General features: G+C 66.1%; 46 protein-coding genes and 1 tRNA gene. 29 read left to right on the plus strand and 18 right to left on the minus strand.

Annotated elements, in window-relative coordinates; translation table 11 throughout:
• Positions 1–47: 47 nt before the first annotated feature.
• Positions 48–1,547, plus strand: a complete 1,500-nt coding sequence (locus JWM94_RS13685) for a CoA-acylating methylmalonate-semialdehyde dehydrogenase (RefSeq protein WP_299428063.1) — start codon at positions 48–50, stop codon at positions 1,545–1,547.
• Between the two features lie 28 nt (positions 1,548–1,575).
• Here JWM94_RS13685 and JWM94_RS13690 read toward each other — a convergent pair whose 3' ends face one another.
• On the minus strand, positions 1,576–2,388 hold the full coding sequence (locus JWM94_RS13690) for a sterol desaturase family protein (RefSeq protein ID WP_299428066.1): 813 nt from the start codon (positions 2,386–2,388) through the stop codon (positions 1,576–1,578).
• 101 nt (positions 2,389–2,489) lie between these two features.
• A complete protein-coding gene (locus JWM94_RS13695; RefSeq protein WP_299428069.1) occupies positions 2,490–3,524 on the minus strand; it encodes a helix-turn-helix domain-containing protein in 1,035 nt (344 codons plus the stop codon).
• Positions 3,525–3,597: 73 nt separating this feature from the next.
• Between JWM94_RS13695 and JWM94_RS13700 the strand changes: the two genes are divergently transcribed.
• The 8 genes from JWM94_RS13700 (at position 3,598) to JWM94_RS13735 (ending at position 10,958) form a co-directional block, all read left to right on the plus strand.
• A complete protein-coding gene (locus tag JWM94_RS13700; protein WP_299428072.1) occupies positions 3,598–3,795 on the plus strand; it encodes a hypothetical protein in 198 nt (65 codons plus the stop codon).
• Positions 3,792–4,934: an acyl-CoA dehydrogenase family protein gene (locus JWM94_RS13705; protein ID WP_299428075.1), complete on the plus strand. Its 1,143-nt coding sequence runs from the start codon at positions 3,792–3,794 to the stop codon at positions 4,932–4,934. Before JWM94_RS13700 ends, JWM94_RS13705 begins: the two co-directional genes overlap by 4 nt.
• Positions 4,931–6,655: an alpha/beta fold hydrolase gene (locus tag JWM94_RS13710; RefSeq protein ID WP_299428078.1), complete on the plus strand. Its 1,725-nt coding sequence runs from the start codon at positions 4,931–4,933 to the stop codon at positions 6,653–6,655. The genes JWM94_RS13705 and JWM94_RS13710 overlap by 4 nt, the downstream gene beginning before the upstream one ends.
• Positions 6,656–6,675: 20 nt before the next feature.
• Positions 6,676–7,737, plus strand: a complete 1,062-nt coding sequence (locus tag JWM94_RS13715) for an enoyl-CoA hydratase/isomerase family protein (RefSeq protein ID WP_299428197.1) — start codon at positions 6,676–6,678, stop codon at positions 7,735–7,737.
• Positions 7,738–7,741: 4 nt separating this feature from the next.
• Positions 7,742–8,518: an enoyl-CoA hydratase gene (locus JWM94_RS13720; protein ID WP_299428081.1), complete on the plus strand. Its 777-nt coding sequence runs from the start codon at positions 7,742–7,744 to the stop codon at positions 8,516–8,518.
• Between the two features lies 1 nt (position 8,519).
• Positions 8,520–9,398 carry a 3-hydroxyisobutyrate dehydrogenase gene (mmsB, locus tag JWM94_RS13725; protein ID WP_299428084.1) on the plus strand — a complete coding sequence of 293 codons (879 nt, stop codon included), beginning with the start codon at positions 8,520–8,522 and terminating at the stop codon, positions 9,396–9,398.
• Positions 9,395–9,850, plus strand: coding sequence for a GreA/GreB family elongation factor (locus tag JWM94_RS13730; protein ID WP_299428087.1), 456 nt, complete (start codon positions 9,395–9,397; stop codon positions 9,848–9,850). The genes mmsB and JWM94_RS13730 overlap by 4 nt, the downstream gene beginning before the upstream one ends.
• Positions 9,851–10,037: 187 nt before the next feature.
• A complete protein-coding gene (locus JWM94_RS13735; protein ID WP_299428090.1) occupies positions 10,038–10,958 on the plus strand; it encodes a hypothetical protein in 921 nt (306 codons plus the stop codon).
• 75 nt (positions 10,959–11,033) lie between these two features.
• Here JWM94_RS13735 and JWM94_RS13740 read toward each other — a convergent pair whose 3' ends face one another.
• The gene (locus JWM94_RS13740; protein WP_299428093.1) at positions 11,034–12,170 is read right to left on the minus strand and encodes an acyltransferase; all 1,137 of its coding nucleotides are present in this window, start codon (positions 12,168–12,170) and stop codon (positions 11,034–11,036) included.
• Between the two features lie 185 nt (positions 12,171–12,355).
• Here JWM94_RS13740 and JWM94_RS13745 point away from each other — a divergent pair, with 185 nt between their 5' ends.
• The 5 genes from JWM94_RS13745 to JWM94_RS13765 all read left to right on the plus strand — a co-directional run bounded on the left by JWM94_RS13745 (position 12,356) and on the right by JWM94_RS13765 (position 18,567).
• Positions 12,356–13,378 (plus strand): aldo/keto reductase family protein, encoded by a 1,023-nt coding sequence (locus JWM94_RS13745; protein WP_299428096.1) that lies wholly within the window; start codon positions 12,356–12,358, stop codon positions 13,376–13,378.
• A 69-nt stretch (positions 13,379–13,447) separates the two neighbouring features.
• Positions 13,448–15,040 (plus strand): MFS transporter, encoded by a 1,593-nt coding sequence (locus JWM94_RS13750; RefSeq protein ID WP_299428099.1) that lies wholly within the window; start codon positions 13,448–13,450, stop codon positions 15,038–15,040.
• Positions 15,037–16,263: a hypothetical protein gene (locus JWM94_RS13755; protein WP_299428102.1), complete on the plus strand. Its 1,227-nt coding sequence runs from the start codon at positions 15,037–15,039 to the stop codon at positions 16,261–16,263. Before JWM94_RS13750 ends, JWM94_RS13755 begins: the two co-directional genes overlap by 4 nt.
• A 43-nt stretch (positions 16,264–16,306) precedes the next feature.
• Positions 16,307–17,335, plus strand: coding sequence for an alanine racemase (locus JWM94_RS13760; protein WP_299428105.1), 1,029 nt, complete (start codon positions 16,307–16,309; stop codon positions 17,333–17,335).
• 86 nt (positions 17,336–17,421) lie between these two features.
• On the plus strand, positions 17,422–18,567 hold the full coding sequence (locus tag JWM94_RS13765) for an aspartyl/asparaginyl beta-hydroxylase domain-containing protein (protein WP_299428108.1): 1,146 nt from the start codon (positions 17,422–17,424) through the stop codon (positions 18,565–18,567).
• A 111-nt stretch (positions 18,568–18,678) separates the two neighbouring features.
• Here JWM94_RS13765 and JWM94_RS13770 read toward each other — a convergent pair whose 3' ends face one another.
• Entirely contained in the window at positions 18,679–21,843 is a 3,165-nt protein-coding gene (locus JWM94_RS13770) for a TonB-dependent receptor (RefSeq protein ID WP_299428111.1), read from the minus strand.
• Between the two features lie 208 nt (positions 21,844–22,051).
• Positions 22,052–23,224, minus strand: coding sequence for an acetyl-CoA C-acetyltransferase (locus JWM94_RS13775; RefSeq protein WP_299428114.1), 1,173 nt, complete (start codon positions 23,222–23,224; stop codon positions 22,052–22,054).
• 210 nt (positions 23,225–23,434) lie between these two features.
• Here JWM94_RS13775 and phaR point away from each other — a divergent pair, with 210 nt between their 5' ends.
• Positions 23,435–23,986, plus strand: coding sequence for a polyhydroxyalkanoate synthesis repressor PhaR (gene phaR, locus JWM94_RS13780; RefSeq protein WP_299428118.1), 552 nt, complete (start codon positions 23,435–23,437; stop codon positions 23,984–23,986).
• Between the two features lie 4 nt (positions 23,987–23,990).
• Positions 23,991–24,188: a hypothetical protein gene (locus tag JWM94_RS13785; protein ID WP_299428121.1), complete on the plus strand. Its 198-nt coding sequence runs from the start codon at positions 23,991–23,993 to the stop codon at positions 24,186–24,188.
• Positions 24,189–24,297: 109 nt separating this feature from the next.
• Here the strand turns inward: JWM94_RS13785 and JWM94_RS13790 are convergent, their stop codons facing one another.
• Both JWM94_RS13790 and JWM94_RS13795 read right to left on the minus strand, forming a co-directional pair.
• Complete coding sequence (locus JWM94_RS13790; protein ID WP_299428123.1) at positions 24,298–25,494, minus strand: aspartyl protease family protein; 1,197 nt, start codon at positions 25,492–25,494, stop codon at positions 24,298–24,300.
• Positions 25,495–25,568: 74 nt separating this feature from the next.
• A complete protein-coding gene (locus JWM94_RS13795) occupies positions 25,569–26,504 on the minus strand; it encodes an outer membrane beta-barrel protein (protein WP_299428126.1) in 936 nt (311 codons plus the stop codon).
• Positions 26,505–26,681: 177 nt separating this feature from the next.
• Between JWM94_RS13795 and JWM94_RS13800 the strand changes: the two genes are divergently transcribed.
• Complete coding sequence (locus JWM94_RS13800; RefSeq protein WP_299428129.1) at positions 26,682–27,413, plus strand: helix-turn-helix transcriptional regulator; 732 nt, start codon at positions 26,682–26,684, stop codon at positions 27,411–27,413.
• Positions 27,414–27,417: 4 nt separating this feature from the next.
• On the opposite strand, the gene JWM94_RS13805 is transcribed toward JWM94_RS13800, so the two are convergent.
• Both JWM94_RS13805 and JWM94_RS13810 read right to left on the minus strand, forming a co-directional pair.
• The gene (locus JWM94_RS13805) at positions 27,418–28,959 is read right to left on the minus strand and encodes an ATPase, T2SS/T4P/T4SS family (RefSeq protein WP_299428132.1); all 1,542 of its coding nucleotides are present in this window, start codon (positions 28,957–28,959) and stop codon (positions 27,418–27,420) included.
• 196 nt (positions 28,960–29,155) lie between these two features.
• Positions 29,156–31,027: an ABC-F family ATP-binding cassette domain-containing protein gene (locus JWM94_RS13810; RefSeq protein WP_299428135.1), complete on the minus strand. Its 1,872-nt coding sequence runs from the start codon at positions 31,025–31,027 to the stop codon at positions 29,156–29,158.
• 160 nt (positions 31,028–31,187) lie between these two features.
• Here JWM94_RS13810 and JWM94_RS13815 point away from each other — a divergent pair, with 160 nt between their 5' ends.
• Together JWM94_RS13815 and JWM94_RS13820 are read left to right on the plus strand one after the other, a co-directional pair.
• On the plus strand, positions 31,188–32,093 hold the full coding sequence (locus JWM94_RS13815; RefSeq protein WP_299428138.1) for an alpha-L-glutamate ligase: 906 nt from the start codon (positions 31,188–31,190) through the stop codon (positions 32,091–32,093).
• Positions 32,093–33,103, plus strand: coding sequence for an LLM class flavin-dependent oxidoreductase (locus tag JWM94_RS13820; protein WP_299428141.1), 1,011 nt, complete (start codon positions 32,093–32,095; stop codon positions 33,101–33,103). The genes JWM94_RS13815 and JWM94_RS13820 overlap by 1 nt, the downstream gene beginning before the upstream one ends.
• Before the next feature lie 42 nt (positions 33,104–33,145).
• Here JWM94_RS13820 and JWM94_RS13825 read toward each other — a convergent pair whose 3' ends face one another.
• From JWM94_RS13825 to JWM94_RS13850, 6 genes are all read right to left on the minus strand, one after another.
• Entirely contained in the window at positions 33,146–33,556 is a 411-nt protein-coding gene (locus JWM94_RS13825) for a response regulator (RefSeq protein WP_299428144.1), read from the minus strand.
• A complete protein-coding gene (locus JWM94_RS13830; RefSeq protein WP_299428147.1) occupies positions 33,553–34,086 on the minus strand; it encodes a RadC family protein in 534 nt (177 codons plus the stop codon). The genes JWM94_RS13825 and JWM94_RS13830 overlap by 4 nt, the downstream gene beginning before the upstream one ends.
• 26 nt (positions 34,087–34,112) lie before the next feature.
• On the minus strand, positions 34,113–34,562 hold the full coding sequence (locus JWM94_RS13835; RefSeq protein WP_299428150.1) for a hypothetical protein: 450 nt from the start codon (positions 34,560–34,562) through the stop codon (positions 34,113–34,115).
• Between the two features lie 40 nt (positions 34,563–34,602).
• Positions 34,603–34,971 carry a hypothetical protein gene (locus JWM94_RS13840; RefSeq protein WP_299428153.1) on the minus strand — a complete coding sequence of 123 codons (369 nt, stop codon included), beginning with the start codon at positions 34,969–34,971 and terminating at the stop codon, positions 34,603–34,605.
• A 67-nt stretch (positions 34,972–35,038) separates the two neighbouring features.
• Positions 35,039–35,686, minus strand: a complete 648-nt coding sequence (locus JWM94_RS13845) for a response regulator transcription factor (RefSeq protein ID WP_299428156.1) — start codon at positions 35,684–35,686, stop codon at positions 35,039–35,041.
• Positions 35,687–35,746: 60 nt separating this feature from the next.
• A tRNA-Pro gene (locus JWM94_RS13850) sits at positions 35,747–35,823 on the minus strand.
• A 198-nt stretch (positions 35,824–36,021) separates the two neighbouring features.
• On the opposite strand from JWM94_RS13850, the gene yajC reads away from it, so the two are divergent.
• The 5 genes from yajC to JWM94_RS13875 are packed head-to-tail and all read left to right on the plus strand — an operon-like array spanning position 36,022 to position 40,680.
• On the plus strand, positions 36,022–36,369 hold the full coding sequence (gene yajC, locus JWM94_RS13855) for a preprotein translocase subunit YajC (RefSeq protein WP_299428159.1): 348 nt from the start codon (positions 36,022–36,024) through the stop codon (positions 36,367–36,369).
• Complete coding sequence (secD, locus tag JWM94_RS13860; RefSeq protein WP_299428162.1) at positions 36,369–38,036, plus strand: protein translocase subunit SecD; 1,668 nt, start codon at positions 36,369–36,371, stop codon at positions 38,034–38,036. Before yajC ends, secD begins: the two co-directional genes overlap by 1 nt.
• A gap of 15 nt (positions 38,037–38,051) precedes the next feature.
• Positions 38,052–39,029 carry a protein translocase subunit SecF gene (gene secF, locus JWM94_RS13865; protein ID WP_299428165.1) on the plus strand — a complete coding sequence of 326 codons (978 nt, stop codon included), beginning with the start codon at positions 38,052–38,054 and terminating at the stop codon, positions 39,027–39,029.
• Positions 39,029–39,403 carry an Mth938-like domain-containing protein gene (locus tag JWM94_RS13870; protein WP_299428168.1) on the plus strand — a complete coding sequence of 125 codons (375 nt, stop codon included), beginning with the start codon at positions 39,029–39,031 and terminating at the stop codon, positions 39,401–39,403. The genes secF and JWM94_RS13870 overlap by 1 nt, the downstream gene beginning before the upstream one ends.
• Before the next feature lie 56 nt (positions 39,404–39,459).
• Positions 39,460–40,680, plus strand: a complete 1,221-nt coding sequence (locus JWM94_RS13875) for a DUF3089 domain-containing protein (protein ID WP_299428171.1) — start codon at positions 39,460–39,462, stop codon at positions 40,678–40,680.
• Between the two features lie 122 nt (positions 40,681–40,802).
• Here JWM94_RS13875 and JWM94_RS13880 read toward each other — a convergent pair whose 3' ends face one another.
• Both JWM94_RS13880 and JWM94_RS13885 read right to left on the minus strand, forming a co-directional pair.
• Positions 40,803–41,981, minus strand: a complete 1,179-nt coding sequence (locus JWM94_RS13880) for a glycosyltransferase (RefSeq protein ID WP_299428174.1) — start codon at positions 41,979–41,981, stop codon at positions 40,803–40,805.
• Between the two features lie 198 nt (positions 41,982–42,179).
• Positions 42,180–43,004: a class I mannose-6-phosphate isomerase gene (locus JWM94_RS13885; protein WP_299428177.1), complete on the minus strand. Its 825-nt coding sequence runs from the start codon at positions 43,002–43,004 to the stop codon at positions 42,180–42,182.
• A 138-nt stretch (positions 43,005–43,142) separates the two neighbouring features.
• Between JWM94_RS13885 and JWM94_RS13890 the strand changes: the two genes are divergently transcribed.
• From JWM94_RS13890 to JWM94_RS13900, 3 genes are all read left to right on the plus strand, one after another.
• The gene (locus tag JWM94_RS13890) at positions 43,143–44,087 is read left to right on the plus strand and encodes an outer membrane protein assembly factor BamD (protein WP_299428180.1); all 945 of its coding nucleotides are present in this window, start codon (positions 43,143–43,145) and stop codon (positions 44,085–44,087) included.
• A gap of 200 nt (positions 44,088–44,287) precedes the next feature.
• Positions 44,288–45,952: a DNA repair protein RecN gene (gene recN, locus JWM94_RS13895; RefSeq protein ID WP_299428183.1), complete on the plus strand. Its 1,665-nt coding sequence runs from the start codon at positions 44,288–44,290 to the stop codon at positions 45,950–45,952.
• Entirely contained in the window at positions 45,949–46,506 is a 558-nt protein-coding gene (locus JWM94_RS13900; RefSeq protein WP_299428186.1) for a hypothetical protein, read from the plus strand. Before recN ends, JWM94_RS13900 begins: the two co-directional genes overlap by 4 nt.
• On the opposite strand, the gene JWM94_RS13905 is transcribed toward JWM94_RS13900, so the two are convergent.
• Complete coding sequence (locus JWM94_RS13905; RefSeq protein ID WP_299428189.1) at positions 46,503–46,820, minus strand: hypothetical protein; 318 nt, start codon at positions 46,818–46,820, stop codon at positions 46,503–46,505. The genes JWM94_RS13900 and JWM94_RS13905 overlap by 4 nt on opposite strands.
• Positions 46,821–46,918: 98 nt before the next feature.
• On the opposite strand from JWM94_RS13905, the gene ligA reads away from it, so the two are divergent.
• Both ligA and JWM94_RS13915 read left to right on the plus strand, forming a co-directional pair.
• Positions 46,919–48,997, plus strand: a complete 2,079-nt coding sequence (gene ligA, locus JWM94_RS13910) for an NAD-dependent DNA ligase LigA (protein ID WP_299428192.1) — start codon at positions 46,919–46,921, stop codon at positions 48,995–48,997.
• A 157-nt stretch (positions 48,998–49,154) separates the two neighbouring features.
• The coding region (locus JWM94_RS13915) for a hypothetical protein (RefSeq protein WP_299428195.1) at positions 49,155–49,339 on the plus strand (185 nt) is incomplete at its 3' end.

Consider the following 49,339-nt stretch of genomic DNA (forward strand, 5'->3'; position numbering starts at 1 on the left):
ATTACAGGGAAACCCACCGGGCCGCCGCTGCCCGCGAGGAGATCATCATGCGTATCATCGATCATAACATCGTCGGCCATTCGGGCGGAGCGGGCGGGCGCTCGGGTGACGTGTTCGACCCCAATACCGGCCGAGTGCAGGCATCGGTGACGCTCGGCACGCAGGCCGATCTCGACCGCGCGGTCGCCGCCGCACAGGCCGCGCAGCCGGCCTGGGCCGCGACCAACCCGCAACGCCGCGCGCGTGTGATGTTCAACTTCAAGGCGCTGGTCGAAGCCAATATGGACGAGCTGGCGCACACGCTCTCGTCGGAACACGGCAAGGTCATCGCGGATAGCAAGGGCGACATCCAGCGCGGGCTCGAGGTGATCGAATTCTGCTGCGGCATTCCGCACGTGCTCAAGGGCGAATATACCCAGGGCGCCGGCCCCGGCATCGACGTCTATTCGATCCGTCAGCCGCTCGGAATCGGTGCCGGGATCACCCCGTTCAACTTCCCGGCGATGATCCCGCTGTGGATGTCGGGCGTCGCGATCGCCACCGGCAACGCGTTCATCCTCAAGCCCAGCGAGCGCGACCCGTCGGTGCCGGTGCGGCTCGCCGAACTGTTCGCCGAGGCCGGGCTGCCCGAGGGCATCCTGCAAGTCGTGCACGGCGACAAGGAAATGGTCGACGCGATCCTCGATCATCCGGCGATTGCCGCAGTCAGCTTCGTCGGATCGAGCGACATCGCGCATTACGTTTATCGGCGCGGGGTCGAGGCCGGGAAGCGGGTTCAAGCGATGGGCGGGGCGAAGAACCACGGCATCGTCATGCCCGACGCCGATCTCGACCAGGTCGTGGCGGACCTATCGGGCGCGGCATTCGGCTCGGCGGGCGAGCGCTGCATGGCGCTCCCCGTGGTGGTGCCGGTCGGCGACAAGACCGCCGACGCGTTGCGCGAGAAGTTGATCCCGGCGATCGACGCTTTGCGGGTCGGGGTGAGCACCGACGCCGACGCGCATTACGGCCCGGTCGTGAACGCCGCGCATAAGCAGCGCGTCGAGAACTGGATCCAGACCGGGGTCGACGAAGGCGCCGAACTCGTCGTCGATGGGCGCGGGTTCGAGCTCCAGGGTCACGAGGAAGGCTTCTTCATCGGCCCGTCGCTGTTCGACCGCGTCACTACGTCGATGCAGTCGTACAAGGAGGAAATCTTCGGTCCCGTCCTCCAGATCGTCCGCGCCAAGGATTTCGAGGAGGCGGTCCGCCTTCCATCGGAGCATCAATACGGCAACGGCGTCGCGATCTTCACGCGCAACGGCCACGCCGCGCGCGAATTCGCGGCGCGGGTCAATGTCGGGATGGTCGGGATCAACGTGCCGATCCCTGTGCCGGTGGCGTACCACACCTTTGGCGGCTGGAAGCGCAGCGCGTTCGGCGACACCAATCAGCACGGCATGGAGGGCGTCAAATTCTGGACCAAGGTCAAGACCGTGACACAGCGCTGGCCCGACGGTGGCGTCGGCGACGGGGCCAACGCGTTCGTCATCCCGACAATGGGGTGACTAGGCGGCGGCAGCAGTAGTGACTAGGTCAGCCCGCCACGGCTGCCGACTTCAACGCCGCTGCCGCCCGCCCGCGCCCCGCGACGCCTTCGAACTTCGCATGATAGTGCGGATGCTCGGTTCCCATCATCCGGTCCCACCAAGTGAAGTAGAGTCCGAAATTATAGCGGCCCTCGCTATGGTGCAGATCGTGGTGCGTCGTCGTGGTCAGCCACCCCGTCCAGCGGCTGCGAGTGAAGCCGCTCCATGCCAGTTCGTGCCCCGAATGGCCGATCGCGTTGCGAGCGATCTGGTGACCAAGGAACAGGAAGATCGCCAGTGGATAGACCGGTGCGACCAGCGAGATGCCGAACAGCAAGACCGGAACGTAGAGCGATTCGAACGCCGATTCGATCGGCGCGAAGGCGTAGGATGCCCAGCTGGTCGGCGTGCGCGACAGATGATGCTTCGCATGCGCGCGACGGAACAGCGCGCGCAAATGCAATGCGCGGTGCATCCAGTAGAACCAGGTATCGTGCGCGATCACCATCACCAGCAATTGGCCAGCGAAAATCGCGAGATTGGGGGCAGCTGTGTCGATGTGGATCACGCCGGCGTTGATGCCGACCACCGTTATCAGGTTTACCAGCCCGAACACCGCTACGGTCTGCACCGACAACAGGAATTCGCGGCGCCGGTCGGCCATTGTCGCAGCCCGCGCCTGAATGCGCCGCGACGCGGTCCAGTGGCGGAATACCCAATAGAGGATCGCCACCCCGGCCGCGCCGAACAGGTACCGGGTCATCTCGCTCCGGAAACTGTGCAGCCAGTGCCAGCCGAAATTCTGCAGCGTGTCGATCATCGTGCGGCTCCCGTTGCGCCGCCTCTCCCTAGCTCGCCAGGTTCATGCTGGCTGCGCGGTACCGAAAATCATCGATCGATTCCGGAATCGATCGGCATTTTTCAGGACGGGAGGATCGCCGCACGGCGGAATTCGCTCGGTGCTTGTCCCGTCTCTTCGCGAAACGCGCGGTTGAACGGCGCGAGCGACCCGTATCCAAGGTCCATCGCGATAGTCAGGATCGGCAGGTCGACATGGCGCGGATCGGCGAGCAACGCCTTGGCCTCGGCGACGCGGTAATGGTTGAGGAATGCCGAAAAATTACGGTAGCCGAGCCGCTGGTTGATCAGGCTGCGCAACCGATGCTCGGGTGTTCCCAGCTGCCCGGCGAGAACGCCGATCGTCAGTCCGGGCTCGCGATAGACCGCATCGGCAAGCGCGGCGTCGAGTTTTCCGTTCAACACGTGCTCCGATGCGCTGAAGCTCGTCGGCGGCGCGGTTTGCGCGGGATCGAACAGCAATTCAGGATCGCTCTGCAGCAGGGCAGCACCCATCGCGGTAGTCGCGACCAAGATCGCGAAGGCCTGGCCCAGCGCGATCTCGGAGCCGCGGTGAAAGCCGAGAATCAGTTCGAGCACGATCACCACGAACGCCAGCCCGCCGACCACTACGACAAACCCGACGCGCAACCGGCGGCGCTTTTCGATCAAATCGTCGCCGCGCTCGCGCAGCGCGATGAGGATGGCGTGGCCAATCAACAGCAGCGACGTGAGGCGTTGCACCAGCGCGTTCCAGATGAGTGCCCCGGGCCCCCACAACGCGAGGAGGTAAAAGCAACTCCAGCACGCGAGCAGCACGAGGATAGCGGCGACGGCGATGCGCCGATCAACCGGTCGCTCGAACAGCAAATGCGCAAACACCCACAGCAGCAGCGGCACCGCCTGAGCGGCGAGTTGGATCACCGCCCAAAACGGCCCGCGGATCGGCCTGAACACCGGCGTCGCGAGCATCAGGTAGGCCGATACGCCAAGCAGCAACGCCGCCGTCGTCCACCGGATCGCGCGCGGTGCACGGCCACGACCGATCACCAGCACGATCAACAGCAACTGGCCGATCGCCAGCATTCGCATCACGGTGTCGAGGAGGGGCATCTGCATCATTGCTCGTGCGTTATGGCCTTGACCCCGGCACGCGTCTATTGCCGTGCCAAATGATCGGGAGCCGTCCAAAATGAAGCATCGCCTCTTCTTCGTTTCCGCAGCCGTCCTGGCACTCGCGGGGTGCGACAAAGCCGCCCAGCCCGCGAACGACACCGTGGCGAACATCACGACGCTCGACGCCAACAGCCTGCCACCCGATGCCAATATCACCGACGTGCCCGCCGACGACGGCGATGCGCCCACCGAAGCCGAGACCAACGCCAAATGAGCCAGTTCGACCTGACCGACGACCAGCGCGAGATCCAGGATCTTGCACGCAAGTTCACCGCGGACCGAATCACGCCGTTCGCGGCGAAGTGGGACGAGGAGCATCATTACCCGGTCGATGTGTGGAAGGCGGCGGGCGAGCTCGGGTTCGGCGCGATCTATGTCGCCGAGCAATCGGGCGGGATCGGGCTCGGGCGATTGGAAGCCGCGCTGATCATGGAGGCAATGGCGTACGGCTGTCCCGCGACATCGGCGTATATCTCGATCCACAACATGGCGACGTGGATGATCGACCGCTTCGGCGGGCAAGCAATCAAGGACCGTTTCCTTCCCGATCTGGTCGGCATGGAGAAGATCGCGAGTTATTGCCTGACCGAGCCGGGGTCGGGGTCGGACGCCGCCGCGCTCAAGACCAGCGCGAAGCTCGACGGCGATCATTATGTGTTGAACGGCACCAAGCAGTTCATCTCGGGCGCCGGCTATAACGACATCTACGTCTGCATGGTCCGCACGTCGGAGGAGAAGTCGAAGGGCATTTCGTGCCTGGTGATCGAAAAGGGCACGCCCGGCCTGTCGTTCGGCGCGCCCGAGCGCAAGCTTGGCTGGAACGCCAGCCCGACCGCGCAAGTGATCTTCCAGGATTGCCGCGTGCCGGTGGAGAACCGCGTCGGCGCGGAGGGCGACGGGTTCCGCTTCGCGATGGCGGGACTGGATGGCGGGCGGCTCAATATCGGCGCGTGCTCGCTCGGCGGGGCGCAGCGGTGCCTCGACGAATCGGTGAAGTACACCAAGGAGCGCCAGCAATTCGGCACCGCGGTCGCCGATTTCCAGAACACGCAGTTCATGCTCGCCGACATGGCGACCGATCTCGAGGCGGCGCGCGCGTTGCTCTATCTCGCCGCGGCCAAGGTCACCGCGAACGCGCCCGACAAGTCGCGCTTCTCGGCGATGGCGAAGCGGCTGGCGACCGATAACGGGTCGAGCATCGTCGACCGCGCGCTGCAACTTCATGGCGGCTACGGCTATCTGATGGACTATCCGATCGAGCGCTTCTGGCGCGACTTGCGCGTGCATTCGATCCTCGAGGGCACCAACCAGGTGATGCGGATGATCATCGGCCGGGATTTGACGCGCCAGTGACCGATCTATCCCCCGCAGCGCTGTGGCAGGACGCGCTGGCCAACATTACCAGCGCGATGACGTCCGCCGCGCGCGCGCCGATCAAGAGCGAGGCGACGCGGCCGTACGATCCGCTCGCGCTGATGCGGACGATGACCGAGTTCGCCGTCGGATTGGGCCAGCACCCGCAGCAATTGCTCGAAGTGCAGTTGCAGGCCGCGCGCGAATGGGGCGATTTCTGGTCGTCGGCCTTCCTGCCGAAGGCCGAGGCGGAGAAGCCGCGCGACCGCCGCTTCGCGTCGCCCGAATGGGAGGCGAACCCCTATTACCGCACGCTGCGCGATGCTTACTTGCTCGCCTCGAAGCAAATCCGCTCGGTCGCCGCCGTAGCGGATAAAGGCGGCCCCAACGCCGCAATGATCGATTTCCTGACCGACCAGTATCTCAACGCGATCGCACCGACCAACTTCGCGATGACCAACCCCGACGTGGTCAAGCGCACCGTCGAGACCGGCGGCGCCAACCTTGCGCAGGGCTTCGCGCATCTGATCGAGGATGTCGCGGAAGGCAAAGGTATCGTCCGCCGCCGTACCGCCGACGCGTTCGAAAAAGGCAAGACGATCGCCGCGACGCCGGGCAGCGTGGTGTTCCAGAATCACTTGTTCCAGCTGATTCAGTACGACCCCGCGACCAAGGACGTCGCCGCCGAGCCGCTGCTCTACGTCCCGCCGCTGGTGAACAAATTTTACATGATCGACCTTCAGCCCAAGTCGAGTCTCGTCAAATGGCTAGTCGATCAGGGCCGGACGGTGTTCGTCATTTCGTGGATCAACCCCGACCAAAGTCATCGCGACTGCGGGGTGGAACAATATGTGCTCGACGGCATCGTCGAGGCGATCGGGCAGGCGCGCGCCAAATCGGGCGCGGACAAGGTCGATCTGTTCAGTTTCTGCCTCGGCGGCACGCTCGTGTCGGTCGCGCTCGCCTGGCTGCAGGCCAAGGGCCGCGCCGTCGAGGTCAACACCGCCACCTTGATCGGCAGCATGGTCGATTTCGCCGATATGCGCGATTGGGCGGCGTTCGTCCATGAAGCGCATCTAGAGGCGCTCGAAGGACATCTCGAGCGGCAGGGGTTCATCGATTCGACCGAGTTGCAGCAATTGTTTGCCGCGGTGCGATCGAACGATCTGATCTGGTCGTCGGTAATCAACCACTATCTGCTCGACAAGGCCGCGCCGCCGAGCGACCTGCTCTATTGGTTCGAGGATGGCGCGCGCATTCCGCATGCGTTTCTCAAGAGCTATAATCGCGGCCTGCTCGCATCCAACGCGCTTAAGGAAAAGACCGGGTTCGCGGTCGGCGGGGTCGAGATCGACTTGGCCGACGTCGAAACCCCAATCTTCCTGATCGCGCTCAAGGACGATCACGTTTCGGCGTGGAGTGCGGTGTACGACGGCGGCAAATTGTTCGGCGGGCCGGTGACGTTCGTGCTCGGCGGGTCGGGGCACAATGCCGGGGTGATCAACCCGCCCGCCGCCAACAAGCACGGTTTCTGGACTGGCAATTCGCGGCCGGCGTCCGCCGAGGACTGGCTGTCGTGCGCGATCAAACATGAAGGCTCGTGGTGGCCGACCTGGGACCAGTGGCTGGCCGATCACGGATCCGGCGACCGCGTCCCCGCCCGCCAGCCCGCCGACGCGATCGAGCCCGCGCCGGGCAGCTACGTTTCCATCACGCACTAAAGGGGCTTTGCGTGAACCTGATGACGACCGATGACGTCCGTACCTATATCGACAAATGCGCCGGGCGGCTGAGCCTGAACCGGCCCAAGGCGCTGCATTCGCTGAACCTCGACATGGTGCAGGCGATGACGCGCGCACTGCTCGACTGGCGGAGCAATCCCGACGTGCGGATCGTGCTGATCGACCATGCCGAGGGGCGGGGGTTCTGCGCGGGCGGGGACGTGGTGGCGATCGCCAACGATGTGCCTACAGGCGCGACCGTCGGGCGCGAATTCTTCTTTCACGAATATCGTTTGAACCATCTCATGTACACGTACCCCAAGCCGGGCGTGGCGTTCATGGATGGGGTGACGATGGGCGGCGGAGTCGGGATTTCCTGCCCGTGCCGCTATCGCGTGGCGACCGAGCGGACCTTGTTCGCGATGCCCGAGACGACGATCGGGCTGTTCCCCGATGTCGGCGGCGGGCGCTATCTGTCGCGGTTGCGCGGGCGGAGCGCGCAGTATCTGGCGCTGACCGGGGCGCGGCTCGACGGCGCGGATTGCGTCGCGTTGGGGTTGGCCAATTTCTATCTGCCGTCGGAAGCGCTGGATGAAGTGAAGGCGCAGATTTGTGCGACGCCGGAAAAGACCGAATCCATTTTGGCGGGTGCCACTGTGACCCCGCCGCCCGCGAAGATCGTCGCACAGCTTCCGGATATCGACCGGCTGTTCGCCTCGGACGATTTCGATACGATCCTCGCCGCGCTCGAGGCCGATGGCGCCGAATGGGCGACCAAGCAACTCACCACGCTCGCTGGGCGCTCGCCGACCTCGTGCAAAGTCTCGCTCAAGATGCTGGTCGAAAGCCCGCGTCACATGCATTTCGTCGATGAGATGCGGATGGAATATGCGATCATGATCCGCATGTACCAGGCGCCCGATTTCGCCGAGGGCGTCCGCGCGCTGTTGATCGACAAGACCGGCGACCCGCAATGGACCCCGGCAACCGCGGCCGGCGTTACCGACGCGATGGTCGACGCCTATTTTCAGCCGCTTCCCGCCGACCAGGCGTGGAGCCCGCTGCCGCCGAACAAGGAGTGACGTGATGGCGACCTATGAAACCCTGCTGGTCGAGCAGCGCGGCGGCGTGACGCTGGTCACGCTCAACCGCCCGCAGGCGCTCAATGCGCTCAACAATCAGGTGCTCGGCGAGCTGGTCGCGGCGACGCAGGCGTTCGACGCCGACGCTAGCCAGGGCTGCGCGGTACTGACCGGGAGCGAAAAGGCGTTCGCGGCGGGGGCCGATATCAAGGAGATGCAGCCGCAATCGTTCGGGCAGATGTACGGCGACAATTACTTTGCCGGATGGGAGATGTTCACGCGCACGCGCAAACCCGTGATCGCGGCGGTCGCGGGGTTCGCGCTGGGCGGCGGGTGCGAGCTGGCGATGATGTGCGACTTCATTCTCGCCGCCGACACCGCGAAATTCGGCCAGCCCGAGATCAAGCTCGGCGTCGCGCCCGGCATGGGCGGTAGCCAGCGCCTCACGCGGGCCGTGGGCAAGGCCAAAGCGATGGAGATGTGCCTGACCGGGCGCTTCATGGACGCCGAGGAAGCCGAGCGCGCGGGCCTCGTGTCGCGGATCGTCCCGGCGGCCGATCTGGTCGACGAAGCGGTCAAGGTCGCCACCGCGATCGCCGGGATGGCGCCGCTCGCGGTCAAGGCGAACAAGGAAATGGTCAACGCCGCGTTCGAGACGATGCTGGGGCAGGGGATACAGTTCGAACGGCGGTTGTTCCACGGGCTGTTCGGCAGCGAGGACCAGAAGGAAGGCATGACCGCGTTCGTCGAGAAGCGGCCGGGCAAGTGGGTAGGAAAATAACATGGCACGCGTCGCATTTATCGGGCTGGGCAATATGGGCGGCGGGATGGCCGCGAACCTGGCGCAGAAGGGCCATGACGTCCGCGCGTTCGATCTGTCGGCGGACGCGCTCGACAAAGCGAAGGCCGCCGGGTGCCTTCCCGTCGCGAGCGCGGTCGAGGCGTGCGACGGGGCCGAGGCCGTGGTGACGATGCTGCCCGCGGGCAAGCATGTCGAGGCGGTCTACACCGACAGCGTGTTCGCCGCCGCGCCGCCGTCCGCGATCCTGATGGACTGCTCGACGATCGACGTCGCCACCGCCAAGCGCGTCGGCGAAGCCGCGCTGGCCAAAGGCCTGACGATGGTCGATGCCCCCGTGTCGGGCGGGATCGCCGCGGCCAATGCGGGGACGCTGACCTTCATGGTCGGCGGCTCGGCGGACGGGTTCGACCGCGCGCAGCCGTTCCTCGCCGACATGGGCAAGGCGGTGATTCACGCCGGCGGATCGGGCGCGGGGCAGGCGGCCAAGATCTGCAACAACATGGTGCTCGGCGCGGAGATGATCGCGACGTGCGAGGCATTCCTGCTCGCCGACAAACTGGGCCTCGACCCGCAGAAATTCTTCGAGATCGCCAGCGTCTCGTCGGGGCAGTCTTGGTCGCTGACCAGCTATGCGCCGTGGCCCGGCGTCGGGCCGGAGACGCCCGCCGACCGCGATTATCAGGGCGGCTTCGCGACCGCGCTGATGCTCAAGGACTTGCGGCTGGCGATGGAGGCCGCGGCGTCGGTCAATGCCGACACGCCGATGGGGGCGAAGGCGGCGGAATTGTACCAGGCGTTCGCCGATGCGGGGAACGGCGGGCTCGATTTCTCGGCGATCATCCGCGCGCTCGGTAAATGAGCGTCGCTTTCCGCCGCGAGAGCGACGAGGAGCATAAGGAGCCGCGCTTCGAATTGCCGATCCCGGCGGGGCCGAATCTCGTCACCGAAAACGGCGTCGCGCTGATCGACGCGCGCATCGCCGAACTCGAAGCCGAACAGCCGACCGCCGACGAGGCCCGCCGCGCCGAAATCGCCCGGAGCCTGCGCTACTGGCACACCCGCCGAGTCACCGCGATCGCCGCGCCCGCGCCGCCCGCCGACGAAATCGCGTTCGGATCGCGCATGCGGGTCCGCATGGACGGCGTGGAGCGCGACATCCGCATCGTCGGCGACGACGAGGCCGATCCGGCGGCGGGGCTGATCGCCTTCTCCGCCCCGCTCGCCCGCGCGCTGATCGGCGCGGGGGAGGGGGAGACGGTCGAGATGCCCGGGCGCGAGGGGGCGATCTTGGTGGTGGCGATCCTCCCTTAACCGTCACCCCGGCCTCGTGCCGGGGTCCACCGCGCCGCGACCTAGTCGAGCGAGCATCTTGTCACGGAACAAGCCGCTTGGTGGACCCCGGCACAAGGCCGGGGTGACGAAGTAGGAAAGGTCGTCAAGGAAGCGGTTTCCAAACGCCTGCTTGAAATGTTGGAAATTCAGGCAGAATTGGTCGGCTGTGCCTCAGCCCCTCACCCGCGCCCAGCAACTCGAAAACGCCGCGTTCCTCAAAAACCTGCGGCGCACCGGCAACGTGACCACGGCGGCTCGCTTGCTGGGCGTCGCACCTTGCACGTTCAATCGGCGGCGTGCGCGTTTCCCGGGCTTCGCGCTGAGATGGGACGCGGCGCTGGCGCTGGCGCATGCCACGCTGGCGGCCAAGCCGGCCGGCTCGGCGGCGCCCTCGTCCGGCGAACCGCGTATCTGGCGGACCGGCGGCGGCCGGCGGCAGCTTCGCCGGGCCAAGGCTGGGCTGATCGAGCATGCCGGGCGGCAGCGCTTCCTCGCGGCGCTCAGCGCGACGGCGAACGTTGCGCAGTCCGCCGCCGCGGTCGGCCACGCGGCATCCTCCTTCTATCGCATGCGGGATCGCGACCCCGCGTTCGCCCGCGAATGGCAACTCGCGCTGGAGATGGGGTACGAACGGCTCAAGATGGCGTTGCACGAAAGCGCGCAGGTCGAATCGTTCGCCGACGACGATTGGCGCCGCAACGATCCGCCCGCCATGCCGCCGATGACCGTCAATCAGGCGCTGCAGCTGATGTACCTGCATCAAAAGGAAGCACGATTGGGGCGCACTCCCGACCCGATGCGGCAACGGCCGGGTGAAACGCCGGACGTGGTGTCGAAACGGCTCGCCTTGCTCTACGAGGCAGGGCAGGAGCGCCGGCGGATGCAATTCCGCATCGCGGAGGCCGAACGGCTGGCGCGCGGCCAGCCGACGCACTTCGACTGGGCGCCGGGCGAGTTGCCCGACCTGAGCCAAGTGACGGGATGGTCGAGGGCGGGCGGCAAGCCGGCGACCGACCCGAGCCGCGCGCTGTTCGGCGGGTGGCGGCTGGGGGATATTCCCAAGGGGAAGCGAAGGGGGGGAGGGTGAGGCGGTGAGCGAGCCTTCAGGCTCGCGCCGAGCGTCGCAGTCGTGCGGTCACCGCTCGCTGATCGTTTCCCTGCCTTACCAACCCCTGGCCGCGTCGACGACCTTGGCATCGCCAGGACCGGGTTTATCGCTCTGACCGTCGCGCCCGGCGCGCACCCGCCACGTGCGCGGCAACCACCCGATCGCCCCGGCAACGATCGGTTCGATCAACGCCGCCAGCGATTTCTGCCACCGTAGCTCGATCGTGTAGAACATCGCTATCGCTAGTGCGACCGTCATCGCCGTGGCGATCAGGATGCGGGGGAATAACGCCGGGAAAACAGGCGCCAGTTCGCGTATGATTACCAGCCCGACATACTGGTGCACCAGATAGAGCGAGTAACTGGTCAGCCCGATGAGCGTGACGGCGCGCGGCAGCCGAAGCCACGTCAGGCGAAAGACAATCGCCGCAAACACCGCGATCAGTGGGCCGAGCCAGATCACGCCGGCGTAGCGCGGGCTGGTCGGCAGCAAGGCGAGCGCCACGACCGCAGGCAGGATCGCGCTCCGCGCCGGCTTGTCGCGGAATTCGTAGCAAACCGACCCGACGAGAAACATCGGGGCAAATGGACCGATCAGGACGCTCTGGGCGACCACGGTCAGAACATGCCCGGCCGGCCAGCCCCATCCTTCGGCGTGCGTCAGCACGCTTCCCATCGCCGCAAACGCCGCCCAGGCAAGCGACACGTTACGGCCGCGCATGAGAAAATAGATAAGCCCGAACCAGAAGTAGAATTTCGCTTCTACGATCAGCGACCAGTACGCGTCATCGACGAAACCCCACGACGGCACGACGTCGAACCAGACCAGATTGCCGGCCGCGACCGTCGGCGTGACTTCGTAACCCGGTAGTCCGAACCAGCTGACCAGTGCGAAGGTCAGCACGACCCCGGCCATATAAGCTGGCTGCAGTCGCGCGAAGCGCCGTGCCCAGAACGCGGCGAGCGTCCTCGACCGTTCCAGCGTCATGAAGATGCAGAAGCCGCTGACCATGAAGAAAAGGTCGACGCCGGCCCAGCCCAGGTCGAAGCGGAACGGCACGCTTTGGGCATGCCAGCGCGACGTGAAGTGGTACAACAGCACGCTGACGATCGCGACCGCCCGCAACAGGTCGATGTTATCCAGCCGTACAGGGGCGACCTTTTCCGCTGCCGTCACACCCTGTCCCCGCATCGCCAACCACCGCGGGTAGCAAATCGACTGGCATCGTCAAAGGCGCGCCCGGTATTTGCGGCGAGGCTCGGATCGATTGCTTGCGGCGTGTTGCCAATCGACCGTCACATGTCGCACGGACCGCCACGCTTGCATGTCGCGCCGCGCCGTGGAGAGTCTTCGGTCCGGCCTGAAAAGTGGATGCCATGAAATATCGCAAGCTCGGCAACAGCGACCTCGACGTGTCGGAAATCTCGCTGGGGTCGTGGCTGACCTATGGCGTGCGGATCGAGGCGGATCGGACGCGCGCGTGCCTCGACCGGGCGTTCGACCTGGGGATCAACTTCATCAACACCGCCAATAAATATGGTCGGGGAAGCGCGGAAACCGTGCTCGGTGAGGCGCTCGCCGGCCGGCCGCGCGATGCCTATGTGCTTGCGACGACGGTCTATTTTCCGATGAGCGAGACGGACAAGGGCTTGTCGCGCCGCCAGATCCTGAAGCAGATCGATGGATCGTTGCAGCGGCTGCGGACCGATTATGTCGATCTCTATCAATGCCATCGCTACGATCCGGACACGCCGCTCGAGGAAACGATGGAGGCGCTCACCGACATCGTCCGGCAGGGCAAGGTTCGCCACATCGGGTTCAGCAACTGGTCGCCGAAGCAGATCGAAGACGCGCTTGCGCTTCCCGGCGTCGAGCGGTTCGTGTCGAGCCAGCCGCAATATTCGCTGCTGCAGCGGCGCGCGGAGGCCAAGGTCATGCCGCTGTGCGCGGCCAATGGCATTTCGCAGATCGTCTATTCGCCGCTCGCGCAAGGGGTGCTGTCCGGCAAATATGCGCCCGGTATGCCGTTGCCCGAGGGAACCCGCGCCGCCAGGGACACGATCGGCGGCGGAATCCACAACTGGTTGCGCCCGGAGGTTCTCCAGGCCGTGCAGCTCCTCAAGCCGATTGCGCAGGAGGCGGGCTGCACGATGGCGCAATTCGCGCTGGCGTGGATATTGCGCGAGCCGAACGTGGCGTCCGCGATCGTCGGTGCCAGCTGCCCCGACCAGCTCGACGAAACCGCCTCCTCCTCGGGCCTGCATGTCGATCCGGCGCTGTTCGTGCGCGCAGAGGCTATCGTCGCGCGCATCGGGTGGCGGCAGGAACATCGATTGGCCGCTATTCCGCTCCACCTCGCGCGGCGCATCCTGACGGCTACCGGCATTAAACGGCCGTAGCGCCGCATATTCCCCTCTCCCGCGACACACGGTAGGACCGCCCCAAGAGCAAGACCGGGGGAGAATGGAATGGCGACGCTGGCACCGGAGGAATTGCGGCCCGATCCCAGCCCGTCGGACATCCGGCTGGTCATCACCGCGTCGTCGCTCGGCACGTTGTTCGAGTGGTACGACTTCTTCATCTACGGCACGCTCGCCGCGGTCATCGGCAAGACCTTCGTGCCGTCGGACAACGAGCTGGTGCGCAACCTGCTCGTCTGGGCGGGGTTCGCGGTGGGGTTCGGGTTCCGGCCGCTGGGCGCGGTGCTGTTCGGGTTTCTCGGCGACCGGCTCGGGCGCAAATACACCTTTCTCGTGACGATCACGCTGATGGGCATCGCGACCGCGGGGATCGGGTTCATCCCGCCCGCGTCGCAGATCGGGCTGTGGGCGCCGGCCATCGTCGTCTTGTTGCGCGTGATGCAGGGGCTGGCGCTGGGCGGCGAATATGGCGGGGCGGCGATCTACGTCGCCGAGCATTCGCCGCCGGGCAAAAGCGGGTTTTACACCAGCTTCATCCAGGCGAGCGTCGCGGGCGGGTTCATCCTCAGCCTCGCGGTCGTGCTGCTGACCAAGTTCACGGTGGGCGGCGACGCCTGGGCGGTATGGGCGTGGCGCTTCCCGTTCATCTTCTCGCTCGGGCTGCTCGCGGTGTCGCTGTGGATGCGGTTGAAGCTCAGCGAAAGCCCGGTGTTCAAGGCGATGAAGGATGCCGGCGAGACGGTGAAGAACCCGTTCAAGGAGAGCCTGACCTATCCCGGCAACCCCAAACGGCTGTTCGTCGCGCTGTTCGGGATCGCGGCGGGACTGACGGTGATCTGGTACACCGCGCTGTTTTCGACGCTGACCTTCCTGACCAATACGATGCGGGTCGAGGAGACCGCCGCGCAATTGATCGTCGGGTTCGGCGGGCTGTGCGGGCTGTTCTGGTTCATCGTGTTCGGGCGGCTGTCCGACCGCGTGGGCCGGAAAGCGCCGATCGTGATCGGCTATGCGCTGACGCTCGTCATGCTGTTCCCGATCTTCTGGGTGATCGGCGGCGCGGCGAACCCCGACCTCGTGCACGCCAACAAGCGCTCGCCGGTGATCGTCAGCGGGCCGCAGTGCACGTACGACGTGTTCGCCCCGAATCAGGCCGATCAATGCGGCCAGCTGCTCGATTATTTCTCCAAGAAGGGCGTCGCCTATACCAAGGGGTCGACCCCCGCGGTGGTGGTGATCATCGGCGGCGAGGCGGTCGCCGACACCAGCCCCGCCGGGCTCGACGCCGCGCTGAAGGATGCGGGCTATAGTCTCGACAAGGTCAGGCCGACCGCGTGGGGGATCGCCGCGATCCTGTTCGCGATGCTGGTGATGAGCGCGCTGGCCGGGGCGACCTACGGCCCGGTCGCGGCGTTGCTCGCGGAGATGTTCCCGCCGCGCATCCGCTACAGCTCGATGTCGATTCCCTATCATATCGGCACGGGGTATTTCGGCGGATTCCTCCCCTTGATCAGCCAGTTGATCGTCGCCAAGACCGGCAATCCCTATGCGGGGCTATGGTACACCTGGGGCGTCGTGCTGTTCGCGTTGATCGTCGCGCTGTGGGGCTTGAAGTGGAAGGGGGAGACGGTTCCGGCATGAAGCGCGTGATCCTGGGCGCCGCAATTTTCGTCGCCACGCCGCTGGCGGCGCAGACCGTTCCGCCGCCGCTCAGTCCTTCGGTGCCGGTCGCGCCTGCGCCTGCACCCGCGCCGGACCCGATGGCGTCGTACGTGGTCGCGAGCAGCGAGATCGAGACGCCCAAGGGCAAGATGCCGCTGCAGTTGCTGATCGATGGCGACGATGCGGCGGTGCGCGGGATCGTGCCCGGCGAAACGTCGTGGCGGTATCTCCGCATCGGCGCCGATCCCGACACCGCGCTGCGCTTGCTCGCCGACCGGCGGCTGGCCTTTCTGTGGACCCCGTTGCTCGCCTGGACCGCGTCCGATCTGGGGGCGCTGCGGCGGCGGATGGTCGAGCGTGCCGAGCACGCCTACGAGGTCGCGTCGCCGATCACGCCGCAGAATTCGGCCGACTCGGTGGTGCGGCCGCCGACCCGCGCGCTGCTCCAGCTCGCCAACGTGCTGTTCCGCGCCGGTTACGTCGATCGCGCGCTCAAGCTGGTCGAGGACGACCGCGCGCGGCGCACGCTCAAGTCGAACTGGGACCAGATGGAATGGGTGATCCTGACCACGCGCGAGGGCAATCTGCTGATCGCGGCCGGCCGCTATGACGAAGCGATCGCGTTGTGGGCCGACGCGCGTCAGCGGATCGGGCACGACAATGTGTTCGGGGTCAATCTCGACGTGAATCGCGCCGCCGCGCTGGCGAATGTCGGCCGGTATGCAGAGGCGCTGGCGACGATCGTCGACGCGCGGACGCAGTTCGATGGCGGCAAGGAGAAGAACAAGCGCGGCGCGGTCCAGCTCGACGGCAGCGACCGCCAGTTCGAATGGATCCGCGGCTGCGCGCTGACCGGCCTGGGCCGCAAGGACGAAGCGCGCGCCGCATTCGCAACGGTGCTGACCGCACCCGAGCCCGTCGACCCGTTCTTCAAGACCGAGAATAACGATCAGCTGCGCTACCGCGTGTATTTCTGCACGCGCGATTCGGCCGCGCTGGCGACCTATGCCACGGCGGATATCGATACCGCCGTTTTGGCGCCGGGTTCGTTCCTGTTCCTGCAACCGGCGTGGCGCACCACCAACGATCCCGGCGGGATGATCGCCGCCACGCGCAATAACGCGGGATTGCGGATGGCGGCGGCGCGGTGGATGCGCGAATTGCCGCCCGCTTTGGTGCCGGCGCTCAACGGCTGGCGGTGACGGCGCGGCTGGCGTCGCCCGGCGGCGGCGTTTAGGTGGCCCCATGACTAGCGCCCCCTTACGCCTGCGTCGCGACGCCGACGCGTTGACCGCCAATTGGCGCGCGCTCGCGCGGATGAGCGGCGGCGCGGCGTGCGGTGCCGCGGTCAAGGCCGACGGTTACGGGCTCGGCGCGACATGGGTGGCGACAACGCTGGCGGCGGCGGGGTGCCGCGATTTCTTCGTCGCGACCTGGGCGGAAGCCGAGGCGCTGGCGCCGCTCGACCTGCCCGCGCTGTCGGTCCTGCACGGCGTGCGCGACGAGGATGTGGCGGCCGCGCTGTCGGGCGTGGCAACGCCGGTGATCAGCACCGCCGCGCAGGCCGCGCGCTGGCGGGCGGCGGGCGGCGGCGCGTGTCACGTCATGCTCGACACGGGCATGAACCGGTTGGGGCTTGGCACGGACGATCTCGCCGGGGGGGCGCTCGAGGGGCTGGCGATCGATACGCTGATGAGCCACCTCGCCTCCGCCGACGAGGATTCGCCCAAGAACGACGACCAGCGCCGCCGCTTCGTCGCGATGGCGGACGGGGTAGTTGCCAAGCGGTTGAGCCTCGCCAATTCCGCCGGGATCGCGCTCGGCGCGGACTTTGCCTTCGATCTGACGCGCCCGGGCCTCGCGCTTTACGGCGGGGTGCCGCGGCCCGATTTGGCCGGTGCGATCGTTCAGGTCGCCTTCCCGCTAGCGCAAGTGCTGCAACGCCGCACCGTCGCGGCCGGCGAGACGGTGGGGTACAACGCGACCTGGACAGCGTCGGCCGATACCGAGGTCGCAATCCTCAACATCGGGTATGCCGACGGCTATTGGCGCGGCTTTTCGGGGCATGGGCGCGCGCTGCACGATGGCGCGGCGCTGCCCCTGCTCGGGCGCGTGTCGATGGACCTGATCGCGGTCGATGTGACGGCGCACGACGTCGCCGAGGGCGATTGGCTCGACGTGGATTACAACCTGCCGCGCGCCGCGGCGCAATCGGGGATGTCGCAATACGAGTTGCTCACCGGGCTGGGGGGACGATTCGACCGTCTATCCTGACGGCTGCGCGCGGGCCTCTTACCAAATGGAAAAGCCGGGAACAGAGTTGGGTCGCGCGGGCACGGTTTTTATGCCAGTTTGATGCGGTGACCCTTACCATCGCCGAAGCCGAACAACTTACGCGTGCCGGAGCCGCGGCAATTCAACGCGGCGATCACGATACCGCCAAACGCGACCTCGACATATTGGCCAGGAGCGGCCGCGCGAATGTGCAGATTTGGCTGATGCTCGCGCATTGCTGCAGCAAGTTGAGCGATTGGCCCGCGGCGGAAACCGCCGCCGACGCCGTCCTCGCGAAGGATGAAGGAAACGTCCGCGCGCTGATCATCAAGGGCGATGCGCGTGTAGCCTCAGGCGACCTGCGCGCGGGCGCCAGCCTGTACGGGGCGGCTGTCCGGCGTGCGTCGCTGGTGCCCGCCTTGCCCTCCGATCTGCGGGTGGAAGTCGCGCGGGTCGAACAGGCGATCGTCACGACACAGGACGCGTTCGCGGCGGAGCTGTCGGCGCGCATCGCGGCCGCCGGTGTCGCGTCGCCATCGGCGCGCTTTGCGGAATCGGTCGATATCCTGTGCGAGAAGAAGCAGGTCTATCGCCAGGAACCCACCGCCTATTTTTTCCCGCAGCTGCCGCAACGGCAATTTTACGAACGCGAGGAATTCGATTGGGTCGAGACGATCGAGGCGGCGGCCGGCGATATGCTGGAAGAATTGCGCGACGCGCTTGCCGATAACGCGCCATTCAAGCCGTATTTCGAATCACGCGAAGATCGTCCAAGCTACGATTTCCACGGGCTGCTCGACAATCCGGCGTGGAGCACGCTGTATTTGTTCGAAAACGGCGCGCCGGTAGCTGACAATGTGGCGCGCTTCCCCAAAACGTTCGCTGCCTTGCAGCACGCCCCGGCGCCCCACATTACCGTCCGTGCGCCGTCGATGCTGTTCTCGCTGCTGCAGGGCGGAGCGCGGATCGCGCCGCATAATGGCATGATCAACACCCGACTCATTTGCCACTTGCCGCTGATCGTGCCGCCTGGCTGCGGCTTTCGCGTCGGCAACGAAACGCGCGAATGGGAAGTCGGAAGGGTGATGATTTTCGACGATTCGATCGAGCACGAAGCCTGGAACGACAGCGATCAGGATCGCGTCATCGTCATCTTCGACATCTGGCGGCCGGAACTGACCGATGACGAGCGGCGATCGGTAACGGCGATTTTCGAGGCGATCGACGCCTAGGGCCGGTATTCAATTGGCACGTGCCAATTGAATACCGGCCCTGGAACCCGGCGCGCCGGGCGCAAAAAAAAGGGGGCCGCAAGCGGCCCCCTTTCGATATTGGGCGAGGCCTTAGAAGTTGACCTTCGCGCCTGCGTAGAAATAGCGGCCGATATTCTCGTACGGCACGCCGCCTTCGTTGCCGACCAGGCCGAGCGGCGGCATCGTGTCGAATGCATTGTCCACGCCGACATAGAAGTTGAACTTCTTGCTCACATCGATGTCGAGCTTGAAGGCATGATAGAATATTGCCGGGTACCAGACCTGAGCGGTGTTGTCGGCATTCTGCGGCGGACGGCCATCGACCGCGAAATAATTCTCGTATGCGCCGATCGTCTGTTTGCCGAGATAGTTGACCGACCAGTGGAACGTGAACGGACCGGCGCCAAGGCCGATGTTCAGGTTGGCCGCGAGTGCCGGATCGCCCAGTTCCGACTTGATCCGGTCGCGGAACGTCGGATTGGTCGGGCTGGTGAAGTTGTCGCGACGAATGACGTACGTCGCGAGCGCCCGCACATCGAGCCTGAACCCACCGAATTTATGGGTGTAATCGAGCTCGAAGTCGATGCCGTCGGCCTTGAACTGCGCAAAGTTCACGCCCGCCGAGGTTAGCGCCGGGTTCTTGAACGTCGAGTCCGCGTTGCGCGGGTTCAACAATGCGCAATATTGGTTGCTGAGCGACGGCAGATCGTAGCATTGATTGAGGATGGTCTGCGCACTCAATACCGCGATCAGGTTGTTCACGCGGATGCGATAGTAATCCGCCGAGAAGCTGAACCCGGGAATGAACCGCGGCGTCAGGACGCCGCCGATCGTCAGGCTCTTCGAGGTTTCCGGTGTCAGGAACTTATTACCCGACGACAGGAAGCCGGTGCTCGCAGTGCGGGCCGGCGTGTTGACGAATCCGACCGGGACACCCGCCGCCGCGCAGTTGGTCGGACGGCTGGTCGTGCCGTTGCCGATATTCGCCACGTCGCACGGATCGGCGATGAACGCGAAGTTCTGCGACGCCGGGGAGAACAAGTCACTGAGCGTCGGCACGCGCACCGACTTCGAGTAGTTCGCCCGGAAGCGGATATCGCGGACCGGCGCCCAAGTGGAACCGACGTTCCATGCGAAGGTGTGCCCGGCACTGGTATTATAGTCCGAATAGCGCGCCGCGCCGGTGACCGTCAGTTCCTTGAAGAAGGGCAAGTCCCTCAACAACGGAATTTCAAGCTCGCCGAACGCTTCCTTGACCTCGAAAGCTTGCGGGTTGAACGGCTTGAACGCGTTGAAGAACGTGCCGCCCGCCGACGACAACGGATCGGCCAGCGAGCTCGCGGTCTCACGACGATATTCGCTGCCGACCACGAACCGGACCGGGCCGCCGGGCAGCGAGAACAGCTGCGACGAGTCGCCGCCGATATAGGCGAGGACGTCGAGCTCGGACGCCTTCTGATCGAGATACGAGGTCGTATTGACGAAGTTGAGCGCCGCCTGGCTGGGCGCGCCGTTGCCGAGCAGGTTGATCGGCACGCAATCCGGCCGTGTGACCGTGACCTGGTTGACGCGGCAGACGATCTGGCCGGCGCCGTTTCGCACTGCATCGTAAGCGAGCAGGAATCCGTCGAAATTGCCCGCCAGATCCGTCAACTTGAGGTCGTTCAGTTCGTCCTGGTGGATTTTGACCTCGCCATAAGTGGCGGAGATTTCATAGTTCCAGTCGGTATTGAACGTGCCCTTGACGCCGCCGACGATGCGCCACGTGTCGCGCTTGATCCTTTCCTGACGGCCGCCGAAATCGACGTTGAAGCGGTTGAGCGCGAAGGTACCCGTCGCGACGTTGGTGCAGACACCGATGTTCTGCAACGCGGCCAGGTTGCTGCCCGTCAGATAGGCGTTGTCGCAGCGCGGGTTGGGCGCGCCGATCGTCGATGACACCGACGAGAAGAAGCTCGGCTGGCCCTCCTGCAACGCGCGCAGACGGACATATTTGCCCTCGAAGAACGGCACGAACGCCGGGCTGATTTCGAAATGCGCCAGCACGTTGGCGGTGAAGCGCTTCAACCCTGGCGCCAGCTGGCCGGTATCGCGCAACGTTGAACCGGGAACGGCGGCGTTGGGCGCATCGATGATGTTGCCCGAACCGACCGGACGGAAGTCGTACGCCGGAATATCCTGAACCAGATTGCTATTGGCATCGAAGCGGAAGATGCGCTGTACGCCCTGCGCCGTGCCGGCATTGAGGCAACGCGCGAGGCCGAGGGCCGCATTGACGCCGGCAGGCGCGAGCGTCGTGTTCGTGCACGCGACGGCCGTATTCACGCCGCCGACAAGAATTATGGGATTGGCCGCCAGCACCGTGCCGCCATTCGAGATCGTCCCGTTGCGCACGCCGCAGAAGAACACGTTGTCGGGAACGCCGTTGCCCGACTGCGGTTCGCCCGCCGTATTCTCGTTGAGATTGAGCTGGCAGCGGCCGGTAAAGGCGCCCGTCAGGTCGTTGCGGTCCCGGAGATACAGCGCGTCGCCGGTCGTATATTCCAGGTTGAGCGCGACATTGCCGCGACCGTCGGCAAAATTCTGCCCGGCGGTCAGCGAAACGAACCGGATGGGACGATCGCCGCGGCTCGATACGCCGCTCTGCCCCTTCAGCGTGATACCCTGATACTTGTCCTTCAGAATGAAGTTGACCACGCCGGCAACGGCGTCCGAGCCGTAAACCGCGGAACTGCCGCCGGTGATGATGTCGACCCGCTCGATCAAATCGGTCGGGATCGTATTGGTGTCGATGATGAAGTCGCCCGGCTGCGCCGTGATGTGGCGGCGGCCGTTGACCAGCACCAGCGTGCGGGTCGTGCCGAGGCCGCGAAGGTCGAGCTCGTTGAGGCCGGTGGTGCCGATGAAGCGAGTCGAGTTCGCCTGGCTGAACGTCGAGCGGAGCGACGGCAAGTCGTTGAGCGCGTCGCCGATGCTGATATCGCCGTTCTGGGTAAGTTCGGCGCCGCTGAGCGAGGTCACGGGAACGTTCGATTCCTCTTGCGGACGGCGAATGCGCGAACCGGTGATGAGGATGTCGGTGTCCGCATTGGCTTGATCGCCGGCCGCGGGCGTCGTTTGCGGCGCGTCCGCCGGTACCGCCTCGGCGGTCACTGCCGGCTTGTCGGCTGCCTTGTCGGCCGCGTAGGCAAATTGCGGCGCGAGCAAGCCGCACGACACGAGCGCCGTCGCGGACAAAAAGCGTGAGATCTTCATGCTGAACCCCTAAATACGGTGCTCCCCAGCACCTTCAGCGTCCAACTGAACGGTTTTGCCGCACCAGTGCAAGGCCGCAGCCCTGTTTATGTCAGAGGCGTCGCAATTTGTGTCAAATTGTATCAAAAATGCCACGATAGGGCAGAGTAGCTGGCTCATCGCTACTAAGTCTTTGCAAGAGTGCCCAAGTTTCTAAAGCATTCGGCGATTATCGCTCGATGCACATCGCGATGCCCATCCCGCCGCCGATGCACAAAGTAGCGAGGCCCTTCTTCGCGTCGCGCTTGCCCATTTCATAGATCAGCGTGGTCAGTACGCGCGCGCCGCTCGCGCCGATCGGGTGGCCGATCGCGATCGCGCCGCCATTGACGTTGACCTTGCTCGCGTCCCAGCCAAGCTCCTTGCCGACCGACAAGGCTTGCGCGGCGAAGGCTTCGTTAGCTTCGATCAGGTCGAGGTCGGCGATCGTCCAGCCGGCCTTCTCCAGCGCGCGGCGCGACGCCGGGACCGGGCCGATGCCCATGATCGACGGATCGACGCCCGCCGAGGCCCAGGACTTGATCGTCGCGAGGATCGGACTGCCGCGGCGTTCGGCTTCGGCGCGGCTCATGATGACGAGCGCGGCGGCGCCGTCGTTGAGCCCCGACGCATTGGCGGCGGTGACGGTGCCGTCCTTCTTGAAGGCGGGCCGCACGCCCGACACGCTGTCGATCGTCACCCCGGCGCGGATATATTCGTCGTCGGCGACGATCGTGTCGCCCTTGCGGCCCTTGACCGTCACGGGCGCGATCTCGTCCTTGAATCGCCCCGCCGACCTTGCGGCTTCCGCCTTGTTCTGGCTGGCAACCGAGAAGTCGTCCTGTTCGGCGCGCGTCACCTGGTATTGCTCGGCGAGGTTCTCCGCGGTGATCCCCATGTGATAGCCGTTGAACACGTCGGTCAGCCCGTCCTTGACCATCGTATCGACCAGGCTGAGATCGCCCATCTTGGTGCCGCCGCGCAAATGCTGCGCATGCGCCGACAGCGACATCGATTCCTGTCCGCCCGCGACGACGATCGTGGCATCGCCGGTCGCGACCGCCTGCGCCGCCAACGCGACCGCGCGCAGCCCCGACCCACAGACCTGGTTGACGCCCCATGCGGGCACTTCCTTGGGCACGCCCGCCGCCATCGACGCCTGGCGCGCCGGGTTCTGGCCCTGACCGGCGGTCAGCACCTGGCCGAGGATCACTTCGGATACGTCTTCACCGCTTACACCGGCCTGCGTCAGCGCTGCCTCGATCGCGATCCGGCCGAGTTCGTGCGCGGGCGTGGTGGCGAACGCGCCCATGAAGCTCCCCACCGGGGTACGCTTGGCGGCGGTGATGACGATGTCGGACATGCGGGCTGCTCCTCGAACCTGTTCGCGTCCACTCTAGCGGCGCGGGGCCGCGACCGCCAGCGCTGCACACGCACAGTCGCCAACGCACGCCTCCCGTCTCGTCGACGTAGCGTCATGCTGCGCTTATTTTGCGCAGCACGGCATGCCCGTGTTGCAGTGCGTCAAGCAAGCGGGTAGCGTCGCGCGCAACGGTTTTATGGGGCGCGATCAATGAAGAAACAGGCGGCCGGTGATGGCCCGGTGATCATCAAGAAATACGCCAACCGGCGGCTCTACAACACCGAAAGCTCGTCCTACATCACGCTCGATCACCTCGCGGCGATGACTCGCGAGGGCCGCGACTTCAAGGTGGTCGACGCCAAGACCGACGACGACATCACCCACAACGTGCTGACCCAGATCATCATGGAGGAGGAAAGCCGCGGCCAGACGATGCTGCCGGTCAATTTCCTGCGCCAGCTGATCGCGATGTACGGCGATTCGATGCAGGCGATGGTACCCGGCTATCTCGAAGCGTCGATGGAAAGCTTCCGCCGCAACCACGAGCAATTCAAGACCGCGGTCGAAGGGGCGTTCGCCAATTCGCCGTTCGCGGAGATCGCCAAGCGCAACATGCAGATGTTCGAGGCCGCGACCAAGGCGTTCAAGCCGGGTGCGGCCGGGGAGGTTGCTGCCCCAGCGCCGGGCAAGGGCGAGGATGTCGCCGCGTTAAAGGCCGAACTCGCGCGGCTGCAGGAAAAGATCGAGAAGCTCGGCCACTGAGGCAATGGACTGGTCGGGCAAGGAGATCGCCGAGGGCGCTGTCGCGCTGGCGCTCGTCGTCGCGGTGGTGGCGGGGATTGTCGACTGGCGGCACAAGAAGCGCGACGACCTCGATCGCGTCACCTTGCTCGACTGGCGTAGCGTTCAGGTCTTCGCGCTCATCGCCGCGGTCATCGCATTCAGCGTCGCGTTCAACCTCTAACTTTCATTGGACTCGTGCTCCGGCGAAGGCCGGAGCGTTGGCACCGTAGCGCTTCGATCGCCTGCGCTCCGGCCTTCGCCGGAGCACGGTGAGCGATCAAACGTGATCTCTAGTAGAAGCTTTTGAGCGTCAGCGCGCGGACGCCGCCGCTGCACAGCCCTAGCCGCACCACGCGGCCCGGCGTCGCGACTTGCCACATCGCGATCGGATCGCGCGAATATGCCGCGGAGACCGCGGCGCCATCGACGCTGCAGATTTCGTCGCCCGGCTGCCACCCGCCCGCCGCCGCCGGGCCGCCGCGCATGACATGAAGCACGCGAAGACGGTCGGCTTCGGTCGAGAGCAGAAGCCCGCTGGTCGACCGCAGCGGCGGGCGGTCGGTGTCGGCGGTCGCCGCCATCACCATCCGCCCCGCGCGTGGGTCGAGCAGCACGCGGAAGCGCTGGAGAAAGCCAATCCCGATCCGCCCCGACGCGCCCATCCGCGACGAAAACCCGCCGCCGGACTCGATCAGCGTTTCGGCCTGACGCAGCGTCGAATCGCCCACCGCGATTTCGGGCAGCACCGCGAGGTCGGACTGGACCGCGCCGGCGACGCTGTACGAAACCGTCGTGGTCGTCGCGGGACGGCCATCGCCGAGCGACTTCCACGCCTCGGTCGACACCGCGATCGTCGCGCCGTCGCCGGTATCGACGATCATCGGGCGCAGCCGCGTGCCGTCCACACGCATTTCGCTGATATAGAGCTGGTCGCGGCCCGACAGCGACAGCGGCGCGCTCTGGCCTGCGAACGGCAACCGCCCGCTCGGCAGCAGGCGGAACCGCCGTGCGCTGAAATCGATGTCGAGCGCGTAGTAACGGAGCAAATCGCTGCCGATCACCGCGTCGATCGTCGTCGCGCTGCCGGTCGCGGAAATCGGCAGATCGAGCACGCCGAGCCGCCCGCCGGTCCTGGTCAGCCCGCCGATCACCAGCGTCCGCCCGTTGACCTGACCCATCGCGACGGACCCGCCGATGCCGATGCCCTGGCCGCCATTGGCGATGCGCAAGCCCGCTTCGCTCGCCCAGCGGCGCGAGATCACCGACATGCTGAACCCGGTGTCGAGGATCGCGGTCGCGGCGCGCCCGTCGACCGTCATGGCGAAGCGGATCTGGTTGCCGGGGGTCAGCTCGAATGACACCCATTGCGATTCGGCATCGTCCGCCAGCACCATGCGATCGGGTAACGGCGGTGGCATCGCCGGCGCCATCGCCGCGCCGAGCGGGGCGGGGAGGAGGGCGAGCAACGGGATCAGCCAGCGGCGCATGCCCCGTGCTTAAACCCAAGCTGCTCCCACGAAAACGGGGTTAGAGGTGCGTTAACCCCGTTCCCGTCCCACCGCTAGAAATGGAACACGAGCCGAGCGGTCAGCCGAAGGTCGCGAAAGTTCGCTCGGGTCGATCCCGGAACCATGCCCGGGGTGACATCGGTTGCCGGATTGAGCGTCGTGCCGTTGATGACGATCGGCGGCGACGTACGCGAAGCACCCGCGCAGGTTCCCGCCGCGATCGTCGCGGGATTGCATCCCCCGGCCAGCGTGAAATCGTGCGATCCATAGCTGGTGTAGCGCGCGTCGAGTCCCAGCCCGACCGACTTCGACAGCTTGGTCTCGCCGCCCAGTCCGGCGGTCCAGCCGACGATGTTCCGCCGTTCCGACGCGGTGATCACCACCGGGCCTATCGTGGGCGACACGAACGCCGCGATCCCGCCGCTGGTTGCGCCCGCGCCCGCCGGCGTGGTGAAGCTGTCCTGGCCGGTCAGGCGCAGTCGCGCGCCGGCCACGCCGCCGCTCGCATAAATCATGGTGCGCGACCCGATCGTCGTTCCGATCCGCGCGCGCAGCGACCAGTCGTACGATGTCCGCGCGCTGCGGCTGATGGTACCGTTGCTGGCGGGCGCCAGGATGGTTGTCGGGGTGGCGATCGGGTTGTTGAATCCGGAAAAATCGCGCGGGCCGTGAACGTCGGCCTCAATTCCCAGGATCAGTTGGCCCGTCTGCCACTGACCGCCCAGCAAGCCACCGTAGATGACGCTGGTGTCGGTGCCGCTGCCGCCGCTCGTCGCGCTCGTTCCAGGCACAATGACGATGCCGCGTCCGGGAACGAGGATGTTGCTGAGCTGTGTAACATTGTCGGTGCCGGTGGCCCGCAGCCGCCCGGAGGCACCGCCGGCTTCCGCACCGATATAGAAGCCGGACCAATCGTCATCGTCCTTGGCCTGGGCAACGCCCGGCAGACTGAGCATCGTGAGCGTGGCTACGCCGATCAAGAACTTCATTCGTCCCCCTTTTTCGCCGCGTTTCCCCCGGCGCGGCGCCGACGGGCACCATAAGGAGGTGCCGTCCATATTCACCCTAGCGGATTCGTCAGGTTGACGTGAGCATCGGCGCTCGCTGGTCGGCTTGCGCGACTCCGGCCGACATGCGACGCTCGCCCCTGGTTGGAGGGGGTTCGGATGCTGTCGCAGGTTATGGCCCACACTGCAGATGCCCTCGCGTCGAACGATGCGGAGGTGGCTAGCCAGCGCTTTTTCGCGGCGATGGCGCCGCTCGGCGCGTCCTACATCCAGACGCGCGTCTATCGGCGTCCCGCGGCGGCGCTCACGGCGCAGCGGCACCTTGAGGCAGGCGGCATTGTATTTCGGTCCGCGCCGGCGTCCTGGACCATCGAGAGCGAGGCGTGCCGCTATGTCTGCCTCGATTGCAACCCTTTGCTCCAGCCGATCCGTGAGGGCTGGACGCGATACACGTTCGGCGGGGTCGCACCGCACGCGGATCGCCGGTTCGGGCGCTATTGGGACGCGATGTCGGAAGCACGGATTGCGGAAGCGCATTGCGCGACGTCCTATGGCGAAGGTGGAAAGATCGCGTCGCTGCATCTCGGCTTCGGCGACCGTGCGGCGGCGGCCGAGAACGGCGCGACCGCGCAAATGGCGGGGCTGTTGCTCACGGAGCATTTGATGGCGTTGCGCGATCCTCCGGTCGGCGTCGAGGCAGTGTCGCTGACGTGCCGTGAACGCGATGCGCTGGTACTGGTTGCGGACGGCAAGACCGACTGGGAGATTTCCGTCATCCTGAGCGTGTCGGAAGCGACCGCGCGCTTCCATGTCGACAATGCCCGGCGAAAACTTGGTGCGGTGACGCGCGCGCAGGCCGTCGCACGGCTACTGGCGCGAAACCTGATCTAAGCGTTTAGAGGCACGCCTCTAGGAAAGCCTGATCGAACCCGAACTGGCGCGCCTTTTCGAGGCTGTAGGGACGCAGGCCCATCGCGCGATACTCGCCGACGATCTTGCCGTCGGACGATTCGTCGAGATATTCGAACTTGAACAGCTCCTGCGTCACGATGACGGGGCCTTCCATGCCGATCACCTCGGTGATGTTGGTTACGCGGCGCGAGCCGTCGCGCAGGCGCTTGACCTGGACGATCATGTCGACCGAATCGGCGATCTGGCGCGAAATGGCTTCCTTGGGGATCTTGATGTCGCCCATCAGCACCATGTTCTCCATACGGCCCAGGCATTCGCGTGGGCTGTTGGAGTGGAGCGTACACATCGATCCGTCGTGACCGGTGTTCATCGCGGCCAAGAGGTCGAAACACTCGGAGCCGCGAATTTCGCCGAGGATGATACGGTCCGGGCGCATACGCAGCGCGTTCTTGACGAGGTCGCGGATGGTGATCTCGCCCTGGCCTTCGAGGTTGGCGGGGCGCGTTTCGAGCGGCAGCCAGTGCGGCTGCTGCAAGCGAAGTTCGGCGGCGTCCTCGATCGTCAGCACGCGCTCGCCCGGGTCGATCATCTTCGACAGCGCGTTGAGCATCGTGGTTTTACCGGAGCCGGTACCGCCCGAAATGACGATGTTGAAGCGGCACGCGCCGGCGATCTTGAGCGCGGTCGCCATCTTGACCGACATCGACCCGAACCCGGCCATCATGTCGAGCGTGATCGGCTTGTCGGAGAATTTACGAATCGAGATCGCAGTGCCGCGCAGCGACAGCGGCGGGACGATCACGTTGACGCGGCTGCCGTCCTTGAGGCGGGCGTCGGCGAGCGGCGTGGTCTGGTCGACGCGGCGGCCGACCGAGTTGCAGATGCGCTGCGCGATCTGGAACAGATGCTCCTCATCGCGGAACTGGATCTGCGCGAGCTCGAGCTGGCCTTTCCGTTCGATAAACGTCTGGTCGGGCCCGTTGACCATGATGTCGGAGATGTTCGGGTCGGCGAGCAGCTCCTCGAGCGGCCCGAGACCCAGCAATTCGTCGACCAGCACCTTTTCCAGCGCGAATTGCTCGCGGCGGTTGAGCGTCAGTTTCAGTTCGGCGAGCACTTCGCCGATGATCGGGCGGAATTCCTCGGCCAGCTCGTCCTTGTTGAGCGTGGCGGCGGCTTCCGGGTCGACGCGTTCGAGCAGGCGCGGCAGCACCTGTTCCTTGATCTTGTGGACCGACGCCTCGAAGCCTTCGTTGCGCGAGCTGCCCGAATCGGCGCTGGCGTTCTGGCGATCGGCGAGGCGCTGCATCGCGTCCATCGCGACGCCAGGCATGTTGCCCTGCGGCGCATCCGAATCGGACGGCGCGACCAGCGGATCCTGCCCGCCCGGAAGCGGCGGGAATTGCTCGGCGACATCGGGTTCGGAGCGCGCGGGGCCGCTGCCCTGCATCGGCTTGGCAACGCCGAACGCCGGGCGCCCAGCCGTGCCGCCGCCCGCTCCACTACGGCGCCCAAACGCGCTCATGCCCCGAATTCCTTCATAGTCACAGAGCGTGGTAGGGGCGAAGCTTTGACAAAATGCTAACCAACGCGGGGCGCGGGAATTTGCGGGATTTATTCCCCTCCCTGCAAGGGAGGGGTTAGGGGTGGGTGCGAGCGCAGCGAGCTCCTCCGGCCGACCCACCCGCAGCCCCTCCCTTATCCAGGGAGGGGAGTGAGCGTTACGCTGCCACAGTCTCCAGCTTTTCGCTCGCTTCCAGCCACGTCGCCTCGGCGGCCGCGATCGCGCCTTCGATCTCGGCGCGGCGCTTCATCAGGTCGGTCATGGTCAGTTTGGATAGCGCGGCATCCGCCGATGACGGGTCGAACATCGCGCGGTCGATCTTGCTCTTTTGCTCGTTGAGCTTCGCCAGTTCGGCCTCCGCCGCCTTCGCTGCCTTGCGCAGCCCCTGGCTCGCCTCGCGCGCGTCCGCCGCCGCTTTTCGCGCGTCCTTCTTGTTGAGCTTCGACACTTCCTTCGCGGTGTCCGACGCGTCCTTGGCGAGCACGAACGCGATATAATCGTCGAGGCTGCCGTCGAATTCCTTCGCGGTGCCGTTGTCGACCAGCACCAGCCGGTCGGCGGTCATTTCCAGCATGTGCCGGTCGTGGCTGACGATGACCACCGCGCCGGTATATTGGTTGAGCGCCTGGATCAGCGCCTCGCGCGCGTCGACGTCGAGGTGGTTGGTCGGCTCGTCGAGGATCAGCATGTGCGGCGCGTCGCGCGTGATCAGCGCCAGCGCGAGCCGCGCGCGTTCTCCGCCCGACAATTTGCCGACCTTGGTGATCGCCTTGTCGCCCGAAAAGCCGAACCGGCCGAGCTGGCCGCGGACGGCACCGGGGCTCGCGCCCTTCATCTGGACGGTCATGTGCTGGAGCGGGGTTTCGTCGCTTTCCAGTTCCTCGACCTGATATTGGGTGAAGTAGCCCACGCGCATCTTGCCCGATGCATTCATCGCCCCGTCCATTGGCGTCAGTTGCGCCGCGAGCAGGCGCGCGAGCGTGGTCTTGCCGTTGCCGTTCCTGCCCAGCAGCGCGATGCGGTCGTCGGGGTCGAGGCGCAAGTTTAGGCGGCTGAGGATCGGCGTGTCGCCATAGCCGACGCTCGCCAGATCGAGCGTGATCAGCGGCGGGCGCAGTTCGGCCGAGCTGGGGAAGTCGAAGCTCAGCGACGGGTCGTCGACCAGTTCGGCGATCGGCTGCATCCGCGCGAGCGCCTTGGCGCGGCTCTGCGCCTGCTTGGCGGTCGAGGCGCGGGCGGAGTTGCGCGCGACGTAATCCTGGAGCTTTTCGCGCTCGGCCTGCTGCTTCTGCCGCGCCGAGGCGATCTGCGCCTGGCGCTCGGCGCGCTGGCGCTCGAACGAATCGTAGCCGCCGGGGTAGAGCCAGAGCTTGCCGCGCTCGAGGTGGAGGATGTGGTCGACGACGTTATTGAGGAAATCGCGCTCGTGGCTGACGATCAGGATCGTCGCGGGGTAGGACTTCAGGAAATCCTCGAGCCACAGCACCGCTTCGAGGTCGAGGTGGTTCGAGGGTTCGTCGAGCAGCAGCAGATCCGGCTGCGAGAACAAGAGCGAGGCGAGCGCGACGCGCATCCGCCAGCCGCCCGAAAAGCTGTCGAGCGGCTGATGTTGTGCTTCTTCGCTAAAGCCGAGCCCGACCAGGATCTGCGCAGCGCGCGAGGGCGCGGTGTAGGCGTCGATCGCCATCAGCCGGTCGTGGACATGGCCGAGCCGGTCGGGATCGTGGCTGGTCTCGCCTTCGTGCATCAGCGCGGCGCGCTCGATATCGGCGGCGAGCACGGTTTCGAACGGCGTCGCCTGGCCCGCCGGCGCTTCCTGCGCGATATAGCCGAGCCGCGACCCGCGCGGCATGTCGGCGGTCCCGGTGTCGGGGTCGAGCGAGCCAGCGATTACCTTGACCAATGTGGTCTTGCCCGCGCCGTTACGCCCGATCAACCCGACGCGGCTCTTCGGCGGCAGTTTGGCGGTGGCGCCGTCGAGGATCGTCCGCCCGCCGAGGCGGACCGTGATGTCGGTCAGATTGAGCATGATGGCCGGGTCCTTAGCGGCTTCCCCTATCACCGTCACCCCCGCGAAAGCGGGGGCCCAACTCCTGCGATCTCCAAAAGCGCCGCGGTAGTATCTGTGGCGACCGTGGGAGATGGGTCCCCGCTTTCGCGGGGATGACGAGGTGGGTATGGGCGAAAGCATGACCGACCTCGCCATCCTGTATGAACATCCGGCATGGTTCGCGCCATTGTTCGCCGCGCTCGACCGGCGGGGCGTGGACTACACCGCGTTCGGCCCCGACGGGCAGTGGAACCCTGCCGACGCCGCGATCCCGGCGCCGGTGGTGCTCAACCGCATCGCGATGTCGAGTTTTCTGCGCGCCGACGAGCACCCGATCTTTCACACGATGGCCCTCCTCGACCATTGGCGACGGTCGGGCGCGCGGGTGATCAACGGCGCCGACGTGCTGGCGGTCGATGCGTCGAAGGCGCGGCAACTCGCGCTGATCGCGTCGCTGGGGCTGGCGATCCCCGAAACGCGCGTCGTCCACCGCGCCGCCGACGTCGAAGCCGCCGCGGCGACGCTCTCATTCCCGCTCGTCGTGAAGGCCAATATCGGCGGATCGGGCGCGGGGATCGTCAAGTTCGACAATATGGCCGAGCTGCGCTGGGCGGTGGCGGAGAAGCAATTGCCGGTCAGCGTCGATGGCGTGCTGCTCGTGCAGGATTATGTGCCCGCGCGCGGCGGGACGATCACGCGGATCGAAACGCTCGACCGCAAATACCTCTACGCGATCGAAATCGCCGGGGGCGGGGCGTTCGATCTGTGCCCCGCAGATGCCTGCGTCGCCGATTCGGGGATTAGCATGGTGTCGGTCGAACCTGCGCCGGATTTGATCGCTGCGTGCGAGGCGATCGCCACCGCGATGAACCTCGATGTGGGCGGGATCGAGGTGATGATCGACGACCGCGACGGGGTGCCGCGGTTCTACGACATCAACGCGCTGTCCAATTTCGTTGCCAAGCCGCTCGACGTGCTCGGCTGGGATCCACACGAGAAGCTGATCGATTATCTCGAAACCCTGATTGCGGAGAGCAAAGCCTGATGCGTTACGGTTACTGGATGCCGGTGTTCGGCGGCTGGCTGCGCAACGTGCCCGACGAGGGGATGGACGCGAGCTGGGACTATACCAAGCGGCTGACGCAGCGGTCGGAGGCGCTGGGTTACGATTTGACGCTGATCGCCGAGCTCAACCTTAACGACATCAAGGGCGTCGAGCAGCCCGCGCTCGACGCCTGGTCGACCGCGGCGGCGCTGGCGGCGGTGACCGAGCGGATCGAGCTGATGGTCGCGGTGCGGCCGAACTTCCATCATCCGGCGTTGTTCGCGAAGGCTGCGGCGAACATCGACTGTATCTCGGGCGGGCGCCTCGCGCTCAACGTCGTATCGTCGTGGTGGGCCGACGAGGCGAAACAATACGGGTTGCAGTTCGACCGGCACGACGACCGCTATGCGCGGACCGAGGAATGGCTGACGGTGGTCGACGGCTTGTGGACCGAGGAGCGGTTTACGTTTGACGGGCAGTTTTATCGGACCGACGCCGCGATCTGTTCCCCCAAGCCCGCCAAGCGGCCGACAGTCTATGCCGGCGGCGAGAGCGACAAGGCCAAGGCGATGATCGTCGCGCAATGCGACGCGTACGTGATGCACGGCGACCCGGTCGAGGCGATCGCGCCCAAGATCGCCGACATGGCTGCACGGCGCGAGGCAGTAGGCGGCACCCCGATGCACTACGGCATGGCCGCCTACGCGATCGTCCGCGATTCGGAGGCCGAGGCGAAGCGCGAGCTCGATCGGATCACGACGGTTACGGGCGTGCCTTCGGGCTACGACAATTTCGACCAGTGGCTGTCGGGCACACAGCTCGAGCGCGAACTCAAGATCCAGGAATATTCGGTGTCCAACCGGGGCTTGCGCCCCAATCTGGTCGGCACGCCCGAACAGCTGAAGGAACGGATCGCCGAATATGAGGCGGCGGGGCTCGACCTGCTCTTGCTCCAGATGAGCCCGCAGGCCGAGGAAATGGAACGCTTCGCTGCGCAGGTAATGAACTAGGTCGCTCATCCTCCCCCGCCAGGGGGAGGATTTAAGGGCGCGTCACCGCGCAGACCCTACGGCGCGGCCATGCGCCATCGAGCCGGGTTCCAGCATGTCGGCGATGCGATCGGGCAGCGCGACCGGATCGAACGGCTTGGCGATCACGCCATGCGCGCCCGCCGACCGATAACTGCGCCGATCCGCATCGCCGGCCTTGGCCGACAGCAACAGGATCGGCACCGGCTCGCGCGACCATTGCCGGATCGTCGCGACCAGCGCGCCCGCGCTCATGTCGCTCATCTTCATGTCGAGCAGGATCACATCGAACTGCTCGAACCCGCGGCGCAGCATGTCGGCGGCGTCGAGTCGCGACACCGCGGTGACTGCGAAGCGCCGATGCAGGCCGAGCGCGAGCGCGACGATCGCGCGGGTATCGGGATCGTCATCGACCAACAGTGCGTGGATCGTCATGCTGCCATCGCCCGAGTCGCCGCGCGCACGCTGCACAGCCCGCCGCGCGTCACGATCAGATGATCGATCAGGGTGATGCCCAGCGCGTCGAGCGCGCGTTCCAGCGCGACGGTATAGGCGATGTCCGCGTCGCTGCTCTGGCGCAGCCCGGACGGGTGGTTGTGCGCGACGATCACGTTCATCGCCCCGACCTCCAGCGCGCGCGCGGCGATGGTGCGGACGCAGAACGGCGTGCTGCTCGGCGTCCCGCTCGAATGAAGCTCGTCGAGGATCAGCCGGTCATAGCCGTTGAGGTACAATATGCGGACATGCTCGACCGGCTCGTCCGCCAGGTGCGCCATCAGATAGTCACGCAACGCCCGGCTATTGGGCAGCACCGGCCGCGCGTCGAGATCGGCGCGGGTGACGTGGCGCAGCACCTGTTTGATCCCCTGGAGCAAGGCGACGATGCTGGGATCGCCCGCCGCGCGAAGCTGGCGCGCGGGCTTCGCCGCGATCAGCAGCGGGAGCGATCCGAACTCGGCGATCAACGTGCCGGCGAGTGCCGCCCGGTCGGTCAGCCCGACGGGGGCGAGGATTTGCTCCAGGACGGCTCGGGCCCCAGCCGCTTCACCCGGTTGTGGTGGCGGACGGTGCCAAGCAGCAACAGGAGCAACATCGGATAGGCCCAGACTACCGCGCTGACCCAATATACGACGTGGAGCATCGTCGGATCGGTCAGCTTTATCAGATGCCCAAGTACCTGAAGCATCTGCATGGCCGCTATGCCCATCGGCCAATAACGATTGGCCCGAAAAGCAATCGCCAGCATGAGGACGAGCATCACTACGTCGACCGTCAGGATGCCCCACTGCACGCCGCGCCACGGATTCGGCGTGTAGGCCGCTATGCTCAGCGGTGAGCTCGCCAGAAAGATAACGGCGACAAAGCGCTCGGGTTGTCCGCCACGCCATAAGGCATAGGCGCACGACCCGAGCCACAGGAAGGCGAACAGGAAAAAGATCATCCACGCTGTCGACCATCGCTTCCGGGTTCCGTCAAGGCGATCAGGCGACGCGGCGGAGCGGCGCGGCCTTCGGCTTGATGGCCTCTTCGACCGTATAGCAGGGCCAGCCTGGACCCCATTCCTCTGCTGTCGCGCCGAGCATCTTGGCGGTGCGGCCATATTCCTTGTGTGCCTCGCCGAGCAGGCGGCGGGTGTCGACGTTGGCGGTCAGCGCCTCGGTGAGTCTGGCAAGTGCCGATTGAGCGGCGAAGGCGGGCAGCTTGGCGTCGGCATATTGCTCGATCGTCGTCGCCATCAGCTTCGACAGCGCGACGATCGATCCGTCGACGTCGCGCTCGGCGTCCAGAACGGCGGCGGAAACCGCCAGGATATTGGCATAACAAGGATGGTTGGTCGGATCGACGCGCATAGAGCCTCCACCGCGCCGAGCGATGCGGCACGTTCGGTTGAAAGGATGCAGCGTCGTTACGAAGTCGTTACGAAAGCGATCGGAGGAATGTCGCCAGACCATAGAGTGCGCCAACCCCGGCGCTGACCACGAAAAAGGCAAAGCCGATTATCACGGTGGCAGCCAGGATTAGAACTCCTCGGGTCGTTGTCGATAAGTCACTCGGTCTCGCCCCCTCGATCACGTCCCGGAGTATGTCGGACCAGCTGGCCCGCGCCGAGACGTTACCGAAGCGCCGCTGATCGAGGACGGCGTCGTGCAAATCTGGGGAGAGGTGCCGTCGGTCGCCCTCGATCGCCGTCGACCATGACGGGTGACGAGAGGCGGCCGCCAGCCCCAGATTTTCGTATGCGAAATTCTGGGGGCCGGGGTTTTCGGGGGTAATCCCCGCTTCATGCTCGGCGAACAGCAAGGCCGCATGCTTGCGGTCGCGCGCGCCGAGCTTGACCTTGGCGGTGCCGAGATAGGCGTCGACCGTGCCTGTCGCGATACCGAGATCGCGGGCGATCTCGCCCGATCCCTGCAACGCGCGCACGCCGCGCAGGCAATCGCGCTCGCGCGGCGTCAGGGAAGCGAAGGCGGCGTCGTTCATGCCGTGCATTAAACCATGTTTTTGGGGCGAATCACAGATGAGTCGGTTGCAAGGGCGATTTTTGCGCGCGCGGCGCTCAGGCACCGCCAGTCGTTCGCGCCTGGAGGCTTGAAATAGCGTCGCTATTTTGCGTCCAGCGCGAATTGGTCGGGGCGACAGGATTCGAACCTGCGACCCCCACACCCCCAGTGTGATGCGCTACCAGGCTGCGCTACGCCCCGACCAGGCGGGAACGGGCCGCAGGGGCCGATCCCGAAGCGCGGGCCTCTAGGCGGTTGGGTCAAACGATGCAAGCACATGGCGGCGGCCCGATTGCCCCCGCGCCATGTTGCGTGGGCGGGCGCATGGTGATAGCGCGCGGCGCTTGACGCTGGCGCCCCGTTTTCGGTGGCGCGGGCAACGCCCAAATCAGGACGACCATGCTCATTCCATCCGCTTACGCCCAGGCCGCCGGTGCCACCGGTTCCAGTCCCGACATGTTCGGAGGGCTGGCCTCGACCTTCCTGCCGTTGATCCTCGTTTTCGTCGCCTTCTATTTCCTGATGCTGCGTCCGCAGCAGCAGCGCGTGAAGGCGCTGCAGAACGCGCTCGGCAATCTGAAGAAGAACGACCAGGTCATCACCTCGGGCGGGATTCTGGGCAAGGTCGTCAAGGTCGACGACCAATATGTCGAACTGGAAATCGCGCCGACCGTGAAGATCAAGGTGGTGCGCGGAACGATCAGCGAAGTGCTGAGCCCGACATCGGCCAAGCCGGCGAACGACTGATGCTCGATTTCCCGCGTTGGAAGGTGCTGTCGATCATCGGCTTCCTGGCCGCGCTGTGCGCGCTGGCCATTCCCAGCATGTTGCCCGAAAGCACCGTCGCGAACTGGCCGGTCCATCCGCGCATCAATCTGGGGCTCGACCTGGCCGGCGGCAGCTATCTGTTGCTCGAGGCCAATACCGACGATCTGATCGTTCAGCGGCTCGGCGCGAAGAAGGTGGAAGTCGCGACCGACATGCGCCGCGCCAAGATCGGCATCGGCGACATTTCGACCGACGGCGGCAAGGTCACCTTCATGCTGCGCGACATCACCCGGCTTGAGGATGCGCGCCAGTTGCTGTCGCAACATACTAACGGCGTCGGCAATACCGGCCAGCGCGACTGGGACATCGCGGTCATCAATTCATCGACCTTCACGGTGACCCCGACCAAGGCCGGGATCGACTATGCGATCGAGCAGGCGATGGACGGCGCGACCGAAGTTGTCCGCCGCCGCATCGATTCGCTCGGCACGCGTGAGCCGACGATCATCAAGCAGGGATCGACGCGGATCGTCGTCCAGGTGCCGGGGCTGCAGGATCCCACCGCGCTCAAGGCGCTCCTCGGCAAGACCGCCAAGCTCGAATTCAAGCTGGTCGATACCAATGCCGATGCTGCGCAACTCGCCAAGGGCATCGCGCCGATCGGCGACCAGGTGTTGCCGTATCCCGACGCGGCGAGATTCACCGCGCCGTATATCGGACGGCTCGCCCAGCCGATGACCTCGCCGTTCGATTCGAAGGTGACCTGGCCCGCCCAGACCCCGGTGATCGCGGTGCGCGACGAAGCGATCATCACCGGCAGCGATTTGACCGATGCCCGCGCGGAGACCGATTCGGAAAATCCCGGCGGCTGGGTGGTCGGGTTCCAGTTCAACACGCAGGGCGGGAAGAACTTCGCCAAGGTGACGCAGGTCAACGTCGGCAAGCCGTTCGCGATCATCCTCGACAACAGCGTCATCTCCGCGCCCAACATCGAGACGCCGATTCTGGGCGGTGCAGGCCGGATCACCGGCGGGTTCGACGCCAAGAGCTCGAACGATCTGGCGATTCAGCTCAAGTCGGGCGCGCTTCCCGTGGCGCTCAAGGTGATCGAGGAACGCACCGTCGGCCCCGACCTCGGCAAGGATTCGATCAATGCCGGGATCAAGGCATCGATCATCGCGGTGGTGCTGATCGTGCTCTTCATGCTGGTGACCTATGGCCGGTTCGGCATCTATGCTAACTGGGCGGTGGTCATCAACGTGCTGGTGATCATGGGCGTGCTCGCGCTGATCAACGGCACGCTGACCTTGCCGGGCATCGCCGGGTTCGTGCTGACGATCGGCACCGCGGTCGATGCCAACGTGCTGATCAACGAACGTATCCGTGAAGAGCGACGACGCGGGCGCAGCGTCGTCCAGGCGGTCGAGCTCGGCTATAAGGAGGCCAGCCGAACGATCTTCGAGGCCAACATGACCCACGCCATTACCGGCGTGATCATGTTCCTGCTCGGCTCGGGCCCGATCAAGGGGTTCGCGGTCGTGCTGCTGATCGGCATCTGTACATCGGTGTTCACCGCGGTGACCTTTACACGGATGCTCGTCGTCCTCTGGCTGCGGAAGAATCGTCCGCAGACCATCAATATTTAAGGGGCCGCCAGCATCATGCGCCTGCTCAAGATCGTTCCCGACAATACCAATATCGACTTCGTCCGCCTGCGCTTCTGGGCGTTTGGGCTGACCACGCTGCTGACCCTCGCGGCGGTCGCGCTGATGCCGCTCAAGGGTCTCAACTTCGGCGTCGATTTCGTCGGCGGGATCATGATCGAGGAAAGTTTCGCGACCGCGCCCGACCAGAACAAGGTGCGATCGGTGATCGACAATCTGGGGTTCGGCGATGCGCAGCTCCAGACCGTCGGCGGCCCGACCACACTCTCGATCCGCCTGCCGCGTCCCGAAACCGGCGACTCGGCGGCAACGAACAAGGTGGTCGAAGCGGTCAAGGCCGCGCTGACGGCGAACTTCGCCGGCGCCAAATTTTCGAAGCAGGACGCCGTGTCGGGCAAGGTATCGGGCGAACTCGTCCAGAGGGGGCTGCTCGCCGTCGTGCTCGCGGTGATCGGCATCTGTCTGTTCGCGATCTTCCGCTTCGAATGGCAGTTCGGCGTATCGACCGGGGTCGCGATCATGCACGACGTGCTGATGACGCTGGGCTTCTTCGCGCTGACCCAGTTCGAATTCGACCTCAACATCGTCGCGGCGGTGCTGACCATCATCAGTTACTCAATCAACGACAAGATCGTGATCGACGACCGCATCCGCGAGAATATGCGCCGATACCGCAAGATGGACATGCGCGAGATCATCAACCTGAGCGTCAACGAGACGCTGCCGCGCACGGTGATGACGTCGCTGACCATTTTGCTGGCGCTGTTCGCGCTGCTGATCTTCGGCGGGCACGTGCTGCGCGGTTTCACCGCGGCGATGATCCTGGGCGTTTTCGTCGGGACCTATTCGTCGATCTACGTGTCGTCGTCGCTGCTCATCACGCTGGGTCTCCGCGCCGAGCCGATCGCCAGCGACAAGCCGCTCAAGGCTAGCATGGCCGGCAATGCCGAGCGGGTCGGCCCCAAGGACATTTGATGCGCATGGACCGCGACCGCGCCGACGGGCCGGTCGTGTCCGGGATGTCGGCCGCGGGGTTTCGCGTCGATGACAATATCTATCGCGCGCTCGCGATCACGCCGCTGCGCGCCGATGCGTGGTCGCCACCGCCGATCGAGGCGTTGGACGAAGCGGCGCTGACGCTGGTGCTGGCGCTCGATCCGCCGCCGGAATTCGTCCTGCTCGGTACCGGCGCTGCCCTGGTCCGCCCGCCAGCCGCGCTCGTCCGTGCGCTCGAAGTGCGGCGGATCGGGATCGAGGCGATGGACAGCCGGGCCGCCGCGCGCGCCTGGGGCATGCTGCGCGGCGAGGGGCGATGGATTGCCGGGGCTTTATATCCGATCGAGGCTTGATCCGCCCGCAGCGGTGGATAGTCTGTGACCGAATCCGGTTTGGGGGGAGAGCGTCGATGAAATATCTGCTGACCATGGGTGCGTTGCTGGCCGCCGCGCCGGTTGCCGCGCAAACCGCGCCGCCGGCGCCGATGCCCGCGCCGCCCGCGCCACCCCAGGTCTTCGCACCGATCCCCGCGCCCGATTACAATAGCGACGCGGGCTGGCTGTGCCGTCCCGGCCGCAAGGACGCCTGCGCGGTCGATCAGAACGTCACCGTCATCGCCGCCACCGGCAAGGCGAAGATCGTCAAGTTCAGGGCCGATCCGGTGCCGCTCTACGACTGTTTCTACGTCTATCCGACCGTCTCGCTCGACGCGTCGCCGAACAGCGACCTCAATATCGGTCCCGAGGAAAAGGCGGTTGCGGCATCGCAAGCCGCGCGCTTTGCGGCGAAATGTCGCGTGTTCGCACCGATGTATCGCCAGGTTACGCTGACCGCGTTGCGCGACCTGATGGCGGGCAAGGCCACCACCGCCGACCGCAAGCTCGCCTATCTCGACGTCGAGGCGGCGTGGCGCAATTATCTCGACCGCGACAATGGCGGCCGCGGCGTCGTGCTGATCGGGCATAGCCAGGGCGCCGGCATCCTCAAGCAATTGGTCGCCGGGGTGATCGAGCAGAACGCCGACCAGCGCCGCAAGATGATCGCGGCGTATCTGATCGGGACCAATGTCGCGGTGCCGCCGGGCGGCGATGTCGGGGGCGATTTCCAGCGCGTCAAATTGTGCAAGTCGGTGCAGCAATTCGGCTGCGTGGTGACCTACACCAGCTTCCGCGCCGATTCGCCGCCGCCCGAAAACAGCCGCTTCGCGCGCGTTGCCGACAAGCCCGGCATGGTCGCGGCCTGCACCAACCCCGCTGCGCTCGGCGGCGGCAAGGCGGTGACCGACGCGATCTTCGGCACCAAGGGCGCGGGGCTCGCCAGCGCGCCGATGGGACCGTGGACGACCGACAATGCGCCGGTGACGACGCCGTTCGTGTCGGTTCCCGGGCTGATCTCGGCCGAATGCGTGTCGAACGGCGGGTTCACGTACCTCGCTGTGACGGTCAACGCCGACCCCAAGGACCCGCGCACCGACACGGTCGTCGGCGATGTCGTGGTCAACGGCACGATCCTCAAGGATTGGGGGCTCCATTTGATCGACATGCCGGTCGAGATGGGCAATCTGGTCGGTATCAGCGAATATCAGGCCGCCGCGTGGCGCGGCATCCCGATGAAGGAACCGAAGAAATAAAGCAGCTTCCCCTCCCTGGAAGGGAGGGGATCGAGGGGCGGGTGGAAGTAGCGCAATAGGGCGGCGGCAGAGCGGTCGGCTGACGCCTCGCCAAGCCCGGACCCACCCCCAGCCCCTCCCACTCAGGGAGGGGAGCTAGATCCCACCAACCCGGCCAGATGCTCATACAGCCCGGCGGTGTTCGCTTCCCAGGTGAAGCGTTCGGCCCCGGCGCGGACCGTGGCCGGCGGGCTGTGGTCGGCGAGCACCGCGGCGATGCCCGATGCGAAGCCGGCCGGCGAGCGGCCGACGAGACGGCCATAAGCGCGTTCGGTGACGACTTCGCTCGCCCCGCCGACGTCGGGGATGACCACCGGCGTACCGCACGCCAGCGCTTCGACCCAGGCATTGGCGAGGCCTTCGTTTTCGGACGCCAACGCCATCACGTCGGCCGCCGCGAGCAGCGAAGGCATCTCGCCATGCGGTACCGCGCCGAGCAAGCGAACTTGCTCGCCCAGACCGAGGTCGGCGATCCTGGCTTCGAGCGCGGGCCGGTATGGCCCTTCGCCCGCAATGATCAGCGTCGCGTTGGGCAACGCTGCGATCGCCTCGATGACGATATCATGCCCCTTGCGCTCGATCAGCGCGCCGGTCGAGACGACCAGCGCACCGGGCACCTTCAGCGCCGCCTTGGCCGCGGCGCGGCCGCGCGGCGCGAACTGGCCGAGATCGACCCCGGTGCGGTGCACGCGAATCCGCTCGGCGGGCATGCCCATCGCGACCATGTCGCGCTTCATCGCGTCGGAGACGGCGAGCAGTCCGTCCGCCGCGCGGCCAGCGTCGCGCACCTGTCCGGCTGTCGCGGCAGCCATTCCCCAATGGTGAATATCGCTGCCCCGCGCCTTGATCGATACCGGCACGCCGAAGCGCTTGCCGAGCTCGACCGCGGCCGGGCCGTCGGGGAAGAAGAACGATGTGTCGATCACGTCGAACGGAAAATCGCGACGCAGGTTGGCGAGCATCGGCCCGAGCGCACGGATGAGCGACGCGACGTGAAAACGCCCCGCGGTCCCCGGCACCGCGAGAAAGCGCGGGCGATAAACATCCACGCCCTTCCACTGTTCGCCGAGCGGCAATTTGGCGAGCGCGGCATGTTTTCCCCGCAAGCCGAGCGGAAAGGGCGGCAGCCCGACCGGCGCGACGACGCGGAGCTCGACATCCGGATGCGCGGCGAGGCCCAGCGTCTGGTGCTCGACGAACACCCCGAAATTACGCCGCGTGGCGTCGGGGAACAGCGTCGATAAAGTCAGCACGCGCAGCATCGGGGTTCCTTAGGCGCGGGGTGGTTAATGGCGGCGTAACCGCCACTGCGGATCGCTCAGCCCCACAATCGTCATCCCCGCAAAAAGCGGGGACCCAGCTTGGAAGGGCGCCACTGACGCGACCGGCGCTATAATCGGCGGCGTCAGAAGCTGGGTCCCCGCTTTCGCGGGGATGACGGTAGTTTGATGGGGTGATGTTTAAATTCGCTTGTCCCCAGGATACGCGAACAGCAGGTCGCTGCCTACACTTGCGTGAAGCCGCGCATTGCCTGTCACCGTCACGCACTCGCCCGCCTTCCACGCCACACCGTCGACCACGCCTTCGCCCATGAGCGGGGTCAGCCAGCCCGTAACACCGTCGGGCAGCGTCACGTCGCGATCGCCCCCGGCCCAGCGTTCGAGCACGAATTTCGGCCCTTCGACCAGGATCGTCCGGCCCTCGCCGACCTCGCCGACGATCGGGGCGGGGGTGAACGGGTTGGGATCGGCCACCGCCAATCCGGCGTCGAGGTGCAATTCGCGGTCGCTGCCATAATCGTACAGCCGATAGGTCAGATCGACGTTCTGCTGAACCTCGACCATCGTGATGCCCCCGCCGATCGCGTGGATCGTGCCCGCGGGCGAATAGAGAAAGTCGCCCGCCTTGACCGGTTTCCAGTCGAGCATGTCGACGATCGATCCGTCCTCGGCTCCCTTGCGGAGCGCATCCTTCGTCGTTGGCTCCCTCGTCCCCATCGCGATCGTGGCACCCGGTTCGGCGGCCAGGATCACCCAGCATTCGTCCTTGCCGCGCGGGTAGCCAGCCTGGCGCGCCGCCTCGTCGGTCGGGTGATCCTGCACCGATAGCCGTTCGCCGGGGAACAGATATTTGATCAGCAGTTCGGGCGTGCCCGCGTCGGGGGTCTGGAACCAGATTTCGCCGATCGGCGGCGCGTCGGGTGCGGGGTTGTCGAATCCCGGCCACAGATCGTGCCGCCCCCACGGCTTTTCGACGCGCTTGGTGGCGAGCAAGGTGGCGGTCATCGGTATCGGCCCTCCCGGAATTCGAGTCCCGCCGCCAACGCGCGGACATGGCGATGCGATCCGCTATTCCTTGCCGTCAAAAAGCCATAAGCGAAAATCATTGTTCGCATCCCCGACGCTCGGCTAAGGCACCTTTCAATGCGTATTATCCAGTCCCGCCCGCTTGCGCTCGCGCTGATCGCCACCCTCGCTTTGCCTGTCGCCGGATGCGCCGGCCGCGGCGGCGGCCTGAAGAAGGGCGACGTGCCCTATATCGCGCGCGACGTCGGCACGCTCTATTCGCTTGCCAAGCGCCGGCTCGATCAGGGGCGGTACAAGGAAGCCGCTGTGCTGTTCGACGAAGTCGAGCGCCAGCATCCCTATTCGGTGTGGGCGCGCCGCGCGCAGCTGATGAGCGCGTTCAGCTATTATATGGACAGCAGCTACACCGAATCGATCCAGTCGGCGCAGCGCTTCATCGCGGTCCATCCGGGCAATCGCGACGCGCCCTATGCCTATTACCTCGTCGCGCTCGGTTATTACGAACAGATCGCCGACGTGACGCGCGACCAGAAGATCACGCAGCAGTCGATGGACGCGCTGGGCGAACTGGTCCGCCGTTATCCCAATTCCAAATATGCCGCCGACGCGCGGTTGAAGATGGATCTGGTGCGCGACCATCTGGCCGGCAAGGAAATGGAGATCGGCCGCTTCTACGAAACGCGCGGCCAGTGGCTCGCGGCGACGCTCCGTTTCCGCGCCGTCGTCGATCAGTATCAGACCACGACGCATATTCCCGAAGCCTTGATGCGGCTGACCGAGACCTATCTCGCGCTTGGCGTGCCCGAGGAAGCGCAAAAGTCCGCCGCGGTGCTCGGCGCGAACTATCCCGGCACCGACTGGTACAAGCGCGCGTACAAGCTGATGGAAGATCACCCGTGGAAACCCGCCGCGCCGCTGGCGGCGGGCGAATTGCCGATCCCACTCGGCCTGAAGGACGCGCAGCCGATCGCTCCTGGTACGCCCGGCGTCGCGCCGAAGGACGAAGGGTCCAGCTCGACCGGCACCAGCAACACCGGTGGCGCGGGCAGCAAGCCGAAGTAATAGCGGAATAGCCCTCTCCCGTATTCGCGGGAGAGGGTTGGGTGAGGGTCTTCTATCTTCTTCGACTGATTCAAGAAGAAACCCTCACCGACTACGACTAGGCAGCAAACTGCCAAGTCTCCGTTGCCTCTCCCGCGAGAGCGGGAGAGGACGAAGAACCGGGATGACCTCACCCCAACTTTGTCGCTAAGACCATCGCGATGCTGACCGCGCTCGCCATTCGTGACGTCGTGCTGATCGAGGCGCTCGAGCTCGAGTTCGGCGATGGGCTGGGCGTGCTCACCGGTGAGACCGGGGCGGGCAAGTCGATCCTGCTCGACGCGCTCGGCCTCGCGCTCGGCGACCGTGCCGATAGCGGGCTGGTGCGGCGCGGCGCCGCGCAGGCGGTGGTGACCGCGAGCTTCGACACCCCGCATGCCGACGGAGCGATAGCGGCGTTGCTGAGCGACAACGGCTTCGACGTCGATCCCGGCGAGCCGCTGATCGTGCGCCGTATCGTCAAGGCCGATGGCGGCAGCCGCGGCTTCGTCAACGACCAGCCGGCCTCGGCGGGGCTGCTCCGCGACCTCGCGCAGCATCTGGTCGAAGTGCACGGGCAGCACGACGATCGCGGATTGCTCGCGCCGGCAGGGCACCGCGCGCTGCTCGATGCGTTCGGGCGGTGCCGCGCGGGCGGCGTGGCTGCCGCGCATCGCGCGTGGCGCGAGGCCGACGACGCGCTGGCGGCGGCGCGCGAACAGGTCGAGGCGGCGGCGCGCGACCGCGACTATCTCGACCATGCCGTCGCCGAACTGAAGCAGCTCGCGCCCGAGCCCGGCGAGGAAGAGACGCTCGCCGACCGTCGCCGCGCGATGCAACGCGCCGAGAAGGTTGCCGACGATCTCGCCGCGCTCGATACCTGGCTCGGCGGGTCGGACGGCGGGTTGGCGCAGCTCCGCCAGGCGGCGCGTGCGCTCGAACGCATCGCCGACGCGCATCCCGCGCTGGCCGAGGCGCTGGCGGCGGTCGACCGCGCGATCGACGAGGGGTCGCTGGCCGAGGATAGCCTGGTCGCGGCGCGTCATGCGTTGGCGTTCGATCCGCGTACGCTGGAGGAGGACGAGACTCGGCTGTTCGACTTGCGTGCGATGGCGAGGAAGCATCGCGTCCAGCCCGACGATCTCGCGCAACTCGCTGCCGACATGGCCGCGCGGCTGGCGACGATCGAGGCCGGGGAGGAGGGGCTGGCCGCGCTCACCGCGCAGGTCGCGCAAACCCGCGCGGCGTATGAGGCGGCGGCCGATGCACTATCGGCCGAGCGTCACGCGGCCGCCGCGCGGCTCGATACGGCGGTGGCGGGCGAGCTTGCTCCGCTCAAACTCGATTCGGCGCGCTTCCGCACGGTCGTCGCGCCGCTGAGCGAGGAACAATGGGGCGCAGGCGGCAAGGACCGCGTCGAGTTCGAGATTTCGACCAACCCCGGCGCGCCGTTCGCCGGGCTGACACGGATCGCGTCCGGCGGCGAATTGTCGCGCTTCATCCTCGCGCTCAAGGTCGCACTGGCCGAGGAAGGCGGGGCCGCGACGATGGTCTTCGACGAAATCGACCGCGGCGTCGGGGGCGCCGTTGCAAGCGCGATCGGCGAGCGGCTCGCGCGGCTGGCCGAGCGGACGCAGGTGCTCGTCGTCACCCACAGCCCCCAGGTCGCGGCGCGCGGGCGCGGCCATTTCTACATCGCCAAGTCGAGTGACGGCACCGTCACCCGCACCGGCGTCCACGCGCTCGACGAAGGCGAGCGCCGCGAGGAAATCGCCCGTATGCTGTCGGGTGCGACGATCACGGACGAGGCGCGCGCGCAAGCCGAACGGTTGCTGGAGGCGGCGTGAGCGCGTTCGACATCGTCTTCGCGGTCGTGCTCGGCCTCGGCACGATCTGGGCGATGATCTGGTTTCCCGACATCCCGCGCGGGACCGAGGGGCATCACGAGGCGCTGACCGCACGGTTCGAAAAAAGCGCCGCTGCGCCGCCCGAGGCGATCGACCAGCACCCCACCTATGGCGACGCGGCGGTCGCCTATGTCGATCGCATCATCGATCGCCAGTTGACCAAGGTGCGCGGCATCCTTGCGTTCGACGGCCTGATCCTGACCTTTCTCGGGCTGATCTCGCGCGGCGCGGCGATGCTCGACATCGCCGATCATCACGAAGTGCCGGTGCTGTCGCTGATGGCGCTGCTCGCGGCGTCGAGCGCGATCTGCCTGTTTCAGTTTCGCGCGCGCTGGGGCTATGTCGCCGACCTGCAGACCTTTTCGCGCGAAATCGCGGCGACGCTCGCGCTGGCGCGGCGGCGGTCGTTCTGGATCGAGCGCACGGTGCGGTTGTCGATCCTGGCGCTGGCGGGCATCGTCGTGCTGCTGATCGCAGCACTGGCCGGCAACTAGAACGAGGTCTTGAACGTCACCATCGCGGCGGGCGCGCAGAATCCGCCGACGCAATGCTCCACCGCACGCCCGTCGATCGTGCCGTTGCCCAGTTTGGCGGTCATGGGCGGGAGCGGCTTGCCGCCGGGCGGCGTGCCGAGCGGGCGCAGGCGGTATTGCTCGGGGTCGGTCTTGCCGCAGATGACGATATCTTCGTCGGACGGATCGCATCGTGCCGTCACGCTCAGAGCTTTCGGCAAGACCGGACCGCTTGTCGGCAGCGGATCGGATTCCAGCGGAACCGTTTGCACCAGCAACAGCATCGCTCCCAGCATCCGCTTTCTCCCTGACCGCGCGTCATGGCTATCGCCGAATCGTAGCCGAAATGGGGCGACGCTTGATCGGCGCGCCCCGCACCGATAGCTGACGGTGGATGGCCGCGCCGCTCCCCGCAGACGATTCCACCGCCGCCGCCGAGCTCGAACGGCTCGCGGCCGAAATCGCGCACCACAATCGGTTGTACCACACAGACGACGCGCCGGAGATTTCGGACGCCGAGTACGACGCGCTGATGCGGCGCAATACGGCGATCGAGGCGGCGTTTCCACACCTCGTCCGCGCCGATTCGCCGAGCGTGAAGGTCGGCGCGGCGCCCGCAGGGCATCTCGCCAAGGTGGCGCACGAGCGGCCGATGTTCAGCCTCGACAATGCGTTCGACGATGACGAGGTGCGCGATTTCGTCGGGCGGGTGCGGCGGTTCCTCAATCTGCCCGAGGGCGAGGCGGTAGCGCTGACCGCGGAACCCAAGATCGACGGGCTGAGTTGCTCGCTGCGGTACGAGAAGGGCAAGCTGGTCCAGGCGCTGACCCGTGGCGATGGTCAGATCGGCGAGGACGTTACCGCCAACGTGCGGACCATCGCCCACTTGCCCGTGACCCTTCCCGCCGGTGCGCCCGATATATTCGAGGTACGCGGCGAGGTGTATATGGAGAAAGCCGCGTTCGCCGCGCTCAACGCGCGGTTGCTGGCCGAGGCCGACGATCCCGACAAGGCGCGCCAGTTCGCCAACCCGCGCAACGCTGCCGCAGGCTCGCTGCGTCAGAAGGATGCCGCAGTCACCGCATCACGCCCACTGGCCTTCTTCGCCTGGGGCTGGGGCGAGGCGAGCGAACTCCCCGGCGGCACGCAAAGCGCTGTGATCGCCGCGATCCGCGACTGGGGCTTCCCGGTCACCCCGCAGTTCCAGCCTGCCGGAACTCTCGAGCAGGGGCTCGCGACCTACAAGGCGATCGAGGCCGAGCGCGCCGACTTGCCGTTCGACATCGACGGCGTCGTCTACAAGGTCGACCGCCTCGACTGGCAGGCGCGACTGGGGTTTGTCGGACGCGCGCCGCGCTGGGGGCTGGCGCACAAATTTCCCGCCGAACGCGCGCAGACGACCTTGCTCAACATCGACATCCAGGTCGGGCGCACCGGCAAGCTGACCCCGGTCGCCAAGCTGGAGCCGGTGACTGTCGGCGGCGTCGTGGTCAGGAACGCGACGCTGCACAACGCGGACGAGATCGCGCGGCTCGGGGTGCGCCCCGGCGACCGGGTCGTGCTGCAACGCGCGGGTGACGTCATCCCGCAGATCGTGGAGAATCTGACCCGCGACGAACCGCGCGACGCATGGACCTTCCCCGATCATTGCCCGCAATGCGGCAGCGAGGCCGTCGCCGAAGAGGGCGAAGTCGATGTGCGCTGCACCGGCGGGCTGATCTGCCCGGCGCAGCGGCTCGAGCGGCTCAAGCATTTCGTCTCCCGCGGCGCGCTCGACATCGACGGGCTGGGCGAGAAGACCCTGGTCGAATTCCTCGACCTCGGCTGGATCCGCGAGCCCGCGGACATTTTCCGGCTGGCCGCGCACCGCGACGATTTGATCGGGCGCGAAGGGTGGCAGGCCAAGTCGGTCGATGCGCTGATCGCCGCGATCGAAGCGAAACGCACGCCCGATGCCGCGCGGTTGCTGTTCGGGCTCGGCATCCGCCATGTCGGCGCGATTACGGCACGCGACCTGATGAAGATGTTCGTCGATCTGCCCGCGTTGCGGACGGCGGGCGAAGCCGCGCGGGCGGGCGACGGCGACGCCATCGATCGGTTCGCGCTGATCGACGGCGTCGGCCCGGCGGTGGTCGAGGCGTTGGGCGATTTCTTCCACGAGCCGCACAACCAGCAGGTCTGGGACGATCTGCTCGCCCAAGTCTCCCCGCCGCCGTTCGTCGTCGAAACACGCGAGTCGCGCGTCAGCGGCAAGACCATCGTCTTCACCGGCAGCCTCGAGACGCTGAGCCGCGACGAGGCCAAGGCGCAGGCCGAAGCGCTCGGCGCGCGCGTCGCGGGATCGGTGTCGGCCAAGACCGATCTGGTTGTCGCCGGACCGGGCGCCGGATCGAAGCTGAAAAAGGCGGCCGAGCTGGGGATCGAGGTGATCGACGAACCCGGTTGGGCGGGGATCGTCGCCGCCGCCAGCTAGGGCGGGGTGATGCTTTTTTGCAACGCAGCAATGGCGAATCCGAAGCTGTCCACACCCCCATCTTGCGCTGTCATGCAACCGACATATTGTGGGGTCAAGGACACGCTTGGAACGGTGGAAAACACCGCCTAGCGACTTGCGCCTCGAAGGGGAAACCATGCGAAATCATCTGTTTATCGGTGCGGCGGTTGCTGCGCTCATGATTCCTGCGGCGGCGAGCGCGCAGGAAACGACCTCCACGATTCGCGGCAGCGTGTCCGCCAATGGCGCACCCGTCGCCGACGCGCGGATCCTGATCACCGACGTCAATTCGGGAACCAAGGTCGAAACCGGCACTGACGG

It is taken from the genome of Sphingomonas bacterium, from assembly GCF_028289855.1.
In the GTDB taxonomy this organism is placed as follows: domain Bacteria; phylum Pseudomonadota; class Alphaproteobacteria; order Sphingomonadales; family Sphingomonadaceae; genus Sphingomonas.

Excerpts from the sequence above, each read along its gene's own strand:
- mmsB (WP_299428084.1), top strand. The coding sequence starts at position 8,520 with ATGGCACGCGTCGCATTTATCGGGCTGGGCAATATGGGCGGCGGGATG.
- JWM94_RS13770 (WP_299428111.1), bottom strand. The coding sequence starts at position 21,843 with ATGAAGATCTCACGCTTTTTGTCCGCGACGGCGCTCGTGTCGTGCGGC.
- secF (WP_299428165.1), top strand. The coding sequence starts at position 38,052 with ATGCGCCTGCTCAAGATCGTTCCCGACAATACCAATATCGACTTCGTC.
- JWM94_RS13820 (WP_299428141.1), top strand. The coding sequence starts at position 32,093 with ATGCGTTACGGTTACTGGATGCCGGTGTTCGGCGGCTGGCTGCGCAAC.
- JWM94_RS13715 (WP_299428197.1), top strand. The coding sequence starts at position 6,676 with ATGACGACCGATGACGTCCGTACCTATATCGACAAATGCGCCGGGCGG.
- JWM94_RS13775 (WP_299428114.1), bottom strand. The coding sequence starts at position 23,224 with ATGTCCGACATCGTCATCACCGCCGCCAAGCGTACCCCGGTGGGGAGC.
- JWM94_RS13815 (WP_299428138.1), top strand. The coding sequence starts at position 31,188 with ATGACCGACCTCGCCATCCTGTATGAACATCCGGCATGGTTCGCGCCA.
- JWM94_RS13755 (WP_299428102.1), top strand. The coding sequence starts at position 15,037 with ATGAAGCGCGTGATCCTGGGCGCCGCAATTTTCGTCGCCACGCCGCTG.
- JWM94_RS13790 (WP_299428123.1), bottom strand. The coding sequence starts at position 25,494 with ATGCGCCGCTGGCTGATCCCGTTGCTCGCCCTCCTCCCCGCCCCGCTC.
- JWM94_RS13795 (WP_299428126.1), bottom strand. The coding sequence starts at position 26,504 with ATGAAGTTCTTGATCGGCGTAGCCACGCTCACGATGCTCAGTCTGCCG.
- JWM94_RS13760 (WP_299428105.1), top strand. The coding sequence starts at position 16,307 with ATGACTAGCGCCCCCTTACGCCTGCGTCGCGACGCCGACGCGTTGACC.
- JWM94_RS13835 (WP_299428150.1), bottom strand. The coding sequence starts at position 34,562 with ATGATCTTTTTCCTGTTCGCCTTCCTGTGGCTCGGGTCGTGCGCCTAT.
- JWM94_RS13785 (WP_299428121.1), top strand. The coding sequence starts at position 23,991 with ATGGACTGGTCGGGCAAGGAGATCGCCGAGGGCGCTGTCGCGCTGGCG.
- JWM94_RS13870 (WP_299428168.1), top strand. The coding sequence starts at position 39,029 with ATGCGCATGGACCGCGACCGCGCCGACGGGCCGGTCGTGTCCGGGATG.
- JWM94_RS13880 (WP_299428174.1), bottom strand. The coding sequence starts at position 41,981 with ATGCTGCGCGTGCTGACTTTATCGACGCTGTTCCCCGACGCCACGCGG.
- JWM94_RS13720 (WP_299428081.1), top strand. The coding sequence starts at position 7,742 with ATGGCGACCTATGAAACCCTGCTGGTCGAGCAGCGCGGCGGCGTGACG.
- recN (WP_299428183.1), top strand. The coding sequence starts at position 44,288 with ATGCTGACCGCGCTCGCCATTCGTGACGTCGTGCTGATCGAGGCGCTC.
- JWM94_RS13685 (WP_299428063.1), top strand. The coding sequence starts at position 48 with ATGCGTATCATCGATCATAACATCGTCGGCCATTCGGGCGGAGCGGGC.
- ligA (WP_299428192.1), top strand. The coding sequence starts at position 46,919 with ATGGCCGCGCCGCTCCCCGCAGACGATTCCACCGCCGCCGCCGAGCTC.
- JWM94_RS13705 (WP_299428075.1), top strand. The coding sequence starts at position 3,792 with ATGAGCCAGTTCGACCTGACCGACGACCAGCGCGAGATCCAGGATCTT.
- JWM94_RS13840 (WP_299428153.1), bottom strand. The coding sequence starts at position 34,971 with ATGCGCGTCGATCCGACCAACCATCCTTGTTATGCCAATATCCTGGCG.
- JWM94_RS13810 (WP_299428135.1), bottom strand. The coding sequence starts at position 31,027 with ATGCTCAATCTGACCGACATCACGGTCCGCCTCGGCGGGCGGACGATC.
- secD (WP_299428162.1), top strand. The coding sequence starts at position 36,369 with ATGCTCGATTTCCCGCGTTGGAAGGTGCTGTCGATCATCGGCTTCCTG.
- JWM94_RS13730 (WP_299428087.1), top strand. The coding sequence starts at position 9,395 with ATGAGCGTCGCTTTCCGCCGCGAGAGCGACGAGGAGCATAAGGAGCCG.
- JWM94_RS13800 (WP_299428129.1), top strand. The coding sequence starts at position 26,682 with ATGCTGTCGCAGGTTATGGCCCACACTGCAGATGCCCTCGCGTCGAAC.
- JWM94_RS13700 (WP_299428072.1), top strand. The coding sequence starts at position 3,598 with ATGAAGCATCGCCTCTTCTTCGTTTCCGCAGCCGTCCTGGCACTCGCG.
- JWM94_RS13745 (WP_299428096.1), top strand. The coding sequence starts at position 12,356 with ATGAAATATCGCAAGCTCGGCAACAGCGACCTCGACGTGTCGGAAATC.
- JWM94_RS13740 (WP_299428093.1), bottom strand. The coding sequence starts at position 12,170 with ATGCGGGGACAGGGTGTGACGGCAGCGGAAAAGGTCGCCCCTGTACGG.
- JWM94_RS13750 (WP_299428099.1), top strand. The coding sequence starts at position 13,448 with ATGGCGACGCTGGCACCGGAGGAATTGCGGCCCGATCCCAGCCCGTCG.
- JWM94_RS13885 (WP_299428177.1), bottom strand. The coding sequence starts at position 43,004 with ATGACCGCCACCTTGCTCGCCACCAAGCGCGTCGAAAAGCCGTGGGGG.
- JWM94_RS13805 (WP_299428132.1), bottom strand. The coding sequence starts at position 28,959 with ATGAGCGCGTTTGGGCGCCGTAGTGGAGCGGGCGGCGGCACGGCTGGG.
- JWM94_RS13875 (WP_299428171.1), top strand. The coding sequence starts at position 39,460 with ATGAAATATCTGCTGACCATGGGTGCGTTGCTGGCCGCCGCGCCGGTT.
- phaR (WP_299428118.1), top strand. The coding sequence starts at position 23,435 with ATGAAGAAACAGGCGGCCGGTGATGGCCCGGTGATCATCAAGAAATAC.
- yajC (WP_299428159.1), top strand. The coding sequence starts at position 36,022 with ATGCTCATTCCATCCGCTTACGCCCAGGCCGCCGGTGCCACCGGTTCC.
- JWM94_RS13695 (WP_299428069.1), bottom strand. The coding sequence starts at position 3,524 with ATGCAGATGCCCCTCCTCGACACCGTGATGCGAATGCTGGCGATCGGC.
- JWM94_RS13905 (WP_299428189.1), bottom strand. The coding sequence starts at position 46,820 with ATGCTGGGAGCGATGCTGTTGCTGGTGCAAACGGTTCCGCTGGAATCC.
- JWM94_RS13690 (WP_299428066.1), bottom strand. The coding sequence starts at position 2,388 with ATGATCGACACGCTGCAGAATTTCGGCTGGCACTGGCTGCACAGTTTC.
- JWM94_RS13890 (WP_299428180.1), top strand. The coding sequence starts at position 43,143 with ATGCGTATTATCCAGTCCCGCCCGCTTGCGCTCGCGCTGATCGCCACC.
- JWM94_RS13825 (WP_299428144.1), bottom strand. The coding sequence starts at position 33,556 with ATGACGATCCACGCACTGTTGGTCGATGACGATCCCGATACCCGCGCG.